The sequence below is a fragment of the Corallococcus terminator genome, from assembly GCF_049194865.1.
Taxonomy (GTDB): Bacteria; Myxococcota; Myxococcia; order Myxococcales; family Myxococcaceae; genus Myxococcus; species Myxococcus terminator_A.
Window position 1 is genome coordinate 56,241 of record NZ_JBLZWL010000044.1, and the last position, 42,837, is coordinate 99,077.

Annotated in this window: 34 protein-coding genes and 1 CRISPR repeat array (1 of these 35 cut by a window edge); of the genes, 19 read left to right on the forward strand and 15 right to left on the reverse strand. The window is 68.9% G+C overall.

Going from position 1 to position 42,837, the window contains the following annotated elements:
• A protein-coding gene (locus tag ACN469_RS15610) for a nucleotidyltransferase family protein (RefSeq protein ID WP_498768642.1) crosses the window boundary here: on the forward strand, positions 1 to 345 show its end. The gene continues 351 nt to the left of window position 1, outside the view; only the last 345 of its 696 coding nucleotides appear in the window; the start codon falls outside the window, past its left edge; the stop codon is at positions 343 to 345.
• A 58-nt stretch (positions 346 to 403) separates the two neighbouring features.
• On the opposite strand, the gene ACN469_RS15615 is transcribed toward ACN469_RS15610, so the two are convergent.
• On the reverse strand, positions 404 to 1,333 hold the full coding sequence (locus ACN469_RS15615) for a hypothetical protein (protein WP_498768644.1): 930 nt from the start codon (positions 1,331 to 1,333) through the stop codon (positions 404 to 406).
• Positions 1,334 to 1,673: 340 nt separating this feature from the next.
• On the opposite strand from ACN469_RS15615, the gene ACN469_RS15620 reads away from it, so the two are divergent.
• Positions 1,674 to 2,084, forward strand: a complete 411-nt coding sequence (locus ACN469_RS15620; protein WP_498768646.1) for a response regulator — start codon at positions 1,674 to 1,676, stop codon at positions 2,082 to 2,084.
• Here the strand turns inward: ACN469_RS15620 and ACN469_RS15625 are convergent.
• From ACN469_RS15625 to ACN469_RS15635, 3 genes are all read right to left on the reverse strand, one after another.
• Complete coding sequence (locus ACN469_RS15625) at positions 2,074 to 2,949, reverse strand: hypothetical protein (RefSeq protein ID WP_498768648.1); 876 nt, start codon at positions 2,947 to 2,949, stop codon at positions 2,074 to 2,076. The genes ACN469_RS15620 and ACN469_RS15625 overlap by 11 nt on opposite strands.
• 196 nt (positions 2,950 to 3,145) lie before the next feature.
• Positions 3,146 to 4,642 (reverse strand): hypothetical protein, encoded by a 1,497-nt coding sequence (locus ACN469_RS15630; protein WP_498768650.1) that lies wholly within the window; start codon positions 4,640 to 4,642, stop codon positions 3,146 to 3,148.
• Positions 4,643 to 4,825: 183 nt separating this feature from the next.
• Positions 4,826 to 5,206 (reverse strand): hypothetical protein, encoded by a 381-nt coding sequence (locus tag ACN469_RS15635; protein ID WP_498768652.1) that lies wholly within the window; start codon positions 5,204 to 5,206, stop codon positions 4,826 to 4,828.
• A gap of 177 nt (positions 5,207 to 5,383) precedes the next feature.
• On the opposite strand from ACN469_RS15635, the gene ACN469_RS15640 reads away from it, so the two are divergent.
• Together ACN469_RS15640 and ACN469_RS15645 are read left to right on the forward strand one after the other, a co-directional pair.
• Positions 5,384 to 6,232: an HAD family hydrolase gene (locus tag ACN469_RS15640; protein WP_498768654.1), complete on the forward strand. Its 849-nt coding sequence runs from the start codon at positions 5,384 to 5,386 to the stop codon at positions 6,230 to 6,232.
• A gap of 91 nt (positions 6,233 to 6,323) precedes the next feature.
• Positions 6,324 to 6,851 carry a hypothetical protein gene (locus ACN469_RS15645; protein ID WP_498768656.1) on the forward strand — a complete coding sequence of 176 codons (528 nt, stop codon included), beginning with the start codon at positions 6,324 to 6,326 and terminating at the stop codon, positions 6,849 to 6,851.
• 110 nt (positions 6,852 to 6,961) lie between these two features.
• Here ACN469_RS15645 and atpA read toward each other — a convergent pair whose 3' ends face one another.
• The 3 genes from atpA to atpH all read right to left on the reverse strand — a co-directional run bounded on the left by atpA (position 6,962) and on the right by atpH (position 10,812).
• A complete protein-coding gene (atpA, locus tag ACN469_RS15650; RefSeq protein WP_498768658.1) occupies positions 6,962 to 8,509 on the reverse strand; it encodes a F0F1 ATP synthase subunit alpha in 1,548 nt (515 codons plus the stop codon).
• Between the two features lie 126 nt (positions 8,510 to 8,635).
• Entirely contained in the window at positions 8,636 to 10,111 is a 1,476-nt protein-coding gene (locus ACN469_RS15655) for a PAS domain-containing sensor histidine kinase (RefSeq protein ID WP_498768660.1), read from the reverse strand.
• Between the two features lie 155 nt (positions 10,112 to 10,266).
• Positions 10,267 to 10,812, reverse strand: coding sequence for an ATP synthase F1 subunit delta (gene atpH / locus ACN469_RS15660; RefSeq protein ID WP_498768662.1), 546 nt, complete (start codon positions 10,810 to 10,812; stop codon positions 10,267 to 10,269).
• A 156-nt stretch (positions 10,813 to 10,968) separates the two neighbouring features.
• Between atpH and ACN469_RS15665 the strand changes: the two genes are divergently transcribed.
• From ACN469_RS15665 to ACN469_RS15680, 4 genes are all read left to right on the forward strand, one after another.
• The gene (locus ACN469_RS15665) at positions 10,969 to 12,792 is read left to right on the forward strand and encodes an Hsp70 family protein (RefSeq protein ID WP_498768664.1); all 1,824 of its coding nucleotides are present in this window, start codon (positions 10,969 to 10,971) and stop codon (positions 12,790 to 12,792) included.
• Between the two features lie 2 nt (positions 12,793 to 12,794).
• Entirely contained in the window at positions 12,795 to 13,964 is a 1,170-nt protein-coding gene (locus tag ACN469_RS15670; protein WP_498768666.1) for a TIGR02266 family protein, read from the forward strand.
• A gap of 170 nt (positions 13,965 to 14,134) precedes the next feature.
• Positions 14,135 to 16,270, forward strand: a complete 2,136-nt coding sequence (locus tag ACN469_RS15675) for a beta-propeller domain-containing protein (protein ID WP_498768668.1) — start codon at positions 14,135 to 14,137, stop codon at positions 16,268 to 16,270.
• Between the two features lie 184 nt (positions 16,271 to 16,454).
• The gene (locus tag ACN469_RS15680; protein ID WP_498768670.1) at positions 16,455 to 17,855 is read left to right on the forward strand and encodes an MATE family efflux transporter; all 1,401 of its coding nucleotides are present in this window, start codon (positions 16,455 to 16,457) and stop codon (positions 17,853 to 17,855) included.
• Positions 17,856 to 17,895: 40 nt separating this feature from the next.
• On the opposite strand, the gene ACN469_RS15685 is transcribed toward ACN469_RS15680, so the two are convergent.
• Complete coding sequence (locus ACN469_RS15685) at positions 17,896 to 18,609, reverse strand: esterase family protein (RefSeq protein WP_498768672.1); 714 nt, start codon at positions 18,607 to 18,609, stop codon at positions 17,896 to 17,898.
• 135 nt (positions 18,610 to 18,744) lie between these two features.
• On the reverse strand, positions 18,745 to 20,253 hold the full coding sequence (locus ACN469_RS15690) for an aldehyde dehydrogenase family protein (RefSeq protein ID WP_498768674.1): 1,509 nt from the start codon (positions 20,251 to 20,253) through the stop codon (positions 18,745 to 18,747).
• Positions 20,254 to 20,427: 174 nt separating this feature from the next.
• Here ACN469_RS15690 and ACN469_RS15695 point away from each other — a divergent pair, with 174 nt between their 5' ends.
• The 9 genes from ACN469_RS15695 to ACN469_RS15735 all read left to right on the forward strand — a co-directional run bounded on the left by ACN469_RS15695 (position 20,428) and on the right by ACN469_RS15735 (position 33,880).
• Positions 20,428 to 20,895 carry a hypothetical protein gene (locus tag ACN469_RS15695; protein ID WP_498768676.1) on the forward strand — a complete coding sequence of 156 codons (468 nt, stop codon included), beginning with the start codon at positions 20,428 to 20,430 and terminating at the stop codon, positions 20,893 to 20,895.
• A 178-nt stretch (positions 20,896 to 21,073) separates the two neighbouring features.
• Positions 21,074 to 23,311 (forward strand): CRISPR-associated helicase Cas3', encoded by a 2,238-nt coding sequence (cas3, locus tag ACN469_RS15700; RefSeq protein WP_498768708.1) that lies wholly within the window; start codon positions 21,074 to 21,076, stop codon positions 23,309 to 23,311.
• A 19-nt stretch (positions 23,312 to 23,330) separates the two neighbouring features.
• Positions 23,331 to 23,996: a type I-C CRISPR-associated protein Cas5c gene (gene cas5c, locus ACN469_RS15705; RefSeq protein WP_498768678.1), complete on the forward strand. Its 666-nt coding sequence runs from the start codon at positions 23,331 to 23,333 to the stop codon at positions 23,994 to 23,996.
• Positions 23,996 to 25,744, forward strand: coding sequence for a type I-C CRISPR-associated protein Cas8c/Csd1 (gene cas8c / locus ACN469_RS15710; RefSeq protein ID WP_498768710.1), 1,749 nt, complete (start codon positions 23,996 to 23,998; stop codon positions 25,742 to 25,744). The genes cas5c and cas8c overlap by 1 nt, the downstream gene beginning before the upstream one ends.
• A 39-nt stretch (positions 25,745 to 25,783) precedes the next feature.
• On the forward strand, positions 25,784 to 26,698 hold the full coding sequence (gene cas7c, locus ACN469_RS15715; RefSeq protein WP_498768680.1) for a type I-C CRISPR-associated protein Cas7/Csd2: 915 nt from the start codon (positions 25,784 to 25,786) through the stop codon (positions 26,696 to 26,698).
• Positions 26,695 to 27,321 carry a CRISPR-associated protein Cas4 gene (gene cas4, locus ACN469_RS15720; protein ID WP_498768682.1) on the forward strand — a complete coding sequence of 209 codons (627 nt, stop codon included), beginning with the start codon at positions 26,695 to 26,697 and terminating at the stop codon, positions 27,319 to 27,321. Before cas7c ends, cas4 begins: the two co-directional genes overlap by 4 nt.
• Before the next feature lie 57 nt (positions 27,322 to 27,378).
• Complete coding sequence (cas1c, locus tag ACN469_RS15725) at positions 27,379 to 28,407, forward strand: type I-C CRISPR-associated endonuclease Cas1c (RefSeq protein ID WP_498768684.1); 1,029 nt, start codon at positions 27,379 to 27,381, stop codon at positions 28,405 to 28,407.
• Positions 28,407 to 28,706 carry a CRISPR-associated endonuclease Cas2 gene (gene cas2 / locus ACN469_RS15730; RefSeq protein ID WP_498768686.1) on the forward strand — a complete coding sequence of 100 codons (300 nt, stop codon included), beginning with the start codon at positions 28,407 to 28,409 and terminating at the stop codon, positions 28,704 to 28,706. The genes cas1c and cas2 overlap by 1 nt, the downstream gene beginning before the upstream one ends.
• Positions 28,707 to 28,909: 203 nt before the next feature.
• Positions 28,910 to 33,314: direct repeats of the CRISPR family, unit length 37 nt; unit sequence GTCGCTCCTCGTGACCGCGAGGAGCGTGGGTTGAAAC.
• Positions 33,315 to 33,754: 440 nt separating this feature from the next.
• Positions 33,755 to 33,880, forward strand: coding sequence for a hypothetical protein (locus tag ACN469_RS15735; protein ID WP_498768688.1), 126 nt, complete (start codon positions 33,755 to 33,757; stop codon positions 33,878 to 33,880).
• Positions 33,881 to 34,244: 364 nt separating this feature from the next.
• Here the strand turns inward: ACN469_RS15735 and ACN469_RS15740 are convergent, their stop codons facing one another.
• The 6 genes from ACN469_RS15740 to ACN469_RS15765 form a co-directional block, all read right to left on the reverse strand.
• Positions 34,245 to 34,931 (reverse strand): YqiA/YcfP family alpha/beta fold hydrolase, encoded by a 687-nt coding sequence (locus ACN469_RS15740; RefSeq protein WP_498768690.1) that lies wholly within the window; start codon positions 34,929 to 34,931, stop codon positions 34,245 to 34,247.
• Positions 34,932 to 35,032: 101 nt separating this feature from the next.
• The gene (locus ACN469_RS15745; protein WP_498768692.1) at positions 35,033 to 35,383 is read right to left on the reverse strand and encodes a BP74-related protein; all 351 of its coding nucleotides are present in this window, start codon (positions 35,381 to 35,383) and stop codon (positions 35,033 to 35,035) included.
• Between the two features lie 142 nt (positions 35,384 to 35,525).
• Positions 35,526 to 36,806 carry a reverse transcriptase family protein gene (locus tag ACN469_RS15750; protein WP_498768694.1) on the reverse strand — a complete coding sequence of 427 codons (1,281 nt, stop codon included), beginning with the start codon at positions 36,804 to 36,806 and terminating at the stop codon, positions 35,526 to 35,528.
• 165 nt (positions 36,807 to 36,971) lie between these two features.
• The gene (locus ACN469_RS15755) at positions 36,972 to 38,618 is read right to left on the reverse strand and encodes a hypothetical protein (RefSeq protein ID WP_498768696.1); all 1,647 of its coding nucleotides are present in this window, start codon (positions 38,616 to 38,618) and stop codon (positions 36,972 to 36,974) included.
• Positions 38,615 to 40,561 carry a gliding motility protein gene (locus ACN469_RS15760; RefSeq protein WP_498768698.1) on the reverse strand — a complete coding sequence of 649 codons (1,947 nt, stop codon included), beginning with the start codon at positions 40,559 to 40,561 and terminating at the stop codon, positions 38,615 to 38,617. Before ACN469_RS15760 ends, ACN469_RS15755 begins: the two co-directional genes overlap by 4 nt.
• A gap of 61 nt (positions 40,562 to 40,622) precedes the next feature.
• The gene (locus ACN469_RS15765) at positions 40,623 to 41,216 is read right to left on the reverse strand and encodes a putative outer membrane beta-barrel protein (protein WP_498768700.1); all 594 of its coding nucleotides are present in this window, start codon (positions 41,214 to 41,216) and stop codon (positions 40,623 to 40,625) included.
• 199 nt (positions 41,217 to 41,415) lie between these two features.
• Here ACN469_RS15765 and ACN469_RS15770 point away from each other — a divergent pair, with 199 nt between their 5' ends.
• Both ACN469_RS15770 and ACN469_RS15775 read left to right on the forward strand, forming a co-directional pair.
• A complete protein-coding gene (locus ACN469_RS15770) occupies positions 41,416 to 42,591 on the forward strand; it encodes an AAA family ATPase (protein ID WP_498768702.1) in 1,176 nt (391 codons plus the stop codon).
• Between the two features lie 64 nt (positions 42,592 to 42,655).
• Positions 42,656 to 42,837, forward strand: a 182-nt coding sequence (locus ACN469_RS15775; RefSeq protein WP_498768704.1) for a bpX5 domain-containing protein, incomplete at its 3' end; no start/stop codon positions are given.

A 42,837-nucleotide genomic window follows, 5' to 3' on the forward strand; every position in this document is an offset into this window, starting at 1 on the left:
GGAGACGCGGACGAGGCGCTGCGTCCGGAGTTCGAGGGGGCACCCGGCTGGCCGGTGTTGCTGTCGCGGGCTTCGGCGGAGCGGCTTCGTGCGGCGGAGGGGGAGCAGCTCGAAGCGGTGCTGAAGAACATGAAGGTGCGCCGGGTGCCGCTGAAGGACCCGGGCGTCATCGTGAACATCAACACGCCGGAGACGTACGAGCGGCTGTTCGGCTCGGAGCCGAAGCTGGCCCCGGCTCCCAAGCGCCGAGGCACCGGCAAGCGGCCGTCCTCGGGGCTCACCACGGTGGCGGACATTGGCGGTGGGGGCGGTTCGGTCCCCATGGCCGCGGCGTCGGACGAGTAAGGGTTGAAGGGCCGGGGCTCCCTGTCGTGGGCGGCTCCGGCCCGTCGTGTCGTTGTACCTAGAAGGTCAGGCCCAGGCCGAAGTACGGCCCGCCGAAGCCTTCCTCATGTTCGACGCCGTCCACGTGTCCGGCGTCGTTGAGGTACAGCGCGCGCCAGCCGCCGCGCAGGTTGAAGGTGCCCAGGTGCAGGGCGAGGCCCGCCTGGGCGTCCACCTGGCGGTGCGGAAAGGGCGTGGCGTTCAGGCGCGCCTCCACGTCCACGGGGGAGGCGCCGATGCAGGCCTCCACGGACGCGCCGAAGCTGGGGCCCACGAAGATGATGCCGGGAGCGTGAGCGCTCGTCAGGCCCGCCTCCACGCGCATGCGTCCCCGGGAGCTGGCCCACAGGGCCGCCGTCACCCGCGCGCTCAAGAGTGTGATTCGGTCCACCTTGTCGGAGCCGTCGTCCGCGTCGAGCGTCATGCCGGTGAGGCGGGCATCCAGCCCCATGCGCCGGCCCTCCATGGACATGAAGACACCCATGGCGCCGCCGCCCTTGAGCCAGTCCGACTGTGCGCCCAGGCGCACCAGCAGCGGCACGGGCTCGTCGCGTCGTCGCTCCGTGCGCGTGGTGGCGTTCAACCGGGGCGAAGCCGCGGCGCCTGCTCCGACGACGGCCGCGCTCACGGGCACGCGGGCCCGTCGTCGCCGCCTCCGGGGCGCGTCGTCCTGTTGCGCGTCACGCTCCTTGCCGATGGCCGTCGCGGGGTGCTCGCGCGCGGGGCGCCCGTCGTTCGAGCCCTGGCCGAGGGGCGAGGCGGGGTGCTCTCGTGCTCGGCGCTCGGGGCTCGACTCCGGGCGGCTCACGCCGCGCTCCGGGCGTGAGGTGCCGCGGTTGGAGGACGACGCGGGGGTGGAGCTCTTGCCGAAGCGGGCCTCGGCGGCGGCCGGACCCAGCAGGAGGGTGGCGGTGAGCGCGGAGCCGAGCACGGCCTTCGATGAGGGCAAGGTGCACTCCTCTTCCTGGCGGGGGACGACGGGGGAGCGACATTCAAGGGCCGCCGGCCCCGCGCGGCCATGGCCCCCGGGGGTGGGCAGGCGTTGGCCAATCGCGCTTGTATGACTTCGGGCAGCGCGGCCCGTGACGAGTGCGCACGGCCCGACACGTGGGAGGAATTGGCTTTCACCGCAGGACGCTCGCCATGCGGACAGGGGCCGCGCGCCACATCTCACTCTTCACGACGGACCGGGCCTATGTGCCTGTCCAGACCGGGCGGATGCTCACGGTTCGACAGTGAGCGAAGTCCGGGCGGAGTGAGGCGTGTCAGCCAGCTACGGAGGCACTAGGGTGGCAATCGTGACCCATGTGGTGATGCAGCCGACCGTGCTCCTGGTCGAAGACGACCCGGACCTGCGGGGCGCGATGGCGGAAGCGCTTCAGGACGAAGGCTACGACGTGGCCATGGCCATCAATGGCCGTGAGGCCCTGCGTGTGCTCGTGTCCTTGGAGGTGCCGTGTCTGGTGTTGGTGGACCTGGAGACGCCGCGCGTGCAGGGCCTGGGCTTGCTGGAGACGCTGGGGGCGGATTCGCGCTTCGCGCAGTCGCGCGTGGTGGCCATGAGCGCGGAGCCGAAGCCCTGTCCGCGGAGCGCGGTGGCGCTGTTGCGCAAGCCGGTGCGGCTCAAGGACCTGCTGGCCGCGGTCCAGGAGCACTGCCCGGGCCCGCGGCCGGAGGTGTCCCGGAGGGTCAGTAGGTGAGGCCCAGGCCGAAGTACGGGCCGTGGAAGCTGTCGCGGTGGGCGACGCCGTCCACGTGGCCCGCGTCATCCAGCACCATGCCCCGGTAGCCGCCGCGCAGCACCAGCGCGCCCAGGTGCAGCGCCAGCGCGGCGCTCGCGTCCACCTGACGGTAGGGGAAGGGCGTCACCTGCGTGCGCGCCTCGAAGTCCAGCGGGCCCGCCAGGCACGCCTCGAACGACATGCCCAGGCTGGGGCCCACGAAGGAGATGTCCGGCGCGTTCGCGGTGCTCACACCCGCCTCCGCGCGCAGCCGCACGCGCTCCAGGGAGACGAGCGCCCAGGTGAGGTGCGCCTCGAACAGCGTGATGCTGTCCGAGTCGTCCGTGCCGTCGTCGGCGTTCACGCTGATGCCGGTGACGCGCGCGTCCACGCCGAAGCGCCGGCCCTCCAGGCCGATGAAGAGGTCGCCCGCGCCGCCGCTGTTGACGGGCCCGGCCTGGAAGCCGACGCGGAAGGACAGGGGCGCCGCGTGACGCTCCTGCCGCACCTCACCGCGCTGGCGGGGCTCGTCCACCACCATCAACCGGTGGTTGCCGCCGGTGAGCACGAAGGCGAGGAAGCCGATGCCGTTCGCGACGTCCGAGGAGACGTGGCGGGTGTTGTTGTTGCGCCGTCGGCGGGGCCGGTCGTCGTCGTCGTCGTCGGAGTCCGACCGGCCGCCCACCGGCGTGGCCTCGTGCGTGTCGTCCTTCTTGTCGTCGTCCTTCTTCGAGTCGCTCTGCGAAGGACGGGAACGCTTGCCGAAGCGCGCCTCGGCCGACGTCGAGCCCAGCAGCAATCCCAGGGCAAGCACGGCGCTCAGGACGGAACGGAAAGGGAACACGGTGGACTCCTCGGCGGGGTGGCCGGAACGAGGCAACGCGAGTCAGGACGGCCGGCCGCCTGCTTTATTCATACACCCATGGTGTACGAGATGCCGCCTGCCCCTGCCTGGTGTCCGGACACCTGCCACTCGGGCCCACCGCGCCCGAGCGCCCGGGAGGTTCCAACCGACCCCCGGGCTCTCGTGACGTGGGCTGCTACCTCTTGCCGCAGAGCTTGGGGTTCTTCACGCAGGCCACGGCCAGGCACTCGCTGGCGGAGCGCTGGGCGCAGCCCTTCTGGCACTTGGAGGGCGAGGTGCTGAAGTCGCATTGCGGGTCGTTGCACGTGTTGCGCTCGGCCACGGTCAGCGCGTCGCAGGGGCTGTTCAGGTAGGTGCTGATGGGCTCGGGGTGGGACACGCCGTCGTCGTCGCTGCAGACCTCGAAGTCGCCGTCGCCCTGGACCTTGGCGCCGTCATTCACGGCGCAGCGGGGCGCCTGGGCGCTGGAGCTGCCGGGCTCGCAGGGCCCCACGGTGCGGGCCAGACAGCCGTAGGCCCTCACGCCGCTGATGGTGGCGTTGGCGCAGATGCGCGAGGCCAGGTGCTCGTCCCCGGCAATCCAGTCCTTGGCGAAGCAGGCGTGGACGTTCTGGTACGGGTAGCCGGCGAAGTTCGGCTTGGTGAGCTGGGGCAGGAAGGTGTCCATGTTGATGAAGACCTCCACGGCCAGGGCCTTCATGTCGAAGAGGTTCCCGAAGAAGGCGCCCTCGCGGAAGGTGAAGGCGCCGAAGGACGCGGCGGGGTAGCGGCCGGCCGTCGCGGCGGGGCTCACCCACGAGCCCGGCGCCTCCGCGCGGTCATAGGGCGCGGACATGACGCTGTACTTGCCGCCCCGGGGGCAGGTGAACGTCGCGCTGGGGGCGTCGCCGCCGCAGTCGTTCTTCTCCGCCGCGGCCAGGGCGTTGCCGGCCTCGCAGCCAAAGGGCTCCTTGCACACGCGCAGCACCCGGTGGCCCGAGCCGGAGCCGAGCACGCCGGTGCAGGTGCCCGGCCTCGGCGCGCCAGCGCCCACCGTCACCTGCGTGCCCGCGCTGCAGGCACCCACGCCCTCGCCCACCCAGCCACACTCCTCATTCAGTCCGGAGCCGCCCCTGTCACAGGGCAGGAACATGGGGTGCCATTGCTTGGTGTCGCCGGTGGGGTTGAAGGTCCGGTCGTCCCGGGGGTCCTCTCCGCGCATGGAGATCTCCACCGTGTGGCCATAGGCGTTGTTGCGCGACAGCAGGCACGCGCTCACGTAGCCCAGGCACTCCTTGCTGGGGGCCTGGTACTCCCACTCGGAGCACAGCCCCACGCCTCCGGTGAAGGTGTACAGGTTGCCCTTGCGGTCCTTCCACTCCACCGCGGACGTCGCGGGCAGCGCGCACTCGACCAGGTAGTGCATGACGTTGCGCGCGGCCGGGTCCTCAAGCTGGTACCTGAGTCGCGCGTCGATTTCGAAGGATCGCGAGGCCAGCGGCTCCGAGGTGAGCGCCTCGAGGGAGCGCACGTTGGTGGTGAGCGCGTTGAAGGCCAGGTCCGCGGTGGAGAGCGAGTTGAGGATGCGGATGCCCGGCTCGGCGTCGGCGCGGGACAGCGGCAGCAGCGCGGCCAGACACACGAGGGCGGCCAGCAGGGGCCTGAAGGAGGCTTGAGGGAGGAAGGGCGACATGGAGACGGGACCTCGCGCGGAAGAAGACTCGAGGGACGCGAGGTAGCACACGGCGGGCCGACGCCCGCTCCGCAGTATTTCCGTGAGGTTGCGCTCCGTGGCGCCCCGGGACTGTTGTTTCCAGGTCCACAGGGGCCGGGGCCGGTGTGGACCTGGAGGCCACGTCGGGAGCGCCTGGGCCCGTCAGCGGCGCGCGCTCTTCTTGCCCTTGGGCGAGCCCGCGCGTCGCGGCTCCGAGCGGCCCTGATTCTGGGGAGCCTCGTCGGGAGCCAGGGAGCAGGCCGCCGCGGCCGTCATGGCCTCCGCCCGAGCGCTCTGGTGTTGCTGCTCCAGCACGCGCAGCCGCCGGGCCATGGCCTCGCGCAGGGCCTGCAGCTCCGCCACGCGGGCCTCGGACTCGGCCGCCTCGCGCTCCAGCTGGGCGCCGCGCTCGGCCAGCGCGGACACCGAGCGGGTACTGGCCCAGGTCGCCGTCGCGCCCAGCAGGCACACGCCCGCGAGCAGACCCCAGGGCAGCCACGCCCGGCGCCACCGCGCCGCCTCGTTTCGCCGCGTCGCTTCCATGCCCGCCCAAGGCTAGCGAGCCACCCGCTGTAGGCCTCAAGGTGACGGCCCTGCCACTCGGGATTTACAGGGCGGCCTCAAGTTTACAGGGCCGAAATGAAGTCACGGGCTTGATTCAGAACCCGGGCCGGGGCGTCATCCGGCCCCTTTCCTCCAACTTCGGGAGTCGGTGGGCTGATGGCGATTGCTTGCGTGGTGCTGGACTTCGACGGGACCTTCACGGACGTGGCGACGGAGAGCGCGCCCTTCTTGAAACACTTTCGTGACGGGCTGGTCCGCGCACTGGGGCAGGGGGTGGAGCAGGCCTGGGAGGAGGAGGTCGCCGCGCTGCGCGCGGGAGCCGACCTGCTGGGGTGGAACCTGGGTGGCAAGGTGGTGGCCCCCGCGACGGCGGACCCGTACCTGACGGCCACGACGGCGGCGCACCGCATCTTCCAGCGGCTGTCCGTGGGCACCGACGAGGTGACGCGCTCGGAGGCCGTGCAGACGATGTATCGCGAGTCCTACGTGCACTCGGCCACGGCCTTCAAGCCGGAGGCGAAGGAGGTGCTGGAGGCGCTGCTCGCCACGGGCCTGCCCATCACCGTCGTCACGAACGCGCACACGGAGCTGGTGGAGAAGAAGCTGGACACCCTGGCGCCCAAGGGCCGCGAGCGGCTGAAGGTCTCCGGCGACGCGCGCAAGTTCTTGTTGGATGCGCCGGACGTGTCGGACGCGCGCTTCGACGCGCTGCCGGAGACGCAGGTGCTGGAGGGCGTGCTGCGCCGGCCCGTCTACCTGCGCCGGGGCCGCTACTTCGAGGCCCTCAAGCGCATCTGGGACACCACCGGCACGCGGCCCGAGGACACGCTGGTGGCCGGCGACATCTACGAGCTGGACCTGGCGCTGCCGGCCGCGTTGGGCGCGCACGTGCAGCTCGTCGCCCGCGACAACGTGTTGCCGTACGAGCTGAAGGCCATCGAGGCGCTGGGCGCTCGCGGTGGCGTGGACAAGAGCCTGCTCGCCATCCTGCCGCGCCTGCGCTGAAGCGGCCCTGGGCCGATATGCTCCCGAGAGGCGCGGCGTTGACGAGCCTGTCGTCCGCCGCGCCCTTTTCGTTGGGGCCAGGGAGCCCGCCATGTCCACCCGCCGCTCGCTGTCGTCGTGCCTCCTCGCCGCCTGCGTGTCCGCCTGCGCGACGTCGCAACAGGTCGCGCTGGAGGGGCCCACGCTCGGCGTCCAGCGTCCGGCGCGGGAGGCTGGCTGCGCGTTCGAGGTCTTCGAGGAGCGCGAGCCTCCGCGTCCCTACGCCGAGCTGGGCACCCTGGCGGTGACGGGCAACGAGTACCTGGACAAGCAGGGCCGCAAGGAGCTGCTCCAGGAGACCGCCTGCCTGATGGGCGCGGACGCCGTGCTGCTGCCGCGCCCCGCCGAGCGGAAGGTGGCTGGCGGGCAGCGCGTGAGGGAGTACGAGGCCCGCTTCGTGGCCTGGACGGACGTGCCCGCCCGAGTGTCCGCGAGCGACGAGCCGCCACCCCTCCACCAGCGCCCCCCGCCCACGGCGGAGGAGGGCTACCTCATCATCCCCGTGGACCCGGAGTGGACCGGCGAGTCCATCGGCACCGTGGTGCGCGAGGTGAAGCCCGCCGCCGACGCGAAGCCGTAGCCAGGAAGCTCCAGGGCACGAGCAAGCGCGCACGCCGGAAACACGAAGCCCCGCGTCCCAGGGAAGGGAGCGCGGGGCTCGGTGCGACGGGGCCTTACCGGCCGGAGTCCTTAGACCTTCGCGCCCGGGGTGGGCTGGAAGACGTCGTTGAACTCCACGATGGCCTTGTTCAGCGAGGCCTTGATGTCGCCGGTCAGCTCGCGCTTGGAGGCGATGTCCTTCGAGAGGTTCGGGTACTTGCCGTCCGTGAAGTCCAGGAACTCACGCATCCAGCGCACCACGTCCGCGACGGGAACCTCGCGAATCCAGCCGCGCTTCTTGGGGTCGTCGCGGTTGGTGGCGGCGTAGATCTGCATGACCTGACGCTCGACGGCCAGCGGCTCGTACTGGCCCTGCTTGAGCAGCTCCACCATGCGGGCGCCGCGGGCGAGCGTCTCCTGCGTGGCCTTGTCCAGGTCCGAGCCGAACTGGGAGAAGGCGGCCAGCTCGCGGTACTGCGCGAGCTCCAGCTTCATGGTGCCGGCCACCTGCTTCATGGCCTTGATCTGCGCGGCGGAACCGACGCGGGACACCGACAGACCGACGTTGATGGCCGGGCGGACGCCGGCGAAGAACAGGTCCGTCTCGAGGAAGATCTGCCCGTCGGTGATGGAGATGACGTTCGTCGGGATGTAGGCGGACACGTCGCCGGCCTGCGTCTCGATGATGGGGAGCGCCGTGAGCGAGCCCGCGCCCTCTTCGTCGGACAGCTTCGCGGCGCGCTCCAGCAGGCGGCTGTGCACGTAGAACACGTCGCCGGGGTACGCCTCACGACCCGGGGGGCGGCGCAGCAGCAGCGACAGCTGGCGGTACGCCACGGCCTGCTTGGACAGGTCGTCGTAGATGATGAGGGCGTGCATCTTGTTGTCGCGGAAGTACTCGCCGATGGCCACGCCGGCGTACGGCGCGAAGAACTGCATCGGGGCCGGGTCGGAGGCGTTGGCCGCCACCACCGTGGTGTACTCCATGGCGCCGAAGCGGTTGAGCTTCTCCACCACCTGGGCGACCGTCGACTGCTTCTGGCCGATGGCCACGTAGATGCAGTAAACGTTCAGGCCCTTCTGGTTGATGATGGTGTCGATGGCGACGGCCGTCTTGCCCGTCTGGCGGTCACCGATGATGAGCTCGCGCTGACCACGACCCACCGGCACCAGCGCGTCCAGCGCCTTGATGCCCGTCTGCAGCGGCTCGTGCACGCTCTTGCGCTTCACGATGCCGGGCGCCTTCACTTCCAGGCGGCGCGACTCCGTGGACTCGATGGGGCCCTTGCCGTCCAGGGGCAGACCGAGCGGATCCACCACGCGGCCCAGCAGGCCCTTGCCCACCGGAACGGAGGCGATCTGCTGGGTGCGCTTGACGGTGTCGCCCTCGCGGATGGCCTGGAAGTCGCCCATGATGGCGACGCCGACGTTGTCCTCCTCGAGGTTCAGCACGAGGCCCTTCACGCCGTTGGTGAACTCCACGAGCTCACCGGCCTGCACGCCCTCGAGCCCGTAGATGCGCGCGATACCGTCGCCCACGGACAGCACGGTGCCCGTCTCCGCGACGGTGACCTTCTTGCCGTAGTCCTTGATCTGCTCCCGGATGATTCTGCTGATCTCGTCGGCGCGGATTTCCATGGGCGTTTTGCGTCCTCGAACAGGGGGCGGGCCGGGTCGGTTCGGGTCCGCCGAAAGCTAGAAGTCGGGGCCCCTTACCACGCACCCCTACCCGCTGCAATGCGCACGACATGGGGGCTCGTGGCGTCAGCGACCGGGGGGCTCGCGGGGCAGCCAGACGACGAAGCGGGTGCCACCCTGGGAGGACTCCACCGTGAGGCGTCCCCCGTGGGCCACGGCCACCTGCCGGGCGATGTACAGCCCCAGGCCCAGGCCCTCCGCGCTGGCGGGACGGCCTCGTCGGAAGGGCTCGAAGAGGGTGGCGTGGTCCTCCACCGGCACCGCCAGTGAGTCATTGCGGATGGAGAGCGTCACGCCCCCCACCGCGCCCACCAGCTTCAACAACACGGGCGTGGTGTCCGCGCTGTGCTGCAGGACGCTGCCCAGGAGCGTGTCCGCGAGCTGCGTCAGTCGCGTCTCGTCCCAGTGGCCGCGCAAGTCTCCCTGCGTCTCCATCAACAGGGTGCGGCCGGGGTGGGCCTGTCGCCGCTCCTCCAGCACCCGCTCCACCAGCCGGTCCAGCATCAGCGACTCCGGACGCACCGGCAGTCCGCCAGCCAGCCGGGCCCGGGTGAAGTCCAAGAGCTCGTGGATCATCCGCTCCATCCGCCGGGCCGCCTGGGCCATGTGCCCCACCAGCCGCTGCTGGGGCTCCTCCATCCCCCCGAGCCGCTGCAGGGCGCCGGTGCCCATCTGGATGGTCTGCAGGGGCGTCCTCAAGTCGTTGCCCACCACGCCCAGCAGCTGCTCCCGGAAGTGCTCGGTGCGCTCGGCGCGCTCCTCCGCCGCCTTGCGCCCGCTGATGTCCCAGATGGCGGCCAGCCGCACCTGCCGGCCCTCCCACGACACGTGCTTGCCCAGCACCTCCAGCGGAATGCGCTGGCCGTCCCGGCGCACGCACATCACCTCGTAGGGCGTCTCCACCCCGCGGGCGACGGCGGACATGACGGCGGGGCGGTACTCCGGCGCCACCCACTCCACCATGTGGTGGCCGATCAGCTCCCGGGGCGAGTCATGGCCCAACAGGTGCGCCAGGGCGCGGTTGGCGTCCAGGATGACGCCGTTCTCATGCAGGAAGTGCCCGTCGCAGGCCACGTCCGCGAGGCTGCGCATGTGCGACTCGCGCTCGCGCAGCCGCGTCTCCTCGCGCACGCGCTCCGTGTCGTCGCGCATCCACAGCACCACGCCCGTGAGCACGCCGGCCTGGTGCGCGGGGGACAGGCCCACGCGCAGGTTCAGCTCCCCGCTCGCCGGCGACAGCATGCCGGTCAGCGGCGCCTCCACCACGTTCTCACCCGAGAGCGCGCGCGACAGCAGCGGGGCCAGGGACGCCGCCACCTTGGGCCACACGTCGACGAGGGGACGTCCCAGATACGCCCGCACCTCCATGCCGGACAGCGTCGCCAGCGCGCCATTCACCCACACGGGCCGCAGCTCCCTGTCCAGCAGGGCGATGCCACAACCTGTCGCGTTCAGCACCGCGCCAAGGAAGGGCCAGGCCTCTTCGGGGGCGACCGCGAAGTGCGGGCCACCGGCAAGGGGGTGAAACAGGGACTGCGGCATGTTGAGGTCGTCCAGAAAACCCGGGGTTACCCCGTGTTCCTCTGAGTATACCTCTGACCCAGGGCTACGGGAAATGCCGGTTTGCCCCGGACTGCGGGGTGCAGGGACGACCTGCGGAGTGGGTCGCCAGGCGGCGACCCGTACTCCCGGTGCTGCTAGTGCTGCTTCAGCGTGCGGCGCATCTCTTCCAGCTGAGTGCGGAGGCTGCCGTCGTAGAGGATGCTGCCCACCTGGGCGGACACGCCGCCGAGGAGGCTGGGGTCCACGCGCGTCTCCAGGATGACGTCGCGCTGGGTGATCTGCTGGAGCGTCTGGCGGAGCTCGGCCAGGGTGTCCGCGGACAGCACGGCGGCGGTGGTGACGTTGCCGCGCACGCGCCCGGCCCGGACGTCGGCCATGTCGCGGAAGACGCGGGCGATGTCGGCGACGTAGGGCAGGCGGTTGCGGTCCACCAGCAGCCGCAGGGTGTTGGCCAGCACGGGCTCCAGGTTGGGGACCAGCTTCATGACCCCCTCCACCACCTGGGCGCGCTGGGCGCGTGAGTAGACAGGGTTGTGAAGCACGTCCGTCATCTCCGCGTTCTTCGCGAAGATGTCCGCGAAGGAAGAGAGCTGCTCGGCGACGGCGTCGATGCGGCCCACCTCCGACGAGACGTCGAGGAGAGCACGGGCGTAGCGGCGGGCAATGGACACGTTCACCATGGCGGTCGCGCCCTTAGCATGGTGCCCCAGGGCCGTCCACCTCCGCCGCCAACGTGCTCGGACGGACAGGGAAGCGACGTGCGGAGGGCAGGTCTTACGAGAGGGGGCTTGGCGAGGAGGCGGCAAGACCCGTACCGTGGGGTCCCGACCGCCCCCATGCACGACCCCGTCATCGGCATCGACCTGGGTACCACCAACAGCGCCGTCGCCACCGTGGAGGACGGCCGACCGCGCCTGATCCCCTCGCGCGCGGGAGGCCGCCTCACGCCTTCCGTGCTCGGTGTGACGAAGGCCGGCGAGCGCGTCGTGGGGCAGCAAGCCCAAGCGCTCGCGGAGGAGCATCCCGACTCCGTTGTCTGGGCCACGAAGCGCTTCCTTGGCCGGCGCTACACGCCGGAGCTGGTGCAACAAGCAAAGGCCCTCGTTCCTTATCCATTGGTCGCCGGCCCCTCGGGCGACGTGCGCGTGAAGCTGGCCGGGCGGGTGCTGCCCGTCACCCAGGTCTCCGCCATGATTCTGGGGGAGCTGGCGCTCGACGCGCAGGCGCACTTCGGCCGCACCGTCACCAAGTGTGTCATCACCGTCCCCGCCAACTTCGACGACAACCAGCGACAGGCCACGCGTGAAGCGGCCACCATCGCCGGGCTGGACGTCGTCCGGTTGGTGAACGAGCCGACCGCGGCGGCGCTCGCCTACGGCCTGTCGCGTGGCTTCGAGGGCAGCGCGCTGGTGTTCGACCTGGGCGGCGGCACGTTCGATGTCTCCATCCTCGACGTGAAGTCCGGCGTCTTCGAGGTGCGCGCCACCGGTGGCGACCCGCGCCTGGGTGGAGAGGACTTCGACCAGCGCATCGTCCAATGGCTGCTGGCGCAGGTGGATGACGAGCTCCGCCATGTCGTGTCCCAGGATGCGCAGAGCCTGCGGCGCCTGAAGGTCGCGGCGGAGGCGGCCAAGCGCGAGCTGACGGAGCATGAAGAGGCGACCGTCACCGTGTCGGGGCTGGGCGACCATGCCACGGGCGGGCGGCGCACCGAGCTGGAGACGGTGCTCACGCGCTCCTTCTTCGAGACGCTGTCGGAGCCGCTGTCGCGCCGCTGCCTGGAGGTGTGTCAGGGCGTGATGCGCGAGGCGAAGATGGACCCGCGCTCGGTGGACGTGGTGCTGCTGGTGGGCGGCATGACGCGCGTGCCGCTGGTGCGTCGGCTGGTGGCGGACTTCTTCGGCCGCGCGCCTTCCACGGACGTGCACCCGGACGAGGCCGTGGCGCTGGGCGCGGCGGTGCAGGCGGACGAACTCCTGCGCCAGTCGGGCCAGGCGCTGCTGTTGGATGTGGCCAGCCAGAGCCTGGGCGTGGGCGTGCTGGGCGGACGCGTGAAGCGGCTCATCGCGAAGAACACGGGCGTGCCCGTCGTCGCGCGCGACATCTTCTTCCCCGGGACGTCCGGCCAGGCCGAGGCGCGCATCCCCGTGTACCAGGGGGAGAGCGAGTTCCAGGACGAGAACCACAAGCTGGGCGAGGTGGTGCTCAAGAACCTGCACGTGGCCGCGCGCGGTGACGTGCCGCTGGAGGTCGTCTTCGAGCTGTCCGGCGAGGCCATCCTGTCCGTGAAGGCCACGGACCTCACCACTGGCAACATGGAGACGGTGCGCCTGGAGGCGCGCGCGGGCCTGCCACACGGCGAGGCGGAGAAGCTGGGCGCGGAGCAGGCGAACTACGCGAAGTCGCAGGGCGTGGTGGACGCGAAGCGCGCGGAGGAGCTGTTCCGCAAGCTGCTGGAGCGCGGCGAGAAGCTGGCGCGGATGCTCCAGAAGAGCGCGCAGGAGAACCCCAGCCCGGAGGCCGAGGCCGCGGTGGGCACGGTGCAGCGGCTGCTCGACGGCGGGCGCTCCGCGCTGGACGGCAAGGACGCGGCGAAGTGCGCCGCCATTGCCCGTCAGCTCACGCAGTTGTTGTCCGGCAAGCAGGAGCCGCGCGCCTGACCATGAATGCTCCCACCTCCACCACGCGCGAGGCCGTGTTCGTGGTGGACGACTCGCGCACGGCTCGCGAGGTGGTGAGGCTGCACCTGGCGCGGCTGGGCTGTGAGCCGGTGACGCTGGATGGCGGCGAGGCGTGTCTGTCCGAGCTGGCGCGCCGCGCGCCCATGCTCATCCTGATGGACCTGCGCATGGAGCGCATGCAGGGCGACGAGGTGTGCCGCGCGGTGAAGGCGCACCCGGCCGGCCGCAACGTGCCCGTCATCATGTTCACCTCCGCGGGCGAGCCGCACGAGGTCATGCACTGCTGGCGCGCGGGCGCCGACGACTTCCTGCCCAAGCCCGTGGCGCTGGAGGCCCTCCAGGCGAAGCTGGTGGCGGTGCGCGGCGCCAAGGAGCGCGCGAAGGAAGGCCCGCCGAAGGGCCGCCGCATGCTGCTCGTCGAAGGCGGCCGCTTCCTGCACACCTTCATGGGCGGCGCGCTGGAGCAGGAGGGCCTGCACGTCCTCTACGCGCGCGACGCGGTGGACGCGGAGAAGCTCGCCAGCGAGCACTCAGCCCAGCTCGACGGCTTCCTCGTGGATGTCTCCCGCGCGCCGCGCGAGACGCTGGCCCTGGCCGCGAAGCTGCGCGACGCGAACCCGAAGAAGCCGCTGGTGCTGCTGTCGCGCGCGGAGGAGTCCTCGGAGGTGCTGGCCCGCGCGCAGGCGCTCGCCGGGGCGCCGCTCCTGGAGAAGCGGCACCTGGGCGCGGATGAGCTCCTGGCGCGCGTGCTGTCGCGGCTCGTCCCGGAGCGCGTGCCCCTGCGCGCCGCGGAGCGCGTGCCCTTCTTCACCGTGGTGGAGTTCGCCCCGGTGGGCGGTGGCGCGACGCTGACGGGCTTCAGCCACGACGCCAGCCCCGACGCCCTCTTCGTGCGCACCCTCACCCCCGCGCGCGAGGGGACGAAGCTGACGTTGAAGGTGCTGCTCGCCGGCCAGCGCACGCCCTGCTCGGCCGAGGCCACCGTCGTCTGGTCCAACCCGCCGCGCACCCCGGGCCCCTTCCGTGCTCCGGCCGGCATGGGCCTGCGACTGGAGCGCATGGACCCTGCGCTGACGCAGCAGTTCGTCCGCTTCGTGCCCAGGACCCACGGTTTTCCCCCCTCGGGGACTCCTCGCGCCTCAGGTTTCTGAGAGCCCTCTTCACCCGCAACCCCCTGGAAACCCCGGAGTCCTCTGTCAGCCCGGTGCTGGCATGACGGTGGCAAGAGCGCGCCCGGACCGCGCAGCCATCCGGACGTGGCGGGCTGGACAAGCCAGCTCGCGCACCGGGTGGGGCCAAGACGCGACAAGGGAGGAGCCTCATGCGGCAATGGAAGCGCTACGGGTGGGTGGGACTGGCGGCGGTGGCGGCGGTGGGCTGCGGGGATGACCGCGAGTACCCGAAGGTGGAGAACGAGCCGGTGCAGCAGCAAGCCCGGCTGGAGTCCTTCGAGGACTGTGCTCCGCTGGAGCAGTACATCGAGGACACGGCGACCCGGCGGATGCGCGCGACGTTGGAGTCGATGCGGCCCCGCAACAGTGGTTGGTGGTTCGGTGACGGCTCGATGCCTCCCATGGCGGACGCCCCTCAGGAGGGCGACGCCAGCTCGGGTGGCGGCTCGCCGCGCGGGCCGAATGACTACACGGGCACCAACAACCAGGTGGCCAACGTGCACGAGGCGGACTTCGTGCAGAACGACGGCACCCGCATCTTCGTGCTGTCCGGGCCCCGGCTGTACCTGCACCGCTCCTGGCCCGCGGAGCAGCTCACCCTGGCCTCGTCGATGGAAATCCAGGGCTGGCCCCGGGAGATGCTCTACGACAAGGAGCGCCAGCGGCTGGTCATCACCTCGCAGGTGGATGGCGACCGTCCGGGCCGCTCCACCGGGTGGGGTGACACCTTGACCGGTGGCGCGCCCGTCATGGACTGCGCCGGCTTCCGGTGTGGCTACATGGGTGGCGACACGCTGAAGGTGACGGTGGTGGACGTGTCGGACCTGGCTTCGCCCAAGGTGAAGCAGCAGGTGTTCCTGCCGGGTGGGTACCTCAGCGCCCGTCGCGTGGACGGCGCGGTGCGGCTGGTGCTGTCGGACGACTTCCGCTGGCCGTCGGACGTGCGCTTCTATCCGGAGTACTCGCCGTCGCTGGAGCGCGACAAGGACAAGATGAACGCCGCCATCGATGGGCTCCTCGCCAAGAACGAGCAGCTCATCCGGGCGCAGACGCTGGCGGACTGGGTGGCTCCGGGCAAGCACGTGGCCGAGGACGGAACCGTCACGGCGCTGCCCGTGTCGTGCGGTGACTTCTACCGCTCCAACGCGCCCACGGGGCTGGGCTTCGTGACGGTGCTGTCGTTGGATTTGGACGCCGCGGAGGGCGCGGCGCCGCTGGGCCGCACCAGCATCGTGTCGGCGCCCGGCACGGTGTACGCGTCACCCGACGCGCTCTACCTGGCGGCGTCCCACTGGTGGTGGTGGCCGGAGGCGAACCAGTCCGACCACACGTACCTGCACAAGTTCGACCTCGGTGAGCCGAACCGCGCGGTGTACGCGGGCAGCGGCACGCTGGAGGGCAGCCTGGTGAACCAGTTCGCCATGGACGAGCACGAGGGCGTGCTGCGCGTGGCCACCACGGTGAGCACCTGGCGCGCCGTCAACCCGACCAGCAACGGCAATGACGGCGTGTCGACCCCCACCTCGATGGAGACCCACAGCCGCGTCGTCACGTTCGGCACGACGGGCGGACACCTCCAGGAGCTGGGCCGCAGCGAGGACCTGGCGCCGGGCGAGCGCATCTTCAGCGCGCGCTTCGTGGGCAAGAAGGGCTACGTCGTCACCTTCCGTCAGACGGACCCGCTCTTCACCTTCGACCTGAGTGACCCCGCGCACCCGCGCAAGGTGGGCGAGCTGAAGATTCCGGGCTTCTCCACGTACATCCACCCGCTGGGTGACACGCACCTGCTCACCTTCGGCGAGGACCGCGCCGAGGACGGGAGCTGGACGAACCGCGCGCTGAAGCTGTCGCTGTTCGACGTGACGGATTTGGCCCACCCGAAGGAGGCCTTCACGCATCGGATGGGCGGGATGAGCAGCTACAGCGACGCGCAGGGCGACCACAAGGCGTTCAACTTCTTCCCCGCCAAGGGTCTGCTGGCCCTCCCCTTCACGGACTGGGACTACAGCGGGTACGACTACTGGACGGGCTTCAAGAGCGAGCTGCGCGTGTTCCGCGTGGACACCGCCACGGGCTTCACGCCGGTGGGCGCGCTGTCGATGAAGGACGTGTACCAGAGCTTCAACGAGCCGCAGTGGAACTGGTACTGGTCGCCCTCCGTGCGCCGCAGCGTCATGGCGGACGACTACGTGTACGCCATCACCGACGCCGGCATCCGCGCGTCGAAGGTGACCTCGCTCCAGACGCCGGTGGCGACCACGCGCTTCCAGCCGCCCGTGCGCTGACGTCGCACCCGCGTCGACACGAGCGTGACGTGACAGGTCGGGGCCCTCGGGACAGTGGATGTCCGGGGGCCCCGTTGTTTTTCCGGAGCCCGTCCACCACCGGGGCAGGTCAGGTGGGCGAGCGGCGAGGCGTCCCTCGCGATTGGCGCATTCCATGCCGGAAGGCGCTATAGGCCGGGCCGTCATGTCCACCGCCGTCGTTCCGCCCCAAACCGACGTCCGTACCCCTCTTCGCACCGAGTTCCGGGCCCTGACGAAGCTGGCGGTGCCCATCGCCATCGCCCAGGGCGGGCAGGCGCTCATGGGGCTGGTGGACACGCTGGTGATGGGTCATGCGGGCACGTCCGCGCTGGCCTCCGCGGGCCTGGGCAACGGCCTCTTCTTCGCCGTCAGCAGCTTCGGCATGGGGCTGATGATGGGGTTGGACCCCTTGCTGTCCCAGGCCATCGGCGCGCGCAACGAGTCCCGAGCGCGGGCGCTGTTATGGCAGGGCGGCTGGCTGGCGTTGGCGGCCGGTGTGGTGCTGTGGATGGTGTTGCTGACGACGCCGGCCGTGCTCCCCTGGGCGGGAATCGTGGAGCCGGAGCTGCAGCAGACGAAGGACTACCTGGTGTGGCGCGCACCCTGCCTGCCGCTGATGCTGGCCTTCATGACGGTGCGCACGTACCTGACGTCCACCGCGAACATCCGCCCGCTGGTGGTGGCCACGCTGGCGGCCAACGTGGTGAACCTCCTGGCGGACCTGCTGCTCGTCTTCGGCGGCGCGGGGCTGCCCGAGTGGACGGGCCCGCTGCGGCTGGTGCCGGCGCTGGGCGTGGTGGGCGCGGCGGTGGACTCGGTGCTGTGCACGGCGCTGCAGCTGGGCATCGTCCTCTGGGCGGTGCGCCGCATGCCCGCGCCGGAGACGAAGCCGACGCGCAGGCCGGTGTGGGCGGACCTGGCGCAGGCGGCGCGCATCGGCACTCCCGCGGGGCTGCACATCGCCGCGGAGATTGGCGTCTTCGCGCTGGCGGGGGTGCTGTCCGCGGGCCTGGGGCCCGCGAGCATGGGCGCGCATCAAATCGCCATCGCCTTCTCCAGCCTCACCTTCACGGTGGCGGTGGGCATCGGCAACGCGGGCAGCGTGCGCGTGGGCTGGGCGGTGGGCGCGCACGACACCCCGCAGGCCCGGCTCAGCGGCTTCATGGCCTTCGCCAGCGGCGCGGGCTTCATGGCCCTGGGTGGGCTGCTCTTCGCCATCTTCCCCTTGCCCCTTGCGAAGCTGGCCGGCGCACCGGCTGACGTGATTCCGCTGGTGGTGCCGCTCTTGATGGTGAGCGCCGTCTTCCAGGTGTTCGACGGCGTGCAGGGCGTGGGCGCGGGCGTGCTGCGCGGCGCCGGAGACACGCGCTTCACCTTCGTGGCCAACATGGTGGGGCACTACGCCATCGGCCTGCCGCTCACGTGGCTGCTCGGCTTCAAGCTGGGGATGGGCGTGGTGGGCATCTGGTGGGGCCTGTGCGCGGGGCTCATCGTGGTGGCCCTGGCGCTGCTCTGGCGCTTCCACCGGGTGAGTGCCGGAACGCTGCGCCCGCTCGAGTCCTGAGCGGGCCCGGGCCCGGGCCTTCTGGGCTCGGGTTCGGTGCCTACCAGGGCAGGTACTGCTGAATCATCTCCCGCCACACGGGCCAGTCGTGATTGCCGCCCTGCCAGACTGCGAGCTGGTGGGCCAGGTCCTTCTTCCACAGCAGGCTGGAGAGGTGCTCGTTGGAGCCACGGCAGAAGTCGTGCTCGCCCACCGCGAGCACCATCTCCACGCGCTGGAGCGCGGCGAGCTGCTGGCCGTCGGTGACGTTGGGCAGCCACTGCGTGGCGGAGTGGTAGTAGACGTCCGGGTCGTGGTGGCCGTCGAGGAACTCGTCCGTCTCGAACTTGCCGCCCATGGAGATGAGCCGTCGGAAGACGTCCGGGTGGCGCAGGCCCACGTTGTACGTGTGGAAGCCGCCGAAGCTGCATCCGGCCAGGGTGAGCCGGCCTCCCGTGCTCCGGCTCAGGAGCAGCGGCACCACCTCGTGCAGCAGGTAGGCCTCCCACTCCTGGTGGCGGGCGATGCGGTCATGCGGATGGATGGACGTGTTGAACCACGACTCCTCGTCCACCGAGTCTGGACACACGACGACGTAGCGGCCGGACTGGATGCGGTCGGCGATGGCGCCGATGAGGCCGAAGTCCTCGGCCTGGTAGAAGCGCCCCCGACTGGTGGGGAGCAGCAGCACCGGTTCCCCGGAGTGGCCGAAGAGCAGCAACTCCATGTCCCGATGCAGGCGCTCGCTGTGCCAGCGGAGGTATTCGCGGTTCATGGGCGGCAACTTAACCGCGCCGCGTCAAGGACTGGCAATGGCATGCGGGCTTCTCGTCCGCACTACGTACGAGTGAACACCTCGCGCCCCCAGGGTCCTCCCTGTCCCACCCCAGTCCGTGGGGGCGCGTCGTGCTCAGTCCGGCCAGTTGCCTTCGAGCGGATGGGGCCCGTCGGTGAAGGCGCGCACCAGGTGCGTGCCGCCGACGAAGGCGCCGGCCCAGGAGCCGCCCTTGCCGCCGAAGGACTCCTCGCGGTCTCCGCGTGAGCGCAGCTTGTTGATGCCGACCTTGTAGGCGTGGAGCCGCGCGGCGATGCGCTCGGCGAGGTCGGGGTCGTCCGTCGCCACGGAGGCCACGAGCGCGCCGTTGGAGACGTTGGCCTCCCTGACCAGCTCCTCCTCGGAGTCGACGGAGATGAGCAGGTCGATGGGACCGAAGGGCTCGCGCCGGTACAGCTCGCTGTCGCGGTGGACGCCGAAGAGCAGGGTGGGCGGGAGGTATGCGCCGCGCTCCTGCTGGGCGGTGAAGGCGTCCTCCGCGAGCTCGCCCTGATACAGCACCGCGGTGCCCTGCTCCTGGGCGTCGGTGATGAGCGCGCGCAGCTCCTCGACCTTGCTCGGTGAGATGAGCGGACCGAAGTCCACGGGCGCGCCCAGGAGCGGATTGCCGACGCGCAACGTCGACACGGCGTCCACGTACGTGCGCACGAACTTGGGGACGAGGGATTGTTCGACGACCCAGCGCGTGTAGGCGGTGCAGCGTTGCTTGCCGAAGTCGAAGCCCGCGCGAATCTGCTGGCCGAGCTTGTCCCAGTCCGTGAAGGAGGTGATGGCGTAGGCATTCACGCCTTCCATCTCCAGCGCGTAGCGCTTGTCCGTGGCGCGCAGGCGGCGGTGGACCTCGGCGCCGTTGGCCCGGCCGCCGATGAAGGCGACGCCCGCGATGCGAGGGTGGCCGACGAGTGACTCGGAGAGGTCCCTGCCGCGTCCACCGGCGAGCGAGACAGGCAGCTTCGCGCGTCGCAGCAGGGCGAAGGCGATGGTGAGCGAGACACCGCCACCTTGCGTCGGAATCTTCGCGATGACCGAGTTGCCCGCGAGCGTCTGGACGAGCACGTTGAGCAGCAGCACGGAGAAGGGATAGTTCCAGGAGGCGATGTTCGACACGAGGCCGAGCGGCTGCCGGCTCTCGAGCATCGGGCCAATCTGCTCCAGGTACCACTCGATGCCAGCGAGACACCGGTCCACGTCGTTGTAGGCCGTGGGCAGCGTCTTGCCGATATCCCACGCGAGGATTCGCACGAGCAGGTCGCGGTGCTCCTTGAGCAGGTCCACGGCCGCGATGACGGCGCGTCTGCGGTCCTCGAGGGAGCGGGCCGTCCAGGGGATGAACTCGGAGGCGGCCTTCTCGACGCCCGTGGCGACCTGGGCGGCGTCGAGCAGCGGCAGCTCGGCGAGGACCTTGCCGTCGATGGGAGAGATGGCGTCGAACCAGGCGGGTGGCTTGACCCAGGCTCCCGCGATGGGAGAGAGCAGCCGTCCTTGAGAGTCGAAGGCCTCTGGAACCACGCGTCTGGCTTCGGCCAGCAGACGGCGGCTTTCGAGATGAAGAAGGGGCTCGCCAACGAGTTCGGTATCCAGCACGGTGAACCTCCTCGCGCGTCGGGATTCGCTCTGAATCCACTGAAGCCGAGACTCATGACGAGCCGCGGCGTGGGCGGAATATCGTCACGCATCGCCAGTCTGTCTGGGCAGGCAGGCGAGGGCCCGGCGGGACGGTGGAGATTGGCACGCTGAGCAGGCGAGGGAGCGGACACGATGATTCGGCTGAGTGCGCAACAGAAGGTCCAGAGGCTGCTTCGAGTCTTCACGCGAGGAGGCGGGCCGGGTGAGCGGACCCGCTCGTTCGAGGACTTCCCCGTGGAGGTGCGGGGACAGCTCCTGGAGCTGGCGAGGCTGCGCGAGGGTGAGCTTCCGGTGCTCGCGTGCGTGCTGGAGGAGACGCGGTGGGTGCTGCTCACCACGAGCCGGGTGGTGATTCGTCGAGCCGAAGGCGTGCAAGAGGTCGACTGGGGCGAGCTCAAGAACGCGACGACGGATGACTTGCGCGTGGATGCCGCGTTGGCCTCGGGAGCGCGCGGGAAGCTGGCGCTGAACAGGCTGAAGCTGGTGCGACATGAAGGCGAGGCCGTCGAGCTGGAGCTGGAAGCGGGCCCTCCGTTCTTCGGGCTGTGGAACGCGTTGAAGGCCGTGGCTTCTCCGGACTCACCGAACTGGATGCAGTGAAGTCACCAGTGCTGTCCATACCCCCTGGGGAGTAGAGACGCCCCGCGCGGGTGATGACATACCTCGGCGCGATGTGAGGAATTGACCGCTCCGCGCGCCGCGCGGAGACGGCCTCTTCATGGGTGCTGTACGGTGATTGAGATGACCTGGGAGGTTCGGCCAGGTCATGGGGGTGGCGATGGCAGAGGATGGGACGCCGCGCACGGTGACGGGAGAGCCGCTCGCTCATGTCACGGAGACGATGCGACCGCATCTGCTCCGGGAGCATCTGGAGGCGGTAGGGAACCTCGCGCAGGAGTTCGCGGCTCGCGAGGACATGCGCGTGTCAGCGCTTGCGGCGGGGCGCTGGCACGACCTGGGAAAATACAGACGCCGCTTCCAGTTCCGCATCCGGCAGGAGAATGGCTTCGAGGCGCATCTCGAAGGCGCGGATGAGGATGCATCGACGGACCGAGACCACGCGACCGTCGGGGCGCTGTGGGCGCTGGGCGTGGACCCCAGGCTCCTTCCCGTGGCGATGGCCATCGCGGGACACCATGGGGGACTGCCGGACCGGGAGAAGTTCAGGGAGCGTGTCCTGCGTCCGGAGAAGAAGGCGCTCCTCCAGGAGGCCCTGGCCCCGGGCATTCCCGAGGACCTTCGCGCGTCACCAGCGGGACTGTCCGTCGAGCCCTTGCTGAAGCTCTCGCCGCACCGGCTCGAGTTCTGGACGCGGATGCTCTTCTCGTCGCTCTGTGACGCCGACTTCCTCGACACCGAGGCGTTCTTCGACTCCGCCCGTGGCACGGAGCGGCGGGTCGGCGTGACGCTGGAGCAGCTCGCCGCCGCGCTGCGTGCCTTCATGGACAAGAAGCAGAGTGGGGCACTGGACACGGAAGTGAACCGTGTGCGCCGGGAGGTGCTCTCCGCGGTGTTCGAGGCGGCGCCGAGTCCTCCTGGGGTCTTCAGCCTCACCGTGCCGACAGGGGGTGGGAAGACGCTCGCGTCCATGGCCTTCGCGCTGGAGCATGCTCGGGCTCATGGGCTTCGGCGCGTCATCGTCGCCATCCCCTACACATCCATCATCGAGCAGAGCGCCGCGGTGTATCGGGAGGCGTTCGGTGCGCACGGAAGCGCGGTCATCGAACACCACTCGGCGGTGGACCCGGGACGTGAGACGGCGCTCAACCGGGTGGCCAGTGAGAACTGGGATGCGCCGGTCGTCGTTACCACCACGGTGCAGCTCCTGGAGAGCCTCTTCGCGAATCGTCCGTCGGCGTGTCGCAAGCTGCACAACATCGCTCACAGCGTCATCGTGCTCGATGAGGCGCAGACGCTTCCGCCGGCGCTCCTGATGACCATCTTGGATGGACTGGGCACGCTGGTGGAGGACTACGGGTGCTCGGTGGTCATCTGCACGGCGACCCAGCCCGCGCTGGGGCGACGGCCGGAACTGCCGATGGGGTTCCCGGCCGTTCGCGAGCTGGTGCCACCAGCGGTGCGCGCGTTCGAGCGCCTTCGCCGCGTGAAGGTTCAATGGCCCAAGGGGCGGGAGCAGACCTCCTACGCCGAGCTGGCGGAGGCCGTGGCGCGCGAGCAGGACGTGCTCGCGGTGGTCCACAAGCGTGATGACGCGCGCGGGCTCTATGAGCGGGTGGAGGCCCTGCTCGGGAATCCCGGGACGACGCTGCACCTGTCCGCGCTGATGTGTCCCGAGCACCGCTCGCGAGTGCTGCGGGACATCAAGGCGCGCAAGCAGCGCGGGGAGCCCGTGCGACTGGTGGCGACCCAGTTGGTGGAGGCGGGGGTGGACCTCGACTTCCGCGTCGTCTACCGGAGCATGGCGGGACTGGAGGCGCTCGCGCAGGCGGCGGGGCGGTGCAACCGCGAGGGGTTGTTGGAGGGGCTCGGGGAGCTGCGCGTCTTCGAGGCGGAGTCGGAAGCTCCTCGCGGAGTCCTCCAGACGGCGCTGGGCGTCGCGAGGACGATGCTGGCGCAGCGGCCGGACCTGGACCTGTTCGCGCCCGAGAGCTTCAAACGCTACTTCGAGCGGCTCTACGCCACGGCGGTCAGCGACGGCAAGGGCATCCAGGACATGCGCAAGGCGCTGCGCTTCGAGGCGGTCTCCGAGCACTTCAAGCTCGTGGAGGACACGTGGAGCGCGCCTGTCGTCGTGCCCTACGCGGGCTGTGAGCCGTTGCTCCAGGAGCTGCGGTTGCTGGGGCCTTCGCGCGACCGCTTGCGGGCCTTGCAGCGCTTCACGGTGACGGTGCCGCGCAAGGTGCGCGAGGCGTGGGTGTCGCGCGAGCTGGCGCGGTTCATCGCGGACACGGTGGTGTTTCTCGGGCCGGAGCATGAGCCCGCGTACGACGAGAGGTTCGGCCTGGTGCCGACCCGGGTCGGAGTGCTCGACCCGGGAGTGCTCATCCCCGGTTGATGGACTTCTGGAGGTGTGGATGAAGACAGCAGCGAGCAGACGGTTCCGCGTGCGTGCCAGCGGCCCCGTGGCGTGCTTCACGCGGCCGGAGATGAAGGCCGAGCGGGTCAGCTACGAGGTCATGACTCCCTCGGCGGCGAGGGGCGTGCTGGAGGCCATCCTGTGGAAGCCGGCGATTCGCTGGCACCTCCACGAAATCGCCGTCCTGAAACCCGTGAAGTGGACGAGCTTCCGCCGCAACGAGGTGAACAGTCGCGCGGTGGTGGGGAAGTTCGACTACGCGGCGGACGAGGACCGCGCGCAGCGCAACACGGTGGCGCTGCGTGACGTGGACTACGTCCTCTCCGCGTCCTTCACCCTGGTGCCCGGCAAGGCGGGCGCCGAGGACAACGTCCGCAAGTTCGAGGAGATGTTCGCGCGGCGGTTGGAGAAGGGACAGTTCTTCCACGCGCCATACCTGGGGTGCCGCGAGTTCGACGCCCGGGTGGAGCCCGCGGGGGAGGACTTGAGTCCCTCGGAGGCGGGGCTGGGACGCAGACCGCTGGGGCTCATGTTCTACGACTTCGCCTTCGGTGACGAGGGCGCGGCGACTCGGCCCCTGTTCTTCGACGCGTACCTGGACCACGGCGTGCTCCAGGTGCCGACGTGGGAGCAGGTGTTGGAGCGCAATGGGGGTCCATCATGATGCTCGCGGCGCTCAACGACTTCGCGCGGGAGCGGGGGCTCCTCGATGACCCGCTCTATGAGACGAAGGCCGTGGACTTCCAGATTCGGCTGAGCCCGGAGGGGAAGTTCTTGGGGTTGGTGCCCACGCAGAATGAGCGGGGAAAGGGACTGCCGCTGTCCATTCCGCGCATCCCGCAGCGCAGAGTGAACATCGCTGCGGGATTCCTCGTGGACAATCCGAAGTATGTACTCGCCCACGATGTAGAGGAGCCTTCTGAGCGGGGGGATAAAGCAGGGAAGGGACCTGCTCGGTTCGCGGCTTTCCTGTCATTGGTCCAGGAGGCGAACGCCAGCATCGATGTTCCCGAACTCCGGGCTGTCGAATTGTTCCTTGTGAATGCCGCTTCGCGTGAGCAGGTCGTCGCGGCTCGGAGCGCGAAGGATTGGACGGGCTCGGAGCTGTTTGCCTTCTCCGTAGGGGACGCGACCACCCTCGTGCATCAGCATCCGACTGTTCGGTCCTGGTGGGAGAAGCGAGGTGCAGAGAGGGCGTCTCAAGGAGCGCTGGGTCTCTGTCTGGTAACAGGGATGCCCAGTGTCCTCGCGGAGACTCACTATGTTCTCAAGAACGTCCCGAACGCCCAGGCTGCCGGCGCATCTTTGGTTTCCTTCAATGCGCCTGCGTTCGAGTCGCACAAGCTCAAGCAGGGAAGCAATGCGCCTATCTCGCAGCAAGCGGCGCTTGGGTATGTGCTCGCGCTGAATGACCTGCTCCGGAAGTCGGAGGAGCGCCGTTACCGACAGGGCATCCAGCTCGGAGAAGACTCGGTGCTGGTGTTCTGGACGAACAGCAGTGCGGAGCAGGAGAGCCTGTTGCTCAACTGGGCGGACCCCACGGAGGAGACCCTCCGCCGCTTCATCGAGGCGCCTTTTCGCGGACTGGAGCCGGGGGCGCTGGACGAGCGGAGCTTCTACTCGGTGACGCTCGCGGGCAACTCCGGTCGCGTCGCCGTGCGCGACTGGTTCCAGACGAGCGTCGGAGACGTGAAGCGGAACCTCCGCCGCTACTTCGATGACCTGCGGCTGGGCGAGGCGAAGACGGACCAGCCCATCCCCGTGTGGCGACTGCTCAAGGCCGTGGAGGCGCCTTCGGGCAAGGGGCTCTCACCTGACCTCGCCACCCGGATGATGGGCGCCGCGCTCCGGGGACAGCCGTTCCCACGCCAGCTCCTCTCCGCCTCCCTGGACCGACTCCGGCTCCCTCCCGCCGACGGGAAGCTGGAGCGCGAGCAACTTCGTCTCCGTGTCGCGCTCATCAAGGCCACCCTCATTCGCAGCCACGCCTTTTCTCAGGAGGTCACCGTGTCATTGGACAAGAACAACCGGCTCCAGCCGTACGTCCTGGGCCGTCTCTTCGCCGTGCTGGAGCGCTTGCAGGCCGTGGCGCTGGGGAGCGACCTCAACTCCACCATTCGGGACCGCTACTTCGCCTCGGCGTCGCGCACGCCCGCGCTCGCTTTCTCCCGACTGCTGCCGCTCTCCATCCATCACGCCGCCAAGGCGGGTGACGAGGGGAGGTGGCTGGAGCGGACCAAGTCCGAGGTGATGGCCCTGGTGGAGCCCGACTTCCTGCCCAGCGTCTTCGACCTCAACGCGCAGGGCCTCTTCGCCGTGGGCTACTACCACCAGCGCGAGGCGTTCTTCTCCAAGCGCACGCCCTCCGAGCCCAAGTCTCCGAAGGGCGAGCCCGCCGACTCCGCCGACTGACCCCGCCTCCGCATCCACTCATTTCAGAGAGAGAACGCCATGACCGAACTCAAGAACCGCCACGACTTCGTCCTGCTGTTCGATGTCCAGGACGGCAATCCCAATGGTGACCCCGACGCGGGCAACCTGCCGCGCATCGACCCGGAGACGGGCCACGGGTTGGTGACCGACGTGAGCCTCAAGCGCAAGGTGCGCAACTTCATCCAGCTCACCCAGGAGAAGAAGCCGGGGTTCGACATCTTCGTGAAGGAGAAGGCCATTCTGAACGTGTCCATCAACGACGCGTACAAGGACCTGGGCATCGACCTGAACGAGAAGCCCAAGACGGAGAAGGACGGCAAGAAGCGCGACACCAAGGGGAAGGCCCAGGGCTCCGAGGTCGAGAAGGGGCGCGACTGGATGTGCAAGACGTTCTTCGACGTCCGCACCTTCGGCGCCGTCATGTCCACGGGCCCCAACGCGGGGCAGGTGCGTGGACCCGTGCAGCTCACCTTCGCCCGCTCGGTGAGCCCCATCGTCTCGCAGGAGCACTCCATCACCCGCATGGCCGTGGCCACGGAGGCGGAGGCCGAGAAGCAGGGCGGCGACAACCGCACCATGGGACGCAAGAACACCGTGCCCTACGGATTGTACCGCGCGCATGGCTTCATCTCGCCGCACCTCGCGAAGCAGACGAAGTTCAACCAGGTGGACCTGGACCTGTTGTTCAAGGCCTTCGCGAACATGTTCGAGCTGGACCGCAGCGCCGCGCGCGGACTGATGTCCATGCGCAAGGTCATCGTCTTCAAGCACGGCTCCGAGCTGGGCAACGCGCCCGCGCATGCCCTGTTCGACCGCGTCCATGTCGCGCCCGTGCAGCCGGAGAAGCCCGCTCGGGCGTTCAAGGACTACACGGTGAAGGTGGACACGGCGAAGCTGCCCGAGGGCATCGAGGTGATGGACCTGGCGGGATGAGCGACGCTCGCGAGACCTGGGTGGCGCTGTCGGCATTGCAACACCTGCTGTTCTGCGAACGGCAGGCCGCGCTCATCCATGTCGAGCAACTGTGGCGGGAGGATGTGAACACCGCTCTGGGCCGGCTGCTCCATGAGCGGGTGGACCTTCCGGGGCATGACGCCCGGCCGGGCCGTCGCGTGGAGCGCGCGGTTCGGCTGGGGTGCTCGCGGCTGCGCATCTCGGGCCGCGCGGACCTGGTCGAGTACCACCCGGACCCCGTCAGTCCCACCGGCTGGCGGCCGTACCCGGTGGAGGTGAAGCGCGGGCGGCGGAAGTCGCACGACGCGGACGCCGTGCAGCTCTGTGCCCAGGCGCTGTGTCTGGAGGAGATGCACGGCGTCGATGTTCCCGAGGGCGCGCTCTTTCATGGTGCGGAGCATCGGCGACAGGCGGTGCTCTTTGATGCGCGACTCCGGGCCCGGACGGAGGAGGCCATCGCGAGGATGCACGGATTGCTGGAGCGACGGCGCGTGCCCGTCGTAGCGAGGGCGCCGAAGTGTGCGACGTGTTCGCTGGAGCCGCTGTGTCTCCCCAGGTCACTGCGGGCCAGCGGAGTGTCTCCGAGCACTTGCGGCGGATGATGGAGCCTGTGGACCCCTGACGCGCGGGCCCTGACGTGTCACTGGAGGAGGACTGGCATGACGACCGCGCTCAATACGCTGTTCATCACCGTGGATGGCACCCGTCTGAACAAGGAGGGCGAGCGCGTGGTGGTGACGATTCAGGACGAGAAGAAGGCGGAGGTTCCCTTGCGGCACCTGCGCTCGGTGGTGTGCCTGGCGCGTGCGTGGATGACGCCGGAGCTCCTGGAGAGCTGCGTGGAGGCGGGGATTCACGTGTCGTTCTTCGGGATGACAGGGCGGTTCCTGGCGCGGGTCGAGGGCCTGCCGGGCGGCAACGTGCTGCTGCGGCGTACGCAGTTCCGCGCGGCGGATGATGGGGTTCGCACGCTGGCCATCGCTCGGGCGATGGTCGTGGGGAAGCTGGGGAATGCTCGCCAGTTCCTCCTGCATGCGCGGCGGGATGCGGCGGAGGAGCGCAAGGCGTCGCTGGAGGAGGCGGCTCGGCGACTGTCGGGTCATCTTCGCGCGCTGGAGCGGGCGGAGGACCTGGAGCAGGTGCGGGGGCTGGAAGGCATCGCGGCGCGGGACTACTTCGAGGCGTTCCCGGATTTGCTGAAGGGAGATGCTCGGCGGTTCGTGTTCGATGGCCGGAACCGGCGGCCTCCGAGGGACCCGCTGAATGCGCTGCTGTCCTTCGGGTATGCGTTGCTGGCGCAGGATTGCGCGGGGGCGCTGGCGGGCGTGGGGTTGGACCCGGCGGTGGGGTTCCTTCATGAGGACCGGCCTGGGCGGCTGTCACTCGCGCTGGATTTGATGGAGGAACTCCGCGCGCCCGTGGTGGACCGGTTGGTCTTCTCGTTGGTGAACCGGGGGCAGCTCAAGCCGGAGGACTTCAAGACGGAGGCGGCGGGGGCGGTGATGCTCAAGGACGACGCGCGCAAGACGTTCCTCGTGGCGTATCAGAGCACCAAGCAGGTGGAGGTCCAGCATGTGTTCCTGGGACAGCAGACGAGCTGGGGGCTGGTGCCTCATCTGCAAGCGTTGCTGCTGGCTCGGGCGCTTCGGGGTGAGCTGGATGGCTATCCGCCTTTCGCGGTGCGCTGATGCGAAAGGTCACCGTGCTCGTGTGTTACGACGTCCGGGTCTCGGATGCGGACGGGCCGCGCCGGCTTCGGCGGATTGCCCGGGCATGTAAGGACCATGGCGTCCGGGTGCAGTATTCGGTCTTCGAGTGCGTGCTGGAGCCGAAGGACTGGGTGGTCCTGCGCGCTCGGCTGCTCGCGGAGCTGGATGATGCGTGTGACAGCCTGCGGTTCTACTTCTTGAGCGAGGATGTCGCTCGGAAGACGGAGCATCATGGCGCGAGGGTGCCGTTGGATGTGGAGGGGCCGCTCATCCTGTGAGGAACTCGCGTGCCCCGAGCGGGGCGCGCGGACCTGTGCCGGTGTGGGCTTCGTCGGAGGTTCGCGCTCTTTGAAATCTCCAATAGTCTTGAGAGGTTGCGCGGGGCGTTCGGTGATCGCCGTGGACGGAGTGGCTCGTAGGGCGCCGGGTTCGCGCGAAGCGGCTGGATTCCCTTGGAGTTCTGGTAGCTTGGACGGGCAGGGTCGCTCCTCGTGACCGCGAGGAGCGTGGGTTGAAACGTCATTGAGTCCCTGCTGAGTCGTGGCCCAGCAGGTCGCTCCTCGTGACCGCGAGGAGCGTGGGTTGAAACCAAGCGCTTGGAAAATGACCTGGCGAAGGTGGAGGTCGCTCCTCGTGACCGCGAGGAGCGTGGGTTGAAACTGGGTGTCGCCCCATGAGCACGCACGACTTAACGTCGCTCCTCGTGACCGCGAGGAGCGTGGGTTGAAACATCATCTACGGCCCCCAGGCCAACTTGCTGCCCGTCGTCGCTCCTCGTGACCGCGAGGAGCGTGGGTTGAAACTCCGTTGTTGCCCCTCACCTGCGCAATGTCCGTGTCGCTCCTCGTGACCGCGAGGAGCGTGGGTTGAAACTTCCGCCGCAAGCCGGAGCCTGAGTCGCCCGCGCAAGTCGCTCCTCGTGACCGCGAGGAGCGTGGGTTGAAACTCATGAACGCCATCCGCGACAACCCGCCCCCGCCACGTCGCTCCTCGTGACCGCGAGGAGCGTGAGTTGAAACAGGTACTCGCGCACGGAGCGCACGTCGCCGGGCACGGTCGCTCCTCGTGACCGCGAGGAGCGTGGGTTGAAACTGGCCTCGAAGTTCTCGGCGCGGTTGCTGCGGCTCGTCGCTCCTCGTGACCGCGAGGAGCGTGGGTTGAAACCAACCGCCATGGCCGAAGCCCTCGCCGCCGCCGCTGCGTCGCTCCTCGTGACCGCGAGGAGCGTGGGTTGAAACAATGTCATTGTACGTCAGCACCATGCCGAAGTAGGTCGCTCCTCGTGACCGCGAGGAGCGTGGGTTGAAACAGGAGCGGGCGGTCCGGTTGCCGTGCCTGCCGTAGTCGCTCCTCGTGACCGCGAGGAGCGTGGGTTGAAACTCCGTACCGCCCCCAAGGGCGCGTCGGACCGGGTGTCGCTCCTCGTGACCGCGAGGAGCGTGGGTTGAAACCGAGTGGGAGATGATTTCCGGTGGAGCTTGTAGGTCGCTCCTCGTGACCGCGAGGAGCGTGGGTTGAAACCACGGGGTTGCCGAGCTGCTCCTCGACGAGCGCGCGTGTCGCTCCTCGTGACCGCGAGGAGCGTGGGTTGAAACGACTTCGCGGCGGCTGCGACGGCAGCGCCGATGCCCGTCGCTCCTCGTGACCGCGAGGAGCGTGGGTTGAAACTCGATGGCAGCGGCGCCAGCTTCCACCACGGCCACGTCGCTCCTCGTGACCGCGAGGAGCGTGGGTTGAAACACGACGGAGTCGTTGAGGCTATGGAGCACGTCAGTCGCTCCTCGTGACCGCGAGGAGCGTGGGTTGAAACGTTCGCGCTTGTTCTTCGACGCGCTCGGCTTCCCGGTCGCTCCTCGTGACCGCGAGGAGCGTGGGTTGAAACGTGAAGGTCGCAAACAGGGTGGCTCGGGTCATGGACGTCGCTCCTCGTGACCGCGAGGAGCGTGGGTTGAAACCCCTTCGTACTGGACGTCCGCCCACTTCCTGTCGCTCCTCGTGACCGCGAGGAGCGTGGGTTGAAACTGAGCGAGAGCTTTCCTCCGCCTCCGGAGCCGAGTCGCTCCTCGTGACCGCGAGGAGCGTGGGTTGAAACTCCGTCGGGTGCGTGCGCTTCTTCGGGGTGATGGGTCGCTCCTCGTGACCGCGAGGGGCGTGGGTTGAAAAAGGTCGAGCGATGTGCCGCGCCTCCAGAACCACGTCGCTCCCCGTGACCGCGAGGAGCGTGGGTTGAAACTGCTTCATCTCGGCCTCGCCCATCTTCCCGACGATGTCGCTCCTCGTGACCGCGAGGAGCGTGGGTTGAAACCAGGCCATGGCCGGCACGTCGTCGAGCTCTTCGAGTCGCTCCTCGTGACCGCGAGGAGCGTGGGTTGAAACGATGCGCCTCTTCTGGAAGGCGCCCGGCTCCGGGTCTCTCCTCGTGACCGCGAGGAGCGTGGGTTGAAACCCGTTCCCTGCGGCGGCCCTGTCGTTGGAGTCGTCGCTCCTCGTGACCGCGAGGAGCGTGGGTTGAAACCGGGGCCTTTGAGTCCCTTGAGGAGCTGTGATGGTCGCTCCTCGTGACCGCGAGGAGCGTGGGTTGAAACAGCATTGAGTGGGACAGCAAGTCCTCAAAGTTCTTGAGGTCGCTCCTCGTGACCGCGAGGAGCGTGGGTTGAAACAAATGGTGGTTTAAGCCACTGTTGGAAGAGCTGGTCGCTCCTCGTGACCGCGAGGAGCGTGGGTTGAAACATGACCACCCACGCCCGCGAGCGGTCGCCATCAAGTCGCTCCTCGTGACCGCGAGGAGCGTGGGTTGAAACATCGTCGACGTCGTCTACGCCCGCGCCTCCGATGGTCGCTCCTCGTGACCGCGAGGAGCGTGGGTTATGGGTACGCGGCCGGGGGGCAGTCGCTCCTCGTGACCGCGAGGAGCGTGGGTTGAAACGCGGTGTTGCTGCGCGTGCGTTGGGCCTCCTCCAGTCGCTCCTCGTGACCGCGAGGAGCGTGGGTTGAAACGCGGCGGCGGTGTCGGTTTGACTCATGCGGCGAGTCGCTCCTCGTGACCGCGAGGAGCGTGGGTTGAAACCTGGAAAACCTCGTGCTCGCGCTCACCCAGGCCGGTCGCTCCTCGTGACCGCGAGGAGCGTGGGTTGAAACGCTTCTTGTCGCAGGCAACGCGTTGGAGTCGGTGTCGCTCCTCGTGACCGCGAGGAGCGTGGGTTGAAACCACATCCGTTGTGCCCTCAAGAGCTGCGCAGCCGATGTCGCTCCTCGTGACCGCGAGGAGCGTGGGTTGAAACCCAGTCACGGCAGGCGCCGGTCACCGTCGCGGGTCGCTCCTCGCGGTCACGAGGAGCGTGGGTTGAAACTTCGTCACTGCGGTGATGTCTGCGACGGACGTGGTCGCTCCTCGTGACCGCGAGGAGCGTGGGTTGAAACTTGACGATTTGCCGGGCCTCCACCGGACCGGTGTAGCGCTCCTCGTGACGGCGAGGAGCGTGGGTTGAAACAATGAGCGAAAGGCCCTGGAACCCCTCCGCGAGCTGGTCGCTCCTCGTGACGGCGAGGAGCGTGGGTTGAAACAGCAGGCGCGGTTTCTGTCGCTCTCCAGCGCGGTCGCTCCTCGTGACCGCGAGGAGCGTGGGTTGAAACCTGTTGACAGCTCTGTCCCCGGTTTTGCGTGCGGGTCGCTCCTCGTGACCGCGAGGAGCGTGGGTTGAAACCATCTCTTCTTGCGCCATGCCCCACCTCCGTGTCGCTCCTCGTGACGGCGAGGAGCGTGGGTTGAAACACCTCGTCGACGTAGCCGTCGTTGATGAGGACACGGTCGCTCCTCGTGACCGCGAGGAGCGTGGGTCGAAACCTGGAGTGGAACAAGACGTGCTTGCCCCGTGGCGGGTCACTCCTCGTGAGCGCGAGGAGCGTGGGTTGAAACTACTACGTCGAGCACACGGGGCAGGCCATCGCCGTCGCTCCTCGTGACGGCGAGGAACGTGGGTTGAAACAACGTCACGATGTACTTCGGACAGTCGCTCCTCGTGACGGCGAGGAGCGTGGGTTGAAACATCGCCGACATGAGCGAGTCCGCGCTGGAAATCAGTCGCTCCTCGTGACCGCGAGGAGCGTGGGTTGAAACGGCTTCATGCCGGATAAGACGACCAATCTCCTGGTCGCTCCTCGTAACCGCGAGGAGCGTGGGTTGAAACAGGAGTGCGCGGACCTGCGTCGTACGATCCACGTCGCTCCTCTTGACCGCGAGGAGCGTGGGTTGAAACTTCTCGCGGAGAAAAGTACTCGACTTGCTGTCCCGTCGCTCCTCTTGACCGCGAGGAGCGTGGGTTGAAACTCAAAAGGGACGGTCGTCGTTATCGGCATGTTGTCGCTCCTCGTGACCGCGAGGCGCGTGGGTTGAAACGTCGCCGAGTTCGTCCGAATGCTGGTGGAGAGTCGCTCCTCGTGACGGCGAGGGGCGTGGGTTGAAACACGGGGTTGATGGAGATTTGGCCCCAGGCCGATGTCGCTCCTCGTGACCGCGAGGAGCGTGGGTTGAAACCGGAAATCGACCCTGAGAAGCACTACGAGCCCTGTCGCTCCTCGTGACCGCGAGGAGCGTGGGTTGAAACGTCCGGGATGTCGTCGTCGCAGGCAAGGGACGCGGGTCGCTCCTCGTGGCCGCGAGGAGCGTGGGTTGAAACAAGCATTGGCTTTCGCACCTCCAGACGGAGGGCCTTCGCTCCTCGTGACCGCGAGGAACGTGGGTTGAAACGTGTTCTGGCAATGGACTTCACCGCCATATTCGTCGCTCCTCGTGACCGCGAGGAGCGTTGGTTGAACCGAGCCCGAGCCGCAGCCATTTTGGGCGCGCTACGTCGCTCTTCGTGACCGCGAGGAGCGTGAGTTGAAACATGAACGAGTTTAACAAGGCGTCGTCGACCATGTCGTCGCTCCTCGTGGACCGAGAGGAGCGTGGATTGAGCAAGCCTCCATGAGGGCAGGGCGGGCCTTGGACTTCGGCTATGTCCGCATCCAGAGGTGGATGCTCCCGGAACGTCCAGTGCAATGGCCCTGGAGCCAGAGTGCCACTTCAGAATGGTAGACGCCTGAAGTCAGCTCGAACGAAGGACCCCAGATGCAGCGACATGCGAAAAGGACGCTGACGTGCCTGCTGATGGGCTTCAGCGTGTTCGGCGTCTTGGGCATGCCGATCGCGCATGCTGAGCCTCCCGTGACCAAGGCTCCCGCCTGCATCAAACGTGGATGGCCCGCCACCGTCATGTGCAGAAGCGTGGCGTGCTTCGTGTCGAGCTGCGGCGAAGGAAAATGTCCCTACTGCTTCATTGAGGGCATGGAGAATCTCGCGATCAAGGGATGGGCCGTCTACACATGCTTGAGCGGTGAGTCCGTTACAGGCAAGGCGCTCCTGTTCCAGACGTTGCCCTTCGACGCACGACTGGGGCGCTTCTGTGGGTGACGCTTCTTGGGAGCATGAAGCCGCCTTGGTGGCCGAAGCGCTCAACCTTCTGACCGTGATGGCCGCGCCTCGTCTCTACGCACGCTGGTGCACGCAGGCCCCACCCTCGGAGCTGCGACTGGCGCTCAACACGCGCGTCGTTGCGCTCGCGGTGTTTTGCGGGAAATTGCAGGGGAGCCCTGATGCGGATCGCTTTCGCGCCGCCGCTCCACGAGTTCAAGCACTCGCCGATTCAGTGACCGGGGCCCCAGTGGACAGCCTCTCGGAGCCAGGCTGGGTCCACCAGGTACGCGAGTGCCTGGATGCGCTCGGGTTTCCACCTCCTCCAGGTGGATGGGATGCCTTCGAGGGATAGCCCTCCCGGTCACGCCCCCCAAGGACGCAAAAACTCCTCCGACTCCGCCAGGATGCGCGGCAGGGACGCGGTCAGCTCGTGACCATCCTCCACCTCCACCATCCGCACATTCCTGCGTCCCTCCGCCCACTGGCGCGAGTAACGGATGTCACACGTGTCGTCCTTCGTCCCGTGAATCAACAGCGTCGGCACTCGCACGTCCGGCCATCCTCCCGTGCGCGCGTCCACCTTCTCCGCATCCTCGATGAACCCCGCATTGATGCGAACCTTGCGCTTCTCCGCGAAGTCGTCCGTCTCAATCCAACCCGATGTCTTCCACTGTCCCCACGCCGCCTCGCCCATCCGCTTCCTCAACTGCGGCACCACATGGAACGCCGGGGCCAGCAACACCAGCCCACACACCCTCGGTTCCTCCGCGGCGATTCTCGCCGCTGTCAGGCCTCCCAGGCTGGAGCCGAACAGGACCGCCCGGTCCTCCTGCTCTCCCAGCGCCGCTCGCACTGTCTCCAACATCGCGCTCAACCGGAGCTGCTCCATCGAGGGCACTCGCAGGTTCAGCCTCGCGACGTGGATGCCCCTTGCCTCGAAGTGCCTCGCCACGGCCACTCCCTTGGCCGAGTCTGGCCCCGATGCGAACCCGTGCAGATACAGCCAGCGCGGTGCGACGGGCTTCGGGACGGACGGAAGGTCGCTCATGACCATCCACTGTAGCGCCTGTCCCTCATCCTCTCGGGGCCTCACCCTCGGAGCGCGTTAGCCGCGCTCAACCGAGGCATGAGGCCCGTCGAGGCCCTTCGCTACTTCACTTCACGCGTGAGCCTGGAGTCCCAGGGGCACCAGTGGTTGCCCGGCAGGAAGGCGCCTCCCGCCTCGTCCAGGTGGTCCTCCACATACCGCATGTTCGCGTCGCAGACCTCGATGGCCATCGTGAAGAAGTTGATGGTCGACGGGTCCAGGTGGAACGAGAACTTCGGGTTGTACTGCTGCGTCCTCTTGATGATTCGCCCATGCACGTGGATTTCGTTCGTCTCCTCGCCGGAGAGGATCTTCCGCGCATGCGAAATCGTCTTGTCGTCGGTCAGCTCGATGATGAACTCGGTCCCAGGTGAGCTCTGCTGCGTGAATGCGAAGCGGGTGGCATTCGCCATGGCGCAACTCCTGTGAGGGTGGGGCGCCCGGTGTAATGGGATACATCTCCACGCCACAATGCACGCACTCACCCCGCAGTGCGAAACCCCTCAATCCCGCACAGGGAATTGAGAAATCACACACCTCAATCCGTCCAGCGCCTCACCCACCCCGAGGCTTGCGTCGCCTCGCGAGGCGAGTCGCATGCTCGGGATTCAACATCCCCACATACGCCAGCATCCCGTCGATGCGTGCACTCCGCTTCGCATCCCCACCGTCCCGGTCCTCCTGGTGAATCATCGCCCGCAGCTTGCGCCGCTCCTCCCGCGACAACCCCAACCCCTCGTTCACCGTGACACCCGTCACGCGCTGCCGCCCACCCTTGCGCTGCACGCGCGTCTTCTCGCCATTCACCTCGAAGCCTTCTTCGCGCACGTACCTCGCGGCCAGCGCTCGCACCTTCTCCAGTGCCCCCACGTCATCCCCGGAGAACGTCAAATCATCCGCGTAGCGCGTGTACGCATAGCCATACCGCCGCCCCAGCCCCGCCAACCTCCGGTCCAGCCGCGTCAGCACCGCGTTGCACAGCCCCGGACTCGTCGGTGCTCCCTGCACGCAGACTCGCGGCCCCACCGGCACGTGAAACACCGTCCCCTCCACCTCCACCGGCTGACGCTCCGCCTCCGTCATCAACACCGCCAGCGCCGCCGCCACCGGATAGCCATACCCCAAGGCCAACAACAGCCCTCGCACCCGGCCCACCGTGACGGACGGGAAGAAGTCCTTCAGGTCCAGCTTGAGCACCACTCGCTTGCCCACGTGCGGCGCCGCTCCCGTCTTGATGGAGCGCCCCGTCACGAAGCCGTGCGCCTGCGCACTCACCGGGAGCTTCGACACCAGCACGTCCAACAACCGGCGCTGTATCGCCTTCAGCTTCCGCTTCGGCACATGCAACAGCCGCTGTCCTCCGGAGCGCTTCGGCACCGTGAACGTCACATAGTGCGACACCCGCTCCCTCGCCCGGTGCGTCGAGTAGTGCCGCAACTGCCCCACGGAGATATGCAGCGCCGTGGCCACATCCTCCTCCGTGCGCCACACCGGCAACCCGTACCGCGCGAGCTGCTCCTCGTCCGGTAGCAAGTCGCGCATGTTCCGGTTCCGTGTCCGGAACGCCGTGGAGAAGAAACGCCGCGCCTCGGTCGCGGACATGAGCCGCTTCCGCTTCCGCGTGTAGACCCGCTTGCCCTTGGGCAACAGCCGCGCGTCTCGCAGAATCCGTCGCAGGTGCCCGGGCTTCAGCGGCCCCGACATGGCCACGGTCTCTCGCACTACGTCCGCCGGACGCGCTCTCGCGTCGCGCTCCATGGGCGCATCCAGCCGTGAGACGTCGCGGGTCACCGGCTTGGGGGAGAAGAGCCCCTTGAACCAATCGCGCCAGCTCATGGTGCTCCGGGAGGGGCCAGGGGACGACCTGCGAGGCGCTGGACCCGGGGCTCCCTGCGTTCCGTACGCAGGGACCCTGGAGAAGAGAAGGAGACAGAACACCGCCGCGGCGAAACACCACGGCACCGACGGCTCATCCGCGAGCCCGGGCCCTTCCCGAGAGCATCACCGGTTATCGTCATCGCCGCCGTCCTCGTCAAGCGCCTCGGTGTCGTCCGCCTCGGGCTCATCGTCCGTGTCGGCGTTCCCCGGTCGCCGCGCCGCCGCTTCCGCCGTACGCACCGCCAACGCCTCGGCCGAGGCGGGCACCGAGCTCGCCAGCTCCTTGCGCCGTGCCTTCGCCAAGCGCAGCAACGCCAGCAGGTGCGCACACGGCCCCTGATTCAACAGGTGCTCGCGGAAGTACTCACAGCCGCACTTGCCGAAGAGGAGCCGGTCCTCGTCGTTCAACACCAGCTCCACATCCTGCTGTGGCCCCACGTGCCCGTGCACCACCCAGTCGCGATAGACCACCTCGCGCACCACCGCGCCCTCGGGCGTCGGCAGCTTGCGCACCTTGCGTGTCTCGCGCGTCGTCTCCGACGTCACCCTCACCGCGTCCGCCGCCGCCAGGCGCTCTGCTTCCTCGCGTCGCGCGTCCGGTGGATACAGCCGGCTCAGGTCCACCGGCGCGGTGAACAGCTCGCGGTGCCGCCAGCTCCGTGCCTCCACGTCGAATATCGCCCGCCCCGCAGCGCACAGCGCCGCCAGCGCCTCCGCCGCTTGTGCCTTGCTCACCCCCAGTGCCTGCGCGACTTTCTCGGTGGAGGCGTGGACGCGCTCTCGCAACAACCCGAGCACCCGCTCCGTCAGCTCGCTGTCCTGCGCCGGCTCCAGCAGCAGGTCCATCCCCGCCGTGCCCGTCCACCGGTTCGCCGTCCACCCCGACAGCCCGAGCACGAAGCGCACGCCCGGCCCCAGGTGCACAACGTAGAAGTGCGGCAGCGCCCGGCCCTTCAGGTAGATGTCCACCGTGTCCGCGTACGGCAGCAACGGCTCCAGCAACCGCAGCCGTCGCCGGCCCCACGTGCGCACCGTGCGCGGCTCCGTGGCGCCATGGGCCGCTCCTCGCAGCGGCACCTCGTGCTCCCACGGCTCCAGCACCACCTTCGCGTCCTGGCCCGGAGTGAGCACGTAGCGCAGCGCCCGCGGGGACACCTTCGCCTTGGTGAAGGTGAGGTGGCGCACCACCGAGAGCAGGTCCACCGGCCGCACCGACAGCTTCGTGCCCGGTAGCGCCATGCCGCCCTGGAGCTGGAGGAGGCCTCGCACCCATGCGTCCGGCACCGCCACTGTCTGCTCGAAGCGTCCCCCCGCGCGCTTGATACGGATGTCGAGGCCCTCCGTCCCCACGCGCAGGTGCGTCTCCCGACTGGAGCGCATCTCCGACAGCGCCGCATACAGCCACGCGGTGAAGTCCACGGTCGTGGTGCCGCAGCGCACCTCCCCCTCGGGCTCGAAGCAGCTCCGGTCAACGATGACCATCCCGTACGAGCTCTGGTCCTGACTGAACGCCTCGAAGAAGACCCGGTCCGGGTGCACCGTGACGATGGGGTCCATCAATCCCCCCATCCACTCCGAGTTCCACTCGTCCGATTGCCAGATGAGCTGCCCCAGGGACTGGAGCGCCAGGCGTATCGGCAGCACGTCCTTCGCCACCTTCGCGTGGAAGCGCACCGCTCGATGCAGGTCCGCCGACAAGCTCAGCAACGCGCGCTCCCGCGTGGACTCGAAGACGGACGGCGTCGCGTAGAGGAGGTCGACCACCGTCATGACATTGCCTCCCTCGTGGACGCGGAGAAGACTCGCGGAACCTCCGACGGACCTCGCAGCTCCGGCCAGCGCGTGAGCACCTTCGCCAGCAGCTCCACCAGGGCCTCCTTCGGATAGCGCTTGTCCGGCAACGCGAAGGCTTCTCGCATCCGAGGCAGCAACGTCCTCGCGGTGTCCAAGTCGTGCAACGCGGCGTTGGCCAGCGCGCCGAAGGCCAGGTGCCGCGTGCGCCGATGCAGGGGCCTCAGCAGCGTGGCCTGGAGCAGATCCAGGTTGAGGGTCGCCAGTTCCCTCGCGCGCGCCGAGTCCCGACCCAAGAGCCGGAACGCGAGCGCCTGCACGTGAATCTGCGGCGCCTCCAGCAAGTCTCTCACCGCCAGCGGGTCCGCCAGGTAGAAGTCATCCGAGCGCTGGAAGAACAGCCGCGCCAGCCGGTTCCGCGACAACAGCCGGTCGAAGTCCCAGATGGAGAACGCGGGCACCGCGCCCAGGGCGTTGGCGGCCCGACGCGCGAACACGCCGCCTTCCTTCGGCAGCTCCTCGTAGTGCGTGGCCAGCGCCTCCAGCACCCGCGTCCACTCCTTCTGGCGCTTGTTCGCGCCATGCTCGGGCACGGGCTGGGTGGCGGCGCGGCTCGCGATGAAGTCCAGCAGCTCCTCGTCGCGCTGCTCCAACACTCGCGCCACCAGCTCCGGGTACGCCGCGTGCCAGCCGGAGGCCACGTGCATCCGGAAGGGGCCTCGCACCAGCTCCGGGAAGCGCTCGTACATCGCCACCGCCGTGGCGTCCGTCAGCGGCAACACCCTCGCGAAGCCCAGGCCGGGCAGGTTCCACTCGGCCCCCGCCCCCGCCACCTGGAGGAGCCGACGTCGCGCCACCCGCTTGTCCCGGTCCGCGTCCTTCACCAGCTTGCGCACCTCCAGGTCGAACGTCTCCTCCGTCGCGGAGGTGCGCAGCGCCGCGCCCCACACGTCCTCCCAGCCGCGCACCCTGCACAGCTGGAGCAACTCCGGCAGGGCCTTCGCGTTCTTCACTCCGTGGATGCTCGACAGGCCAGCCCAGCGCGGGAACACCGAGCGCAGGTGCTTCAGGACATAGGGCACCACATCGCGCCCGCGCCGCTCCACCAGCTCCACGAAGACGTGGGCCGCCACGGTGGGCGCGAACTCCGGGTGGTGCTCGTCCAGCGCGCGCACCAGCGCCTCCGGCTCCTGGATGGACTGCGTGAGCGCCAGCGCATCCCTGCGCCAGGCGTCCTCGGACACCAGCCTGCGATACACCGTCCCCGCCTGCTCCGTGTCTCCCCTGGCGAAGAGGCGCTCCCGGTAGGTGCTCCACATCGGCAGCGGCTTCTTCGACCGGGACCCGGTGTTCTCCGAGAAGGGCAGGTGCTGACGGATGAAGGGCCGCGCCGCCTCCGGGTCCACCGCGTCCAGCGCGAGCGCCGTCGCCTCATCCAGCCGGAGGTGAGCCTGCTCCACCTTGCACAGCTCGAGGTGCCGGGCGCTCCGCGTCTTCGCGCCCCGGAAGCGTCGCACGACGTCCTCGCGCCACATCGGCTCCTGCTTCTTGCCCAGCCCCTGCAGCTTCCACGGGTACAGCTTCCGGAACACGGCCACGTCGTCGGCGCGGTCCACGTCCTCCAGCCACGTCTCCAGCGCGGCGGCGTACTCGCTCTTCCACGGGTCGAACAACCTCCCGCTCGCCGTGACGTTGACCGGCACCAGCCAGGAGAGGATGAGCGGACGGAAGAGGACCCGGTCCCTCACGTGCAGCGCCGGTCCCCACAGCCACGGGAAGCTCTGGAAGCGCGGCCTCTGGGCCAGCGACTCCAGCTCCGCGCGAAGCTCCAGGTCCGACTGTCTCCGCGCGAGGGCACTCCGGATGGCGGCTTCCATCTCCCGCGCCTCACGTCGTGCCCGCTGCTCCCAGCTCTCGCTCACCCCTGGTTTTCTACACCGGCCGAGACAGGCGGTGCATCAGCGGAGTGCGCTCGACGGTGTCTCAGAAGCGCAGCGTCGGGCCCACAATCACCGACTGAATCAGCTTGGCGCACTCGTCCACCGAGTCCTTCGTGAGCTTCACGTCACAGAACTGGAAGGCCGTGGCGGCGGAGATGCCCCAGTGCTGGTTGAACCAGGCATCCACCCCCACGCGGAAGGCCATGCTCGTGGTGTCCACGTTCTCCCGCAGGAAGTTGCCCATCTCGTCCGGCGTGAAGGTGCTGCCCCAACTCTTGGACAGCCGCGCGCCCACCCACGGGGTGATGGGCTTGTCCCGGAAGAAACGCAGCCGCGCCTCGATGCCGACGGCCTTGTAATCCAGTTGCGTGCGCTCCAGCCGGTCCTCCCTCGCCGCGTCGCGCAGCTCCGTGCCCCACGTCTCGGAGACCTCGGCCAGCAGCCCCAGGGACAACCCCGGCGGGGACTCCACGCCCAGGTAGGCATGCAGCGCGGGCCCCTTCGTCCGGAAGTCACTCAAATGGTCCAGGGTGATTCCCGCACCCAGCGATGCATGGCCATTCCAGCCCTCGGCCACCGCCTGGGTGCCCACGCCCAGCACGCCCACCAGCGCCACCCACTTCGACATCTTTTTCATGGCGGGCAGTCTATGTCCGACTCACCCCCGGAGCATGAAGTGGGACTCCATGTCATGAAGACAACCGCCCTCCGTCTCGGAGGGGACCCCCCATGGGTGTTCCGGCACCACGAGGCCGGTGGCCGTCCACTGGCGTTCCTTCCAGGGGTGTCTCGGGTGCTCTTCGCGCCGGTGGAGTCCGGCGGTTAGGCTTTCGTCCATGTCCGTCACCTTTGAAGCCGCGGCCGCCGCCGTCCGCGACGCCCTCTCCGACGCGGGACAGGGACTCGTCGAGCGCGAGGCGATGGTGGAGCTCATCGCGCTGTCCGCCGTCGCCGGTGAGCACCTGCTGGTCATCGGTCCCCCCGGTACCGCGAAGAGCGAGGCCGTCCGTCGCACCGCTCGCGCGCTCGGCGGCTCGTATTTCGAGTACCTCCTGGGCCGCTTCACCGAGCCCTCCGAGCTGTTCGGCCCCGTGGACCTGCGCAAGCTGCGCGAGGGGCTGGTGGAGACGGAGACCACGGGCATGCTGCCCGAGGCCGATGTCGCCTTCCTCGACGAGGTCTTCCTCGGCTCCACCGCCATCCTGAACACGCTGCTGGGCCTGCTCAACGAGCGGACGTTCCGCCGGGGCCACACGCGCATGCGCTGCCCGCTGCGCATCTGCGTAGGCGCCGCCAACGCGCTGCCCGAGGATGAGTCGCTCGCCGCCTTCGCGGACCGCTTCCTGGCGCGCATCTTCGTGGAGCCCGTTCCGGACCCGCGCCTGGAGGACCTGCTCGCGGGTGGGGCCTCGCTGTGGAGCGAAGGCTCGGCACGTCACGCGTCGCTGGAGGCGCTGGATGTGCTCACGCAGGCGGCGCGCGAGGCGGACCTGGCTCCCGTGCGTCCCCATCTGGCCCACGCGCTGCGCTCCCTTCGCGCGGCGGGGCTCGCCCTGTCGGACCGGCGCGCGGTGAAGGTGCAGCGCCTGGTGGCCGCCGCGGCGGTGCTCGCGGGGCGCTCCGTGCCCACCACCGCGGACCTGTGGCCGCTCGTGTACGCGGTGCCGACGAAGGAAGGACAGGCGCTCGCTCGGGAGGTGCTGCGGGAGTTGCTCGCGGCGACGGAGAACCCGGCCCTGTCGGCGGCGGCGCTGGAGGCCAGCGCGGGGCCGTGGGCGCGGGCACAGCGAATCGCCCAGGCGGGACAGGTGTTGCTGGCCGAGCGTCCGAGCGACACCGACGCCTTCGCCGCGTGGCGCCTCAAGCTGGAGGGCGTGGCGCGAGAGATGGACGCGAGCTTCGCGCCCGAGTTCCTTCTCGAGGACCTGAAGGTCCTTCGCGCGGGGCTCACGGAGGCGCTCGCGCTCATGCCCCCGGTGTCCGAGGAGGTTCGTCGTTCGGCGCTCGCGTGAGCTGGCGCTTCAGCGGTGCGGGTGGCGGTGAGGACGACGTGCGAGAGGGCGGTGGAGTGGAGTCATGAGCAGTGAAAGTCAGGGGGCCCTGCCGGTTCGCTGGGGACCGCGCGCGGAGCCGATGGAGCCGCTCGCCGTCATCGGCTTGGGAGACGTGGCGAGGGTGCTCGCGCGACGGGCCCTCCAGGAGGACGACGCGAGACTGGGCGCGTGGCGTGGCGTCGCGGGGCCGGGTGTCCTCGTGCT

Bases quoted from the DNA above. Each gene is read 5' to 3' on its own strand.
- cas1c (WP_498768684.1), top strand. From the start codon at position 27,379: ATGACGACCGCGCTCAATACGCTGTTCATCACCGTGGATGGCACCCGT.
- ACN469_RS15695 (WP_498768676.1), top strand. From the start codon at position 20,428: ATGATTCGGCTGAGTGCGCAACAGAAGGTCCAGAGGCTGCTTCGAGTC.
- ACN469_RS15675 (WP_498768668.1), top strand. From the start codon at position 14,135: ATGCGGCAATGGAAGCGCTACGGGTGGGTGGGACTGGCGGCGGTGGCG.
- atpA (WP_498768658.1), bottom strand. From the start codon at position 8,509: ATGGAAATCCGCGCCGACGAGATCAGCAGAATCATCCGGGAGCAGATC.
- ACN469_RS15645 (WP_498768656.1), top strand. From the start codon at position 6,324: ATGTCCACCCGCCGCTCGCTGTCGTCGTGCCTCCTCGCCGCCTGCGTG.
- ACN469_RS15640 (WP_498768654.1), top strand. From the start codon at position 5,384: ATGGCGATTGCTTGCGTGGTGCTGGACTTCGACGGGACCTTCACGGAC.
- ACN469_RS15770 (WP_498768702.1), top strand. From the start codon at position 41,416: ATGTCCGTCACCTTTGAAGCCGCGGCCGCCGCCGTCCGCGACGCCCTC.
- cas8c (WP_498768710.1), top strand. From the start codon at position 23,996: ATGCTCGCGGCGCTCAACGACTTCGCGCGGGAGCGGGGGCTCCTCGAT.
- ACN469_RS15765 (WP_498768700.1), bottom strand. From the start codon at position 41,216: ATGAAAAAGATGTCGAAGTGGGTGGCGCTGGTGGGCGTGCTGGGCGTG.
- cas2 (WP_498768686.1), top strand. From the start codon at position 28,407: ATGCGAAAGGTCACCGTGCTCGTGTGTTACGACGTCCGGGTCTCGGAT.
- cas5c (WP_498768678.1), top strand. From the start codon at position 23,331: ATGAAGACAGCAGCGAGCAGACGGTTCCGCGTGCGTGCCAGCGGCCCC.
- cas3 (WP_498768708.1), top strand. From the start codon at position 21,074: ATGGCAGAGGATGGGACGCCGCGCACGGTGACGGGAGAGCCGCTCGCT.
- ACN469_RS15750 (WP_498768694.1), bottom strand. From the start codon at position 36,806: ATGAGCTGGCGCGATTGGTTCAAGGGGCTCTTCTCCCCCAAGCCGGTG.
- ACN469_RS15745 (WP_498768692.1), bottom strand. From the start codon at position 35,383: ATGGCGAATGCCACCCGCTTCGCATTCACGCAGCAGAGCTCACCTGGG.
- ACN469_RS15735 (WP_498768688.1), top strand. From the start codon at position 33,755: ATGGAGAATCTCGCGATCAAGGGATGGGCCGTCTACACATGCTTGAGC.
- ACN469_RS15630 (WP_498768650.1), bottom strand. From the start codon at position 4,642: ATGTCGCCCTTCCTCCCTCAAGCCTCCTTCAGGCCCCTGCTGGCCGCC.
- cas4 (WP_498768682.1), top strand. From the start codon at position 26,695: ATGAGCGACGCTCGCGAGACCTGGGTGGCGCTGTCGGCATTGCAACAC.
- cas7c (WP_498768680.1), top strand. From the start codon at position 25,784: ATGACCGAACTCAAGAACCGCCACGACTTCGTCCTGCTGTTCGATGTC.
- ACN469_RS15680 (WP_498768670.1), top strand. From the start codon at position 16,455: ATGTCCACCGCCGTCGTTCCGCCCCAAACCGACGTCCGTACCCCTCTT.
- ACN469_RS15670 (WP_498768666.1), top strand. From the start codon at position 12,795: ATGAATGCTCCCACCTCCACCACGCGCGAGGCCGTGTTCGTGGTGGAC.
- ACN469_RS15685 (WP_498768672.1), bottom strand. From the start codon at position 18,609: ATGAACCGCGAATACCTCCGCTGGCACAGCGAGCGCCTGCATCGGGAC.
- ACN469_RS15755 (WP_498768696.1), bottom strand. From the start codon at position 38,618: ATGACGGTGGTCGACCTCCTCTACGCGACGCCGTCCGTCTTCGAGTCC.
- atpH (WP_498768662.1), bottom strand. From the start codon at position 10,812: ATGGTGAACGTGTCCATTGCCCGCCGCTACGCCCGTGCTCTCCTCGAC.
- ACN469_RS15635 (WP_498768652.1), bottom strand. From the start codon at position 5,206: ATGGAAGCGACGCGGCGAAACGAGGCGGCGCGGTGGCGCCGGGCGTGG.
- ACN469_RS15665 (WP_498768664.1), top strand. From the start codon at position 10,969: ATGCACGACCCCGTCATCGGCATCGACCTGGGTACCACCAACAGCGCC.
- ACN469_RS15655 (WP_498768660.1), bottom strand. From the start codon at position 10,111: ATGCCGCAGTCCCTGTTTCACCCCCTTGCCGGTGGCCCGCACTTCGCG.
- ACN469_RS15740 (WP_498768690.1), bottom strand. From the start codon at position 34,931: ATGAGCGACCTTCCGTCCGTCCCGAAGCCCGTCGCACCGCGCTGGCTG.